Source organism: Spirosoma radiotolerans (assembly GCF_000974425.1).
Lineage (GTDB): Bacteria > Bacteroidota > Bacteroidia > Cytophagales > Spirosomataceae > Spirosoma > Spirosoma radiotolerans.
The window spans coordinates 1,038,087-1,095,757 of record NZ_CP010429.1 but is presented as its reverse complement, the minus strand read 5'-3'; the positions used below and the strand labels follow the sequence as shown (position 1 = coordinate 1,095,757).

35 protein-coding genes (2 of these 35 cut by a window edge) are annotated in these 57,671 nt (G+C 51.6%); 12 read left to right on the top strand and 23 right to left on the bottom strand.

The window, feature by feature from the left end; genetic code table 11:
* Positions 1–1,114, top strand: the 3' portion of a protein-coding gene (locus SD10_RS04235) for an amidohydrolase/deacetylase family metallohydrolase (protein WP_046375826.1). 170 nt of this gene lie to the left of the window's left edge; the window shows 1,114 of its 1,284 coding nt (coding positions 171–1,284); the start codon falls outside the window, past its left edge; the stop codon is at positions 1,112–1,114.
* Positions 1,115–1,189: 75 nt separating this feature from the next.
* Positions 1,190–2,113, top strand: a complete 924-nt coding sequence (locus SD10_RS04230; RefSeq protein WP_082111512.1) for an SMP-30/gluconolactonase/LRE family protein — start codon at positions 1,190–1,192, stop codon at positions 2,111–2,113.
* A gap of 177 nt (positions 2,114–2,290) precedes the next feature.
* On the opposite strand, the gene SD10_RS04225 is transcribed toward SD10_RS04230, so the two are convergent.
* Both SD10_RS04225 and SD10_RS04220 read right to left on the bottom strand, forming a co-directional pair.
* Positions 2,291–4,843 carry a carboxylesterase family protein gene (locus SD10_RS04225; RefSeq protein ID WP_052731068.1) on the bottom strand — a complete coding sequence of 851 codons (2,553 nt, stop codon included), beginning with the start codon at positions 4,841–4,843 and terminating at the stop codon, positions 2,291–2,293.
* A gap of 164 nt (positions 4,844–5,007) precedes the next feature.
* Positions 5,008–7,074 carry an alpha-L-fucosidase gene (locus tag SD10_RS04220; RefSeq protein WP_052731067.1) on the bottom strand — a complete coding sequence of 689 codons (2,067 nt, stop codon included), beginning with the start codon at positions 7,072–7,074 and terminating at the stop codon, positions 5,008–5,010.
* 282 nt (positions 7,075–7,356) lie between these two features.
* Between SD10_RS04220 and SD10_RS04215 the strand changes: the two genes are divergently transcribed.
* Positions 7,357–8,928, top strand: a complete 1,572-nt coding sequence (locus SD10_RS04215) for an FG-GAP repeat domain-containing protein (protein WP_046375825.1) — start codon at positions 7,357–7,359, stop codon at positions 8,926–8,928.
* Between the two features lie 86 nt (positions 8,929–9,014).
* Here SD10_RS04215 and SD10_RS04210 read toward each other — a convergent pair whose 3' ends face one another.
* From SD10_RS04210 to SD10_RS04200, 3 genes are all read right to left on the bottom strand, one after another.
* Positions 9,015–10,613 (bottom strand): SusD/RagB family nutrient-binding outer membrane lipoprotein, encoded by a 1,599-nt coding sequence (locus tag SD10_RS04210; protein WP_316933127.1) that lies wholly within the window; start codon positions 10,611–10,613, stop codon positions 9,015–9,017.
* Between the two features lie 19 nt (positions 10,614–10,632).
* Positions 10,633–13,965: a SusC/RagA family TonB-linked outer membrane protein gene (locus SD10_RS04205; RefSeq protein WP_046375823.1), complete on the bottom strand. Its 3,333-nt coding sequence runs from the start codon at positions 13,963–13,965 to the stop codon at positions 10,633–10,635.
* A gap of 269 nt (positions 13,966–14,234) precedes the next feature.
* On the bottom strand, positions 14,235–15,194 hold the full coding sequence (locus tag SD10_RS04200) for a helix-turn-helix transcriptional regulator (protein WP_046375822.1): 960 nt from the start codon (positions 15,192–15,194) through the stop codon (positions 14,235–14,237).
* A gap of 96 nt (positions 15,195–15,290) precedes the next feature.
* Here SD10_RS04200 and SD10_RS04195 point away from each other — a divergent pair, with 96 nt between their 5' ends.
* The gene (locus SD10_RS04195) at positions 15,291–16,451 is read left to right on the top strand and encodes an FAD-dependent oxidoreductase (RefSeq protein WP_046375821.1); all 1,161 of its coding nucleotides are present in this window, start codon (positions 15,291–15,293) and stop codon (positions 16,449–16,451) included.
* On the opposite strand, the gene SD10_RS04190 is transcribed toward SD10_RS04195, so the two are convergent.
* The 4 genes from SD10_RS04190 to SD10_RS04175 all read right to left on the bottom strand — a co-directional run bounded on the left by SD10_RS04190 (position 16,448) and on the right by SD10_RS04175 (position 25,395).
* Positions 16,448–17,056 (bottom strand): RNA polymerase sigma factor, encoded by a 609-nt coding sequence (locus SD10_RS04190; RefSeq protein ID WP_046375820.1) that lies wholly within the window; start codon positions 17,054–17,056, stop codon positions 16,448–16,450. The two genes, SD10_RS04195 and SD10_RS04190, sit on opposite strands and share 4 nt — an antisense overlap.
* 119 nt (positions 17,057–17,175) lie before the next feature.
* Positions 17,176–20,562: a VCBS repeat-containing protein gene (locus SD10_RS04185; RefSeq protein WP_046375819.1), complete on the bottom strand. Its 3,387-nt coding sequence runs from the start codon at positions 20,560–20,562 to the stop codon at positions 17,176–17,178.
* 105 nt (positions 20,563–20,667) lie between these two features.
* The gene (locus tag SD10_RS04180; RefSeq protein WP_082111511.1) at positions 20,668–22,221 is read right to left on the bottom strand and encodes a SusD/RagB family nutrient-binding outer membrane lipoprotein; all 1,554 of its coding nucleotides are present in this window, start codon (positions 22,219–22,221) and stop codon (positions 20,668–20,670) included.
* A gap of 18 nt (positions 22,222–22,239) precedes the next feature.
* Complete coding sequence (locus tag SD10_RS04175; RefSeq protein WP_227699142.1) at positions 22,240–25,395, bottom strand: SusC/RagA family TonB-linked outer membrane protein; 3,156 nt, start codon at positions 25,393–25,395, stop codon at positions 22,240–22,242.
* A gap of 207 nt (positions 25,396–25,602) precedes the next feature.
* Between SD10_RS04175 and SD10_RS29620 the strand changes: the two genes are divergently transcribed.
* From SD10_RS29620 to SD10_RS04165, 3 genes are all read left to right on the top strand, one after another.
* Entirely contained in the window at positions 25,603–25,740 is a 138-nt protein-coding gene (locus SD10_RS29620; RefSeq protein ID WP_158500539.1) for a hypothetical protein, read from the top strand.
* Positions 25,741–25,906: 166 nt separating this feature from the next.
* A complete protein-coding gene (locus SD10_RS04170) occupies positions 25,907–28,090 on the top strand; it encodes a T9SS type A sorting domain-containing protein (protein ID WP_082111510.1) in 2,184 nt (727 codons plus the stop codon).
* Positions 28,091–28,136: 46 nt separating this feature from the next.
* Positions 28,137–29,276, top strand: coding sequence for a DKNYY domain-containing protein (locus SD10_RS04165; protein ID WP_227699141.1), 1,140 nt, complete (start codon positions 28,137–28,139; stop codon positions 29,274–29,276).
* Between the two features lie 167 nt (positions 29,277–29,443).
* Here SD10_RS04165 and SD10_RS04160 read toward each other — a convergent pair whose 3' ends face one another.
* The 9 genes from SD10_RS04160 to SD10_RS04115 all read right to left on the bottom strand — a co-directional run bounded on the left by SD10_RS04160 (position 29,444) and on the right by SD10_RS04115 (position 35,052).
* On the bottom strand, positions 29,444–29,731 hold the full coding sequence (locus SD10_RS04160) for a hypothetical protein (protein ID WP_046375817.1): 288 nt from the start codon (positions 29,729–29,731) through the stop codon (positions 29,444–29,446).
* Between the two features lie 93 nt (positions 29,732–29,824).
* The gene (locus tag SD10_RS04155; protein ID WP_046375816.1) at positions 29,825–30,025 is read right to left on the bottom strand and encodes a hypothetical protein; all 201 of its coding nucleotides are present in this window, start codon (positions 30,023–30,025) and stop codon (positions 29,825–29,827) included.
* 35 nt (positions 30,026–30,060) lie between these two features.
* Positions 30,061–30,318 carry a hypothetical protein gene (locus SD10_RS04150; protein ID WP_046375815.1) on the bottom strand — a complete coding sequence of 86 codons (258 nt, stop codon included), beginning with the start codon at positions 30,316–30,318 and terminating at the stop codon, positions 30,061–30,063.
* 45 nt (positions 30,319–30,363) lie between these two features.
* Entirely contained in the window at positions 30,364–30,948 is a 585-nt protein-coding gene (locus tag SD10_RS04145; protein WP_227699139.1) for a hypothetical protein, read from the bottom strand.
* A 117-nt stretch (positions 30,949–31,065) separates the two neighbouring features.
* Positions 31,066–31,428 (bottom strand): hypothetical protein, encoded by a 363-nt coding sequence (locus tag SD10_RS04140; protein WP_046375814.1) that lies wholly within the window; start codon positions 31,426–31,428, stop codon positions 31,066–31,068.
* Positions 31,429–32,110: 682 nt separating this feature from the next.
* Positions 32,111–32,347, bottom strand: coding sequence for a hypothetical protein (locus SD10_RS04130; protein ID WP_046375812.1), 237 nt, complete (start codon positions 32,345–32,347; stop codon positions 32,111–32,113).
* A gap of 226 nt (positions 32,348–32,573) precedes the next feature.
* Positions 32,574–33,425 (bottom strand): globin domain-containing protein, encoded by an 852-nt coding sequence (locus SD10_RS04125; protein ID WP_052731065.1) that lies wholly within the window; start codon positions 33,423–33,425, stop codon positions 32,574–32,576.
* Positions 33,426–33,516: 91 nt separating this feature from the next.
* Positions 33,517–34,446: a class I SAM-dependent methyltransferase gene (locus SD10_RS04120; RefSeq protein ID WP_046375811.1), complete on the bottom strand. Its 930-nt coding sequence runs from the start codon at positions 34,444–34,446 to the stop codon at positions 33,517–33,519.
* 165 nt (positions 34,447–34,611) lie between these two features.
* Positions 34,612–35,052: a globin domain-containing protein gene (locus SD10_RS04115; RefSeq protein ID WP_227699138.1), complete on the bottom strand. Its 441-nt coding sequence runs from the start codon at positions 35,050–35,052 to the stop codon at positions 34,612–34,614.
* A gap of 247 nt (positions 35,053–35,299) precedes the next feature.
* Here SD10_RS04115 and SD10_RS04110 point away from each other — a divergent pair, with 247 nt between their 5' ends.
* The 3 genes from SD10_RS04110 to SD10_RS28590 all read left to right on the top strand — a co-directional run bounded on the left by SD10_RS04110 (position 35,300) and on the right by SD10_RS28590 (position 42,221).
* Complete coding sequence (locus SD10_RS04110) at positions 35,300–36,076, top strand: LytR/AlgR family response regulator transcription factor (RefSeq protein WP_046375810.1); 777 nt, start codon at positions 35,300–35,302, stop codon at positions 36,074–36,076.
* Positions 36,077–36,120: 44 nt separating this feature from the next.
* Complete coding sequence (locus SD10_RS28595; RefSeq protein WP_052731064.1) at positions 36,121–39,123, top strand: ligand-binding sensor domain-containing protein; 3,003 nt, start codon at positions 36,121–36,123, stop codon at positions 39,121–39,123.
* A gap of 122 nt (positions 39,124–39,245) precedes the next feature.
* A complete protein-coding gene (locus SD10_RS28590) occupies positions 39,246–42,221 on the top strand; it encodes a tetratricopeptide repeat protein (protein WP_052731063.1) in 2,976 nt (991 codons plus the stop codon).
* 62 nt (positions 42,222–42,283) lie between these two features.
* Here SD10_RS28590 and yiaA read toward each other — a convergent pair whose 3' ends face one another.
* A complete protein-coding gene (gene yiaA, locus SD10_RS04095) occupies positions 42,284–42,682 on the bottom strand; it encodes an inner membrane protein YiaA (RefSeq protein ID WP_046579019.1) in 399 nt (132 codons plus the stop codon).
* Between the two features lie 270 nt (positions 42,683–42,952).
* Here yiaA and SD10_RS04090 point away from each other — a divergent pair, with 270 nt between their 5' ends.
* Positions 42,953–44,740 (top strand): SGNH/GDSL hydrolase family protein, encoded by a 1,788-nt coding sequence (locus tag SD10_RS04090; protein WP_046375809.1) that lies wholly within the window; start codon positions 42,953–42,955, stop codon positions 44,738–44,740.
* A 205-nt stretch (positions 44,741–44,945) separates the two neighbouring features.
* Positions 44,946–45,569: a DMP19 family protein gene (locus SD10_RS04085; RefSeq protein ID WP_148562379.1), complete on the top strand. Its 624-nt coding sequence runs from the start codon at positions 44,946–44,948 to the stop codon at positions 45,567–45,569.
* A gap of 17 nt (positions 45,570–45,586) precedes the next feature.
* Here SD10_RS04085 and SD10_RS04080 read toward each other — a convergent pair whose 3' ends face one another.
* From SD10_RS04080 to SD10_RS04065, 4 genes are all read right to left on the bottom strand, one after another.
* The gene (locus tag SD10_RS04080) at positions 45,587–47,422 is read right to left on the bottom strand and encodes a beta-N-acetylhexosaminidase (protein WP_046375808.1); all 1,836 of its coding nucleotides are present in this window, start codon (positions 47,420–47,422) and stop codon (positions 45,587–45,589) included.
* 245 nt (positions 47,423–47,667) lie between these two features.
* Positions 47,668–49,386 carry an FAD-dependent oxidoreductase gene (locus SD10_RS04075; RefSeq protein WP_046375807.1) on the bottom strand — a complete coding sequence of 573 codons (1,719 nt, stop codon included), beginning with the start codon at positions 49,384–49,386 and terminating at the stop codon, positions 47,668–47,670.
* 80 nt (positions 49,387–49,466) lie between these two features.
* Positions 49,467–51,095, bottom strand: coding sequence for an FAD-dependent oxidoreductase (locus SD10_RS04070; protein ID WP_046579016.1), 1,629 nt, complete (start codon positions 51,093–51,095; stop codon positions 49,467–49,469).
* A 400-nt stretch (positions 51,096–51,495) separates the two neighbouring features.
* Positions 51,496–57,671, bottom strand: partial view of an SdrD B-like domain-containing protein gene (locus SD10_RS04065; RefSeq protein ID WP_046375806.1) — the 3' portion only. 1,498 nt of this gene lie beyond the right edge of the window; 6,176 of the gene's 7,674 nt are visible here — the last part of the coding sequence; the start codon falls outside the window, past its right edge — the gene reads right to left on this strand; its stop codon occupies positions 51,496–51,498.

The window sequence follows — 57,671 nt, the reverse complement described above, 5'->3', positions numbered from 1 at the left end:
CAAATCCATTGATCCCAAGGGAGCCATTCAGGTGGTCGATGCAAAGGGATTGTATGTGACGCCCGGCCTGATCGACATGCATACGCACGTCTTTTTCGGTACGAACCTCGACCAGACGTACAGTAACGGCCCCAATGCCTTGCCTCCCGATGCCTTTACGTTTCGCAACGGCGTTACGACCATTGTGGATGCGGGCTGCTCGGGCTGGCGCGATTTCGAGACGTTCAAAAAACAAACCATCGACTTATCGCAGACACGGGTGTTGTCCCTGCTCAACATTGTTGGCAGCGGTATGCGGGGAGGCAAATTTGAACAGAACATCGATGACATGGACGCTCAGCAAACGGCGGATATGGCCAAAAAATACCCGGAGTTCGTTGTGGGTGTCAAATTAGCCCATTTTAACGGCTACGACTGGACACCCACCAACCGTGCTGTTGAGGCCGGGAAGCTGGCCAACGTACCGGTTATGATCGACTTTGGCGGCAGCACACCCACGCTGTCCATCGAAGAGTTGTTCATGAAACACCTGCGCCCCGGCGATATTTTTACCCATTGCTTCGGCCAGTTGAAAACCCGCGAGCCTATTCTGGACGTAACGACCAATAAAGTAAAGCCGTTTGTGTGGGAAGCCCAGAAAAAAGGAATCATCTTCGATGTAGGTTACGGGGGCATCAGCTTTGCGTTTTCGCAGGCCATTCCGGCTATCAAAAGCGGTTTTTATCCCAACACCATCAGCACGGATATTCATACCGGAAGCATGAACAACGCGATGAAAGACATGCTCAATGTGATGTCGAAGTTTATGGCGATGGGCATGAATCTCCAGAGTGTGATCAAGGCCAGCACCTGGAGTCCGGCCCAGGCGATCAGACGTCCCGAGTTGGGTCACTTATCGGTCGGCTCAGTAGCCGATGTGGCGATTTTAAAGCTGCACGAAGGCAAATTTGAGGTACGGGATACCGGCTATTTCGGCTTTTTCGACTATACCGGCCATAAAATTGAAGGCAAGCAAAAGCTGGAATGTGAAATGACCATCCGCAAAGGAAAAATCGTGTATGACCTCAACGGTATCGCCAACCCCGTGGTGGTGACGCAGCAACCGCGCTCGTAGTACACAAGCCCATCTTTCCTTACTTTTGCCATTCCGGATTATTTCTGGCCCGTTTTATACCCTTACGCATACGTTATGTTCATCCCAATAAACCGTTTTGTCAGCCTGGCCCTGGCGGGTGCCGGACTCGTTTCCGTATCGGCAACTACTCTTCTGCCAATCGTTGACGACGTAGTGAAATCAAGCATTTTTACCCCGGCCAACGGCTTTACGTCCGGAGTGGAAGGCCCGGCCGTCGACAAGGCCGGCATGGTATACGCAGTGAATTTTGGCAAGCAGGGTACCATTGGGCAGATAACGCCCGATGGCAAGGCGAGCGTCTTCGTTGAGCTACCAGACGGAAGCATCGGCAACGGAATTCGGTTTAGCAAACGGGGCGATATGTTCATTGCCGATTACCCGAAACACAACATTCTGAAAGTGGTGATGGGCACCAAAAAACTCAGTGTTTTCGCCAATGAGCCGCGCATGAATCAGCCGAATGATATTGCTATCGACAGCAAAGACCGACTGTATGCCAGCGACCCAAACTGGAAAGACAATACCGGTAATATCTGGCGTATTGATACCGACGGCAAGGTGACTCTGCTGGAGGCCAACATGGGAACTACCAACGGCATCGACGTCAGCCCGGACAATAAAAGCCTGTACGTCAATGAGTCAGTGCAACGAAAAGTATGGGCGTATGATTTGTCGGCCGGCGGGCAGGTCAGCAACAAGCGACTGCTCATCGAGTTCCCCGATTTCGGCATGGACGGTATGCGGTGCGACACGAAGGGAAACCTATACATTGTCCGCTATGGGAAGGGCACCGTGGTTAAACTATCGCCAGCGGGCAAGGTTCTTCAGGAGATTCAGCTAATTGGCAAAAAACCGACCAACATTGCGTTCGGCGGCAAAGATGGCCGAACGGCCTATGTCACCTTACAGGATCAGGGAAACCTCGAAACCTTCCGCGTCGATGCCCCCGGCCAGGAGTGGGCCATGCGCCAGAAATAATAAGATTATATTTCTTATTTAACAGGCTGGTATTCCGTGGTCCGTGTCCTCACGGACCACATTCGCGCCAGTCAGCTTTACCTACCGGATGTGTGATCCGTGAGGACACGGACCACGGAATAGGACATGTCCCCACGGAATACCATCCGGTTAAAATAACTTGTTAATAAGAGAGGCTTATTCACGTCCACTTTTCTGGCTATTAACACTGTATTGCTCCGGTGTCAATTTCCAGTTGTTATCAAAGAACCCCGCCATTCGGACACCCTTGCTACCCGTCCTGACCATGTCGAGTCCGAAAATCATAAAGTCCGGGAAACCACTGGCTCCGGCAAAATACTGGTTGGCTAAAGCTGCCCGCATGCCTTTTACGCCCGTTCCGCCAATGACCGCCACCGACGTGGTGGCAGAACCTTTAATGGGCCAGACGAAATAAGCAGCCAGGTCATCGCCCTGCCACTGCTGATCGCCCGCCCGCACACGATTGCGCTCCAGTTGGATCGGGCAATCGGCCAGCAGCTGTTTCCAGGCGGCATTATTAGTGGCGTTTCCAAACAGGACTACGCCCCGACCAGCATACGTTGGCAAAGAATAATCGGTATCGGCCACGATGTCGATGGCACCATTTCCGCGATAATACCAAGTTTCGGCATCGAAACGGGCTTTCTGCAGGTTCAGGTCATTTTCCTCTTTGGTGCCCCTGGTGCCATAAACGAAGACCATTCGGTTGTTGAAAGCCTCTTTAAACGTACCGTTACGATGCGGCCCTTTCTGAGCGGCATCGGGTCGCTGCGTCGGCTGCCACTGCCCGTTTTCCCGGCGAAGGAATAGTGTATCCTGAGCACTTATCGTCGTGTAGGCGATGGCCGGCGTGCCGTCCAGCGTGAGGGTTAGTGGCGTTTTGGCGGCAAACTCGTTCAGCGCCAGTTTCAAAAGAGACACATTCGTGGTGGTCCCTGTAATGGCTTTTCCGTTGCGGTTGAGTTGCATCCGGCTATAGAGCAATGGCTTCATTTGCTGTTCAATGGACGCCCAGCGATAGGTCGACGAAATACCCGGATTAGCCGTTGTGAAATCAATGTCGTTCACCGTAGAATCGACGGCAATCTTGTGCCATTTGAAAAAGTCGAACAACGGTTTCCAGTCCACGCTCTCATCGCCAAACCAGTGGCTGCCACCGGGGTATTCGTAATAGCTCATGTCGGGCTGCGACTCGCCAAGGATCTTCCGCATCTGTCGGGCGTAGGTCACGGGTACAGTCCGGTCGGCATCACCATGCAAAACATAAATTCCCAGTGGTTTGTAGTTGCTGGTCAGTTTTAGTACATCGCTCTGATTTCCAGCCCGTAGCAGCATTTGTTCGAGTGGATCATTGCTGGTAGTTGGAATCACTCCATCGGCAGAACCGTACTCTTTCAAAGTCGGGTACCCCGCGCAGGGCGCAATAGCCGCCCACTTGTCGGGATACGTTGCGCCCAGGAACCAGGTGCCGTGCCCACCCATCGAGTGGCCGGTCAGATACACATGCTGTGGGTCGGGTTTGAAACGATTTTTGGCGATGGCTAACACCTCCAGCGCGTCGATGCGGCCCCAGTCTTCCCAGTTGAAACCGCGCGGCCGACGATTGGTAGCCGCCACCAGATTTCCCCAGTCTTTGGCTTTATAGGCCCTCGCCTGACCACTTGCCTCCACGCCTGCCCCGTGTACCGACAAAAACAAGGCCGAGGGAGCCGTGCCTGCCGACGACTGAGGAGTTACGGCATAATATTGCAAACTCCCATCAATCTGGCTAACGAACGTCTGGCTATACGATGCGCCAGCCGGAACGGCCTCTATCGAAACGGTACCCGCATCGAGTGACTTTCCTTTCTGCGTAAGGGTCAGTTCACAGGATTGCGTACCTTTTGTGCTGATGCCGCTCCCATCGAACATAAATGCCACTTTTCGGCTCGACAAAGCCGGAACGACGGGAACGGCTGTGGTCAGGGTTTTCCCCGATAATTTACTGGTTAGCTGCAAACCCGATAAGGATGTTGTCGATGTGTTAATCACAACGATAGCCCCTTGAAGGGATGCATTCGATTCGCCTAACCGGATGCTGGGTAGCGTTGGATCATCGGTCGATAACAGGGCGGGTTTGTCTGGAAATGACAGGTTCGCCGTGATCATGACGCCCCGCACGTAAAACTCATTTAGCCCTCTTTTGAGTTTGACAGGAATGTGCAGATATCCCATGCTATAGGCATCGCCCATGTGAAGCTCGCCGTTTACGTAGACGTTGCTGTTGCCTTTTATAGTCAGCAACGCGATCTGGTCACGCGTTGATGGGTATGTGAGGTAGGTATAGCCCCCGCCCCCACCAATACCACCCCGCAAACTACCGGCCACTACGCCAGGGCCTGCGGGGGCCCCGCCATTGCCCCTGAATCCGCCCCGAAGCCGGAGCCGATTCAGGCTATCAGCCGTTACCGCCATCCATTTAATACCGCCCCCCTGCTCATCAGTACCGAAAACGGCTCCTTCTGTGGGTTGTTTGAGCGTCCCGCTGTACAGTTGGTAAGCCAGCGGATCGGTATAAATGGCTTCCCGTCCGTAGCGGCTGCCGGTTAAGGCAACCAATCCTTTTGTAAAAGCATATGGTTTCGAATCAGCGGCCTTTGGGGTGGTCTGCGCCCCGGCGTACCCCATCGGAATCAATGCGATGGCCAGGCAGGTAATTGATTTCAGCATGTTTGAGGTATAAGAGAAAAGTTAGTATTGAGGCAATAAGGTTTTTAACCACGGAGGCACGGAGAGCACAGAGTTAGACAAGGTTGCGTAAGTCCTATTCACTGAACCTCTGTGCTCTCCGTGCCTCCGTGCTTAAAAACATTTCCCCGCTTGGCATCTGACTATTAGTGCGTTAGCACCCCTAATTCAGCAATAGAAACGGTGGCGTCGTTACCCGCCGTGGTTTCGAGCGCGTCGAATTTCAGGTAACGCCCCGACTGCACCTGATCGAATCGGACCGACTGTATAACCGGGTTATTGTTAATGTTGCTGAAGGTGCCCTGGCTGACAGGAGCCGACCAGGTTTTACCGTCCTGACTCACCGATGCCACATACCGATAGACGATTCCCTCCTTTTTACCGTCCTGCCGAGGCAGGTAAGTGAACCCACGCAGGGGCAGCGTCTCGCCCAAATCCAGAATGACCGAGGCTGGCTCGTTACCGGTCTTGCGCTGTTGCCAGAATGTATTGACATTTCCATCGATCAGCCGGTCGGCACTCTTACTGGCTGTCGAACCACCCGCTGACACAACCGTCCATTTGGCAGCACTAATATCGAATTCAGCCGAAACGGGGCTGCTGGCTTTTTTCATGTTGTCGATAAACGCCCGGGCTTTGACGGTTCCGCCCTGCATTAGGGCAAACGGCTCACCGAAGCGAAGACTACTGGCTGTCGGTTCCGACCCGTCGGTGGTATAGGTAATAATGGGGTCGGTGGTGCGGGGACAGGCAATGGTTACCAAGCCATCTTTACTCCGGCTGATTACGGGTGTAACAATGAGTTCGGGCGCGTTATACATCTCGATCAACCGAATGAGCGGACTGGCTTTTGCCTCTTCAAAGCTCACCCGGATTTTGCTGGTCGTTATGGTCTGAAACCGCAGAATACGTCGATTGCCAATGGTGGTTCCCTGCGCGATGGTCTGGTATTTTCCAGCCTGCCAGGCCGCTACCGAAAACTTTTTTACGCGCTGACCCAGGGCAATATATTCTTCGATAAGTAACCGGTTAAGCGTCGTGGGTTTGCCCAGATCAATAGCGAGCGTGGCTTGCTTTGCGCCGTCAGCGGCTGCCCAATACGTATCGCGGCTTTTGTCGAGAATGTTCGTAGCCGCGTAGGCCGGGGTTTTGCGAAAGACACTACTGGCCGTAATCGCCTTCCCGCCAGCCAGATTGACCGACGCCTTATCGGTATAGGCTTTCAACGCCATGAGCCGGGCCACGTCGTTTTCATGAACCAGCCCCCGCCGATCGACGGGCAGGTTGAGCAGCCAGTTGCCATTCCGACCAATGGAACTGTAATAAATGTCGACGAGGTGTTCCAGCGATTTTACTTTGTTATCCTCACTGGCATGGTAATACCAGCCGGGCCGAATCGAGCAATTGACTTCGGTAGGCACCCAGTGTGTGCCATCTTCGTGGCCCAAGGTTAACTCCCAGTAGTTCGGATAGGCCGGATACACCTTATCGCGGTTAAGCGTACTCCAGTTGGTTTCTCCCGCGTACCCATCTTCATTACCCACCCATCGAATATCGGGACCGGCATCGCTAAAAATAACAGCGTTGGGCTGGTACTGGCGTACCGTCGCGATGAAGCCCGGCCAGTCGTACACCTGTTTTTTACCATTAGGTCCTTCACCGTTGGCACCGTCGAACCATACTTCATACACGTCGCCGTACTGCGTCAGGACTTCTTTGAGCGTATTTTTAAAGATGTCATTGTATTCGGGTGTACCGTAGGCGGGGTGGTTCCGATCCCAGGGCGACAAATAAATCCCGAATTTTAGTCCGTACTCTTTGCAGGCTGCCGACAGGTCTTTCAGGACGTCGCCTTTTCCATCGCGCCACGTACTGTTTTTGACCGAGTGTTCGGTAAATTTCGACGGCCACAGGCAGAAACCGTCGTGGTGTTTAGCCGTAATAATAATTCCTTCCATGCCCGCATCTTTGGCTACTTTCGCCCACTGCCGACAATCGAGCTGGCTGGGGTTGAACATATTCGCGGTTTCGGTGCCGTGTCCCCACTCTTCATTGGTGAACGTGTTCATGTTGAAGTGGACGAAGGCGTAGTACTTCATTTTATGCCACTGCAACTGCCGGGGCGATGGAACAGCACCAAAGGGCGCCGGCGTTTGGGCAACAGCCAGCCACGACAAGTTAATAAGGACGATGAAAAGAGTAAAAAAACGCATAGACGCTATAAGAGAAGCATTCAGAACTTTTGCAGCAAGGCGTGGTCAAAAAGACCTATTTTTACGGGAGCAAGTAAAAAACAAAGATACCGTTATTTTAAATTTTATATAAAATATACTGTGGTTTAGAAAAAAATTTATTAACTATATTGTTAAATAGCCAGACAGAGCCATATCCTTTGGTAGCTTTTTTGACTAAATCTTGGCCGACACCGGGTTGAAACCCGGTGCAATGCCCTGGTTAAATCATCTGCACTGGGTTTACCGGACAGCACTCATCCAATGCCTTCTTATACAATCGGTTTGCTTCTTCTCATTTCCCTCTGGATAGTATCTTTTTCTGTTCCCGACCGACCGGATATCGTTGATGGTAACCCATCAGGTAATGAAGGGGCAACGATACTTGATTCAACTGCCACTGGCAAACAATTGGCTTTGCGCCATTGCGGGAGTTGTCATTTGTTTCCTGCACCGGAACTCCTGGACAAAACGACCTGGGTTACAGGCGTTCTGCCGAACATGGCCAGGCGGCTTGGCCTCAAACTCCCCGAACAGGACACCCTGAAACCGCTCTCACCCGAAGAAGAAAAAGCGATTCGGAAACTGACGATTTACCCCAAAACGGCTGCGTTATCCCTAAGTGACTGGAACAAAATTGTTCACTATTACGAACAGACAGCACCCGCCGAGCCATTGCCGCAAAAACCACATTTGACCGTTACCAATGCGCTTCCTTTATTCAGGCCAAAGGAACTGGTTCTCAGCGATAAACCGGTACCGCAAACCACCCTATTGAAGTACGACAATACTACCGCTCAGCTTTACGTAGGTGATGCCCAGAATGCCCTGTATGTGCTCAATTCACAACTCCAACTGGCCGATACATGGTGGATCGATACCCCACCAACGGATATAGACTTTCCGAAAAATGCAGCACCACGGCTCCTCACCATCGGCATCTTCAGTCCGTCCGATCAGCAGTTGGGCAGGCTGATGACGCTGGAAAGATCGGCAAAGCCCGCTTCCAGCCCGATAAATATTCAGAATTTGCCCCGTCCCGTGCAGTTTGCTTCCGGCGACCTCAATGCCGATGGTAAAGACGATGTTGTTATTTGCGGATTCGGGAATAACGCCGGAAAGCTATTCTGGTACGATGGGTTCGAGCCAACGAAGGAACACGTATTAAAGGCATTTCCTGGTGCCCGAAAAGTAGAGATTGCCGATTTCAATCAGGATAAAAAGCCCGATATCCTGGTGCTGATGGCGCAGGCACGGGAAGAAGTATCCATTTTCTACAACCAGGGAAACGGGCGCTTTAAAGAAAAAACCGTTTTACGTTTCCCACCCGTGTTTGGGTCCAGCTATTTTGAGCTCGTCGATTTCAACAAAGATGGGTTTCAGGATATTCTGCTGGCCAACGGCGACAACTGGGATTACTCAGCCGTCAACAAGAATTACCACGGCGTACACATCTATCTCAACGACAAAAAAGACAACTTCCGCGAAGCCTGGTTTTACCCCATCTACGGTGCCAGCAAAGCCATCGCCCGCGACTTCGACCAGGACGGTGACGTGGATATTGCAGTCACCTCGTTCTACACCAATTTGGCCCAGCCGGAGCAAGGATTTCTTTACCTGGTCAACGAAGGCCAGTTGACTTTCAAACCGTTTAGCACTCCGGAAGCCGCCAATGGAAAATGGTTAACTATGGAAGCCGCCGACATCGATCAGGATGGCGATCTGGATATTGTGCTGGGCTCCTATTTCCACACGGTTGGCGAAATGACCCAGTTGCTTTTTAAAGGCATCACCTCCTTTCCACAACTGCTGGTACTGGAAAATCAGGGAAAATAGAACCTGGCCTGGCAACAAAAATGGGCAAGCCAAGCGGTTTGCCCATTCTAATTTAACACTTATTGTCTTATTGGTACCGGGAGTTTTTACTTCACATCCCAGAATATCTTGGTCGTCAGGTTATCAGTTGCTTTTACTGACGCGTAGTTGGCTGCATTATACGTAATCTCATTCCCCGGAATCGTCCACCGAACGGGCGGTAAGGTCTGGTTGTTCGCGTTGTCGGCCTGGAAGTTCAATACCGGGTAGTCCAGCCGGCGAATGTCGGCCCAGTTTTCGTACGGTTGAACCAGGTTATAATGCAGCCATTTCTGAGTAGCAATCAGCTTCAGTTTGTCGGTGGCGCTGGTCGCGCTGCTCCAGTTCACACCCGGACCAGCGATGTAAGCCGAAATAGACGTGGCCGTTGCTGGCGTAGGAATGGCAGATCCTGTAATACCGGTGGCGTTGGTCAGTGCTAGAATTCCATTGTAGAATTGTACCGACTGCGTGATGGCTGTTTCGTAGGCTGTTTTTGCTGACGCATCATTGGCTGTTCTCAGGTAATACTCCGCTTTAATTAAATTCATTTGCGGGGCATTGATCAGGATACCGGGAAAGAACTGGTTACGACTCAATGTATACCGGTTGTAGATTGCAACCTGACCGGCATTTACGAGAGCGGTTTGAGCGGCCTGGGTACCCAACGGATCAATGCCAATATACTTCCCGGCGGCATTGGCACCTGGCTCAAAGAGTATCGGCAAACGGGGGTCGTTGTTGGCGTTCATGTTATCGATGATCGCCTTCCCGGCCGTATTCCCGTACCAGCCATCGCCCTCGATACCATCGCGGAACCCTTTCGAATTGATGTCCGTGTTGATATCGTAGACATTGATCTGAATATTCTGCGCGTTCGTTTCGACAATTGGATAGGTGGTTGCATTACCCAGAATCTCAGCCATTTCCGTATTCGACCGGGTTTTGAAGCTGGCCACGTCCGATACGCGGTTCAGCAACCGCAGGCGAATCGAGTTCGTATAGCGCTTCCAGGCCGTAACATCACCTTTGTTCACAAAATCCTGGGTTTGAAACGATTTCTGGTAGCCGGCGTTCAACGTAATCCCGTTCAGTTCGGTCGCAATCCGTTTCAGATCGTCCAGCAGGAAGGTATAAATGCCTTCGGCCGTATCGAACTTTGCACTGGATGCGGTGTATTCGCCCCCATTCGTACTCAGCAAACCGGCCGTGCTGAAGGGAATAGAGCCGTGCAGATCGACCATTTTCGCGGTATAATCATACACATAAACGGCGGCTGTCAGCATGAAAATCTTCAGGTTAGCCTGTTGTTCAGCCGTCTTCGACGCATATACTTTCTGCAGTTCGCGGTACTGCGCCAGCATATTGTAATAGTTGTACCAGACGTCCTCGATCCCTGACGAACCCGGAACGTACTGTCCCGACTCGTTAACCCAGCCCGTTGCCTGCGTGTAGTGATTGATGGATGTACGCAGGGAAACGAAATAATACCGGTAGCCTGGAAGTACATAATCTTTATTGGCATAGAGTACGCCGGTATATTGCTTCTCTACGGTTGTCTCCGCAATCTTGGCCGGATTGGGGTATGCGTCGGTAAAATCAGACTCTTTACAGGACACGTTTGCCAGCAAAAGCCCTCCCAAAAACAAAATAGATATTTTTTTCATCTTCATGATTGACATAAGGTTAGAAGCTGGCGCGCAACATGACACCCATGGTGCGGAACGATGGGTTATTACCAGCATTGTTGATGTTATCCGACCATTTCGTACCTACGTTGGTTTGCTCAGCATCCAGATCTTTGATGGTTCTGTATATGAAGAACAGGTTGCGACCAAATACTGACAGGGTCAGATTCTGGGTACCAATTTTACGGGTGATGCTGGCCGGAATCCGATAGCCTAACGAAATCTCTCTCATTTTGACGTAGGTATTTTCCTTCACATACAGCTCATAACGGGCGTTGCCATACTGTGGACCACCCCAGTTGTAGGTGCTGTTGTAATAAACAGCCTGCGAGATAACATTGGTATTAGCCTCGCCCGTTGGCAGTACGCCGTTCATCAACATACCATCGTGGTATACCGTTTGACCAGCCGGACCAGCCGATGCCGATGTCTGAACCCCTTTACCGTTTGCATCTATGTAATAGCTAAGGCCACCGTGCTCGGCATCCATAGCGGTCAGGCTTTCTTCGGTCAGACCACGCGATGTCATCCAGTTGATGCCTGTTGGCATGATCGAACCGCCGTAGCGGAAGTCAACCACCACGTCCAGGTTGAAGCCTTTATAGCCGAAGCTATTCAGCAAACCACCCGTTAGCTTCGGCATGGCGTTTCCGGCTTTTATCCAGTTAACACCATCCAGTTGATAGAGGCCATTCGGGCCAACCACATTGCGTCCGCTGGCATCTTTCAGGATACCGTGTACATAGATATCGCCCATTGGCTGACCAACTACCGAGCGTAGCTGAGCTGCGTTTCCGTCATAATCAGCGTGTAATAACTCGGTTGAGTTGTTGGCCAGTTTTTCAACTTTGTTGCTGTTTTTCGCCAGGTTCAAGGTCAAATCCCAGTTCAGGCCGTTGACATCACTGCTTCTCAATGGCGACACGTTCAGGGCCAGTTCCAGACCCTGGTTTCTCAAGGTACCGATGTTGGCCAGAATCGTTTTAGCCCCTGAGGTAGCGGCAATCGTCAGCGGTAAAATTTGGTCGACAATCTGTGCGTTGTAATACGACAGGTCAATGCCCAGTCTTCTTTTGAACAGTCTGGCTTCGAAACCAAATTCGAATTCATGTTTCTGCTCCGGCCGTATTTTGTCGTTACCGTAGTCGCTGCTGATATTCGTATACAGCACCGAGCTCCCACCACTCTGCTGCACACTCAGGCTTCCCTGATTGTAGGCATTGTTGGCGCTATAGATGCCTGGATAGTTACCCACGATACCCCACGAACCTCTTAGTTTGGCATAGTCGATAACCGTCGGTAACCGGAATATGTCGCTCAAAACAAGGCTCGTATTGACCGAGGGATATACAAAGGCATTGTTTCCTTTGGCAAGCGTCGATGTACGGTCTCTGCGAATGGTACCTTCGATGAAGAAGAAATTCTTATAATCGAAGTTTACCGTCCCCAGGAAAGCATCCCGAACGTAGCGATCGCGGTAGTTGTAGGCTGTATTGTAGCCTGGCGTGTTGGCTGAAGCCGACATGTCGAAGAAATTTTCGGTACTCAAGCCACCGTTTGTTTCCCGTTGCATCAGCGTGTTCAGCAGTTTATTCGCCGTGTAGCCACCTCTAGCCGAAACCGTAATGTCATCATTCACTTTTTTGGTATAGTTCAGCAAAATGTCTGTGTACACGTTGGTATACAAGTTATTGCGCATGGCGAAGGAGCCAGAGTAGCCAAATGCCAATGGAGTCGAGCTCCGTTGCTTGTCTTCCATACGTTCCGAGGTAAAGTCCGTACCAACCCGGCCGCGCAGCGACAGTTCATCGGTGATCTGCCAGTTCTGGGTGATGCTGGCAATGATCCGGTTGCTGTACTCATCGTAGGTATTGGCACGGGTACTCCATACATAATCGCCAATATCCGTTTTGAATCCATTCCGGATAATGTTTTCGTTTGGTGTGAGGCTCTGGTTCGTTCCCGTTACATACTTGTATCCCTGGCTCGTCTGGTACTTGTTGAAATACCAGTCGGCCGACTCGAACCGGTTCATCATCCCCGAAAAGTTGTTAATCATACGATCAACTTTAAACGGGCGATTGTGCGTGTACTGGTTGACGTAGTTGATCATCAGATCTGTTTTCAGCTTTTTGTTCTCATTAAAGCTGGCGTTCAGGTTCATGATGTTCTTTTCGTTTTTGGCCCCGTAGCTGATCATACCGTTATCCTGGCGGGTATACGAAAAACGCAGGGTCGAGTTTTCCGACGATTTGGACACGGCCAGGTTAATGTTGGCACTGTGTGCATTTTGGAACAGATCGGCATAGCTATTCCCTGATGGCACGTAGGGCCGAACAACGCCATCGAAAGCCATTACAGGCTGCCCATCGAATTTGGGACCAAAATTGACCGTAGCCCCAAGCAATCCGCGGGTGTCGCCTTTGCCGTCGCCATCCGTATCGTAATAAATAAATCCGTTGGCATCCTGACCACCGTTGTTGTAGTTCAGCATATACCCAGGCCCTCTGACATTCTGGTAACGCGGCAGGTACGCAATTTTATCGACACTATAGCTGGCGCTGAAATCCACGCCAAGGCCTTTTTTCCCTTTACCCGTTTTGGTCGTAACCAGGACCACCCCGTTAACGGCTTCTGAGCCATAAAGTGCAGCCGCCGAAGCGCCTTTCAGGATCGAGATGTTCTCGATGTCGGCGGGGTTCAGATCGAGCAGACCGTTACCCCGTATACGTTGATCACCCCAGTAATCGTTATTGCGTACCTCACCGTTCCGAATGGGGATACCATCCATCACGATCAGCGGTTGCGTATTACCGGTAATAGAGGCCAGACCGCGCACGCTGATGCTTACCGCGCTGGTAGCACCACCCGGCGTAGCATTGATGGTTACACCCGGCGCTTTACCGTAGAGGGCGGTAGCGAAGTTTGGCGATGCCGTTTTAACAAGCGCTTCATTGTTGACAACCGCTGTAGCGTAACCAAGGGCACGCTCTTCTTTTTTGATACCAAACGCCGTTACAACGACTTCATTGATGTTGGAAGCATCCTCTTCCAGCGTTACATCAACGGTCGATCGGCTATCGATAGCTACTTCTTTTGATTTGTAGCCAATAAAGGAGAATACGAGCGTTCTGTTCTTGGCGGTCGTAATCGTATACTTACCATCAGCATCGGTTATTGTACCTAATGTGCTTCCTTTCACTACGATAGAAACACCGGGTAAAGGCTGGCCGTCATTGCCACCTGTGACCTTACCCGAAATGGACTGAGCCAATACGGGTGTGCTTATCACCAACAACAGGATAACAAGCCTGAGTAAATCTTTTGCCATAGATAAATTCGTTAAACTAATATAATAGGGAACTTTAATACAATATTAATAAATTCTTCGAACTAAATCGAACAAAATAAAAATTTTTAAAAACATAGCACGCTATATTTAATTACATTTATTAATAAGTATTTTTACTTGATAAAATTAGCTTAAGCGATGGTACATGCCCGCCTGGCAGAAGAGTGTAGGGCAATTCGCCAGTTGTGGCGCCTTGACCCGCCATCGCTGGCACCGGCTTCGAAATCGACGGTGGGAAGGCTGTTCTTTTAAGAGGTTAGATACTTCTTGGGTTTCATGCCGATATGCTGGGCGAAAACTCTTGAAAAATGACTGAGGTTTGTAAATCCCAATTGGTAACCAACCTCTGAGACCGTCAATCGTTTTTCTTTCAGTAACCTGGCGGCTTCCTGCATTCGTGAAGTTTGGTAATAGTCAAAAACACCTTTGCCAAAGGTCTGTTTAAACAGCTTGCGCAGCTTGGGTTCGCTCATACCAGCGTCTCTGGCCAGGGCAGCAATATGGGGAGGTTCGTGTAAGTGCGCTTGCAAACGTAACTTAATGGCATAAATAGCTTTAATATCGTCGATGTGCATACTGCTCGTTGGCAGAGCCTCCCGTTGAACCAGCAAGGCAAAAATATAGCACAGCAACTCTTCACATTTCAGTTTATAGTAATGATTTTCCAGACTTTCAGGGACAGTCTGGTGCAAAAAATCGCTGGCAACTTTAATTATTTCGGGTGAAATGCTCGTTTCAAACACAAAGCCATCCCTGGCTTCCAGAATACTTTCTACCACCGGGTGCTGTATGTTGCCAAAAAGCTGACGCAGATATGGTCTTGTTGCCGCAATCGTTACACTGCCGAAAAATGTATTTGACGGCATTTCCAATATGGACGAAACAGCCTGCATACAGATAAACACATAGGCTCGCTCTGGCGATAGCTGCTTTTCGGATGGTACAGGTGAGGGAAAGATGCCGCTTAGCAGAAAAATAACGTCCTCCTGCCCTTCAGCCATCACATTTGTCCGCTCGACAAAGACATCCTCGTTGAGATGGTAATTCCGAATCATCATCCGCAGATCGTTTCCCCAGGAAAAGCCTGTAAGGTATCCCGCTCCCTTGCTTTCGGGAATATAGATATAACGACCGCGTACGACGGCGCCAATGGCGTGGGCAAATTTTACCATAATGCCCGACCCCTCATCCGTAACCGATATTTTCATTTACGACTATTTTAATAGTATTTACGGCTATTTCGTGCTTAAAAGTAGCCATAATTTTGCGCTGTACAGAAAAAAGTGTAACCATCAACTACAAACATGTTAGTAAAAAACAAACAAGTGGCCATCATAGGCGGTGGCCCAGGCGGATTGACACTGGCCAGGCTTTTACAGCGCAAAGGTGTACATGTCAACGTATATGAACGAGATGTCAACAGAGATGTAAGGGCGCAGGGCGCAACACTTGATCTGCATTTTGAATCCGGATTGAAGGCACTTGAGAAAGCAGGTCTGATGGATGCCTTCAAAGCGAATTACAGACCGGACGCTGACCAACTCCGTATTGTTGATGAAAAAGCAAAAATTTTCTATGACGAACACACCGAAGAGGCTACGGGCGATTTTGGCGATGAATGGTTCAGGCCCGAAATTGACCGGGGACCATTAAGAAACCTATTATTGGATTCGTTACAGCCCGGCACCGTTGTCTGGGACAGTCATGTGGCCTCGGTTGAACGCATCGACGATGCCTTTCAACTAAATTTTCAAAATGGCAACACGGTTATTGCCGATGTTGTCATTGGGGCAGATGGGGCTAATTCTAAAATTCGGCCATTCGTTACGCCAATCAACCCGTTTTATGCAGGCGTTACCATTTTAGAAAGAAATATTGACGATGCTCAAACGAATGCTCCCCAAATTTATGACTTATTACAGGGTGGCAAAATCATGGCCTTTGGCGATTCAAAAACAATAATGGTAAGTGCCAAAGGCAATGGTAGTCTGGACTTTTATATTGGCTGGAAAGCAGATGTCCATTGGTGGGTGAACAGCGGTATTGATTTTAAGGACGGCAAACAGGTCTTGGAATGGTTTAAAAAAGAATACGCCGAATGGGACAACATCTGGCTCGAACTGTTCGAATACGAAAAAAACTTTTTTACGCCAAGACCACTCTACTGCATGCCATTGGACCAATCCTGGCAAGCACAGCCAAACATCACATTGATTGGCGATGCTGCCCATCTAATGCCACCGTATGCAGGCGAAGGCGTAAATATGGCCATGCTTGACGCCTTGGAATTAAGTGAATGTTTAACCAGCGAAACGTTTGCTGATTTAAAATCGGCCATTGCGCATTATGAAAAACAGATGTTTGCCAGATTTGCCGAAGTAGGTAAGGAAACATTGGACAACACCGACTGGATGCACTCCCCAGACGGATTAAAGAAAATACTAAACATGTTTAACCCGAATTAGAGCAGTGGAAAAGTAAATACCAGCCAATAGGCATAAAAAGCCACCTGGCTTTTCAGCGCACCAAGTGCTTTGTAGAGCAGGTTAGCTACCGACTGCCGGTTGATGTCCATTAGCTCAGCAATCTGGTCGTTTTCGAGCCCGTTGTAAAATTTAAGAAAAACGACCTCCTGCTGGCGTTTGGGCAGGGTATTGATGGCCTGACGGACTTTGAGTTGACTTTCTGAGTCGGCCTCTCCCTGCTCAATCTGCGTTTCAATGGTCTGCCAGTCCGACAGTTCGCTCACTTCCGGGCTGTTCAACGATGATTGGAAAGGCTTACTCCGTCGAAATTCCTGAAGAAGCTGATTACGGAGCGATTTGAACAAGTAAATAGATACGTACTGAATCGTAATCGTGGCCCGTCTCTCCCAGATACGAATAAATATCTCCTGAATTGAATCTTTTATAAAATCACGATCTTCGGTAAAGTTTGTGGCGTAGGCAAACAAAGCCCTGTACTGTTTCTCAGCCAGTTGGCAAAAAGCGACTTTATCGCCGGTTTTTGCTCGTTGCCAGAGCTCCAGTAAGTATTCGTTCTCTTCGATTGTGCGGTGCCGCTGATCCAAAATACCTGTTTTAAGTAAGGAAAAATAACAGTTAAATTCAGAAAAACATAAGAAGGTGTGTACAACTAACCAGGCGACCCAAAACATAGACAAGAATCCAGTTCGGGCAATCCAGCTATTCACTTCACGAGCGCAAACACCCGTATCGCCTTTCCAGTAGCTCCGACGAGTAATTCGGTACGTCCGGCTACGGTTACCGGGGCAAGATCACGAATGTCGCCATCCCACAGCAGGCCCGCCTGTTCCATTGGCACGTAGGCGAACCCTCCCTTCCCCCGATTCAAAAATAACTGGCCCCGATTGGCGTCATCTTTGCCCAACCGAACACGGTTGTATTCGCGATTGCCACCCACAATCAGGTCTGGTAAGCCATCGTGATTGACATCAACAGCAGCCAGGGCATAAGCCGGAGCTACCTGCGCTTCAATCGGTAATGGCTGCATCGTAAAGCTGGGACTTGTGCCTCCGCTGTTGCGAAACAATACGGTTTGCAACGTGGCCGCGTCAAGTTTTTGGGCTCGCTTTAATTCATCGGGCTCAAATAGATCGGTGATGGTTGCCTTCGAATAACTCATGTAATCCGTGAATTTTTTCCGCAGACTCACAACCTGGTCGAGCATTTCATCGCGGGCGTTGAACGGATGTGGCTGCCTGTCCGCGCTGTTGTTCCGATCGTAACCCACCAGGACCGGCAACACGGAACCAGCTACGTTTTTGATGCCATATAGGGTCAATGGCCTGTCTGTTGTAGCCTGAAGCTGGCTATTCAGCCCGGCATTTGCCGCAACAATATCTGGCTTACCATCCTGATCGAAATCCTGTACTAACAGCCGATTCCAACAGCCGGTTGTGGCGGGCAGTACCTGGTCGAGTACCTTGGCTTTTCCGTTCGGAAACGAAACAACCTGAACGGGACCAAAGTCTGTAGCCACAATCAATTCCGGGCGTCCATCACCCGTAAGGTCGGCAAAGGCGGCATCTGTAACCATACCGAGTTGCGTTAAGGCTCGTTGCTGACTTGTTACATCCAAAAAATGACCTTTCCCATCATTCAGCAAAAGGTGACTGAGGGGCATTTCGGGGTAACGGCCTGGCACGACCCGCGCTCCAATGAACAGGTCGCGGTCACCGTCTCCATCGACATCCGCCGAGCGAACACAGGACGCACTCGCCCGAATAGTAGGGAAAGTAGTTTCTTTGGTCAGGTGTCCTTTCCCATCATTAACGTACAGGCGAACCTGCAGGCGAGGGTCATCGATGGGTAGCTCGTATCCGGCGCTGGCCACAACCAGATCCAGGTCTTTATCGCCATCTACATCGAGCCAGTCCGCTCCGGCATCTTCGTAGGCTCGATCGGCCAGGAGAGCCGGTTGGGGCATGGGCGTAAATCCGTTGGCTCCAGCCAGAAACACCTGGCCACCCTGTCCTCGCCCACCACCCGTAAATACATCGTCGCGGCCGTCACCATTTGCATCCCCAATGGCAAAATAGGGTCCCGTTGGCGAAAGCATATAAGGTAATAACGGCTGAATTTTAAAGTCGTTGACCGCCTGTTGCTGGTGCGTCCAGGCCATTCCACCGGTAGCCTGCCAGAAAGTTTTTGGTGGAGTAACCGGTTGATTATCGGCCGTTGGGGCGTAGGCAACGGTAAGCTGGCCGTTCTGCACCTTGTTCAGACCCGCGGAACTGACAAACTGCGTTTTCCCATCGGCCCACCGAATTCGCATCGAGTCGACCGTAGAAGCCTTACCAAGCCCAAACAACAACGGCCCGTACATAGCCGACTGAAAACCCCGAACCGGCATAAACTCCTGCACCTGCATATGGCCACCCGCCCAGACGGTTACCCGTGCGCCCATGAGTTGCCCCAGGTTAGGGCTTTTTAGCTGAAGGCTCAGGTGGTGATTCGGACCTTTCATATCGGCATGGTTTTCGTAAATACTTGCTTCGGCATTTACGTTGTTGATCACTAAATCCAGATCGCCGTCATTGTCCAGATCAGCATATACGGCTCCATTCGACTGATTTTTCTCCTCGAATCCCCAAGTACTGGTTTCGTTGGCGAAGGTCAACTGCCCCCCTGGATCGCCGGACCGGTTCCGAAAGATGAAGTTAGGCTCGTTGATGCTGGGCATTTTGGCGATCACGGCCAGTGGGTCCGACGTGGCAGCGGGCTTACCGGTCTGTCGGGCCTTCAATTGCTCATCCATCGTAAACTTCAAAAACTCCATGTTGGTGTAATCGCGGGCGTAGCCATTGCTCACAAACAGGTCTTTCCAACCGTCGTTATCGAAATCGGCAAACAGCCCGGCCCAGCTCCAGTCGGTATTGGAAATACCCGCCAGCTGGCCTATCTCACTGAACACAGGAAGGGCAGCGCCCGAATCACCGAATTTGTTTTCACCTACATTCAACTGGAGCATATTGCGCATTGTCTGGTGATGGAAACCCGAGCGCAGCAATTGCGCGTACTTGTCGTAATTATCGTCGCCCGACGTCAGTTTGATGCGTTCATTCCGCTCGGGGAGCATATCCAGCGTGAGCAAATCGATACGCCCATCGTTGTTCACATCAGCCGCATCAGAACCCATCGAGTAGAGGGACGTATGCCCCATCGACTCCCGAACCACTTCCTTGAATGCCGGAACGCCGGATCGGCCGTTTTGCTGATTGATGTAGAGATAATCGTTTTCATTGTAGTCGTTCGAGACGTAGAAATCGAGCCAGCCATCGTTGTTAAAATCGCTGACGGCTACGGCTAGCCCAAAACTCAACACATTGGCTGTTAAGCCAGCCGCAACCGAAACATCCACGAATTTACCATTCTGGTTCTGGTACAGCTTGCTGGAATAATTGGTATTCGTCTGCTGTTTATAGTCGCTGATCATTCGACTAAAACCGGCATATTCCTGTACCGAATGGTTTAGTAAAAAACAATCCAGATCGCCATCCCGATCATAATCGAAGAAGGCGGCCTGGGTTGAATAGGCTGAATCATCGAGCCCATACTCGGCGGCTTTTTCGGTAAAAGTGGGATATCCATCCCGGAGATTCTTATTGTTGATGAACAGTAGATTTCGGCGCAGTCGGGCATCCGTAGCTGCCGATCGGCAAACGTAAATATCCAGCCAGCCGTCGGCATTGATGTCTACCACCGACACACCCGTATTCCAGCCCTCGGCTGCGCCAACTCCTGCTTTATCGGTAATGTCATCGAAAGTCAATTTGCCCGAGCCGGGTTCGGTCTTGTTCAGGTAGAGTTTGTTGGCGTTCAGGTTGCCCGTGAAGTACAAATCGACCAGGCCGTCGTTGTTAAAATCAGCAGCGGCCACGCCACCGCCATTGTAAAAATAGCCATACTTCAGCACGTTAAATTCTGGCGCTTCTTCCAGTGAATTTTTGAACGTGACATTGGTTTGGGAAGCTGGTAATTTCTCGAATAGCGTATCCTGATTGTCGCAGGAGGCAAAGAGCAGTACCAATAAACAGATCGAAAGCAACTTCATAGTCTAAAGATAAACCGCAAAGGGCGCAAAGGAAAACGCAAAGGACGCGGTGAAAATCTTTGCGTTCTTTGCGGTTTCCTTTGCGCCCTTTGCGGTTAAGAAAATTTAGTTTTTATCCCACCATAAGGGCGTCGTCACCTTGTCTGGACCGCCAATGAGCGATTCAGCTTTCTTAGCCTCTACTGCGTTGGTTTGCTGCTCAACCAGCAGAATCGGAATTCGACGCAGCACGCCACCAGCCGGAATATCGGGGTTGTCGGAGTTGGCAACCGGGTATAATTTTGGAAAGCGCGTCCGGCGGTATTCGGCCCAGCCTTCAAACCCATCGGGGAAAATAGCCAGCCATTTCTGCGTGCCAATCTGCTCCCGCTGAATAGCTTCCGTACTTCCCCAGGCAACCGGGATATTGCTTAATGGAGCCGATTTAAGGTAATCGTTCGGCGCCACCGGCGTTTTCGTGCTGGTTTGATAGGCACTGATAGCCGCAGCACTCGTAACTCCCCACTGGGTCAATGACATCGCGATGCCTTTATTGTAAAAGTCCTTCGCTGTTCCGCCCATAGCCCAGCCATTCAGCGCGCCTTCGGCCATCAGGAAATAAGCCTCGGCGGTCGCCATTACGTTCTGAGCCGTTCCCAGGCCGGTTGATGTCCAGCGCTGTCCAACGTGTGAGTTATAATCAGCGGTATTGACGGGGTCCGTTAACTGGGTTGTTGCCAGACCGTTGCGCAAGCCCTCATACGTATTGGTTTTCACCGCAGGCAGGAAGTACGTTGGCAGGCGTGGATCATCGTAGCCTTTCAGCACCGATTCCATAGCGGCACTCATCCGAAACTCGTTCCAGTCCGACATGATGGCCAACCCGTTGTTGTCACCGCCTTTGGTGCTACGTGCCACCAGCGCGTCGTCGTCGGGACTGGTGGTCAGTACGCCACCCGCGACGGCTGCCTCAGCTTCCGTTTTCGCACGGGCAGGATCCACTTTCGAAATCCGCAACGCCAGCCGGAGCCGGAGCGTGTTGGCGAATTTGATCCATTTATTTACGTCGCCTTTGTAAATGAGGTCATAATCACCATACGGTTTCTCAGACGTTTTGGCTTTCAGCACCGTTGTGGCAGCGGCCAACCGCTTGAAGAAATCATCGTAGATTTTGTCCTGTGCATCATACGCTACCGATGTTGCTGGCTCACCTGCTTTGAAGTAAGGAATCGGCCCCACGTAATCCGTCCAACGGTGGAACGAATATACCCACCAAACATTTGCCAGCGCATTTTCCGCCGACTTGGCGTCTGTGCTAGCCAGGATGGTTTTCAACTGGGGAACGACCTCCGTGTACTGTGCTGTCCAGGGACCACCCAGCCAATCCATCCGAATCACAAACCGATCGGAGGGGAAATACGTGGCGACGCAGGCAAAATACTGCGCATACTGATCGGAAAAGAGGTTTTGTCCAACCTGGTAATTACCACCAGGGAGTGTTGCGGCTGACTGCGCTTTCGAAAACAGGTACGGAATCTCGCCCGCGCCAATAATGGTTATCTTGGTTTGGTTGGTGTTGATCTCGTCGAAATTCTTGGTACAACCAACAGCCCAGAACAACGGAGCCGAAAGGCAGGCCGCCACAACTGTCTGCCGTAATATCGCTTTATAGGATGTCATAGTGACGATAGTTTCAGATTAAAAAGAAAGTTTCAGATTCAGACCCAGGCTCCGGTTCGACGGCAGCGTACCGTATTCAACACCCTGGAAGTTACCATTACTGATGTTGACATCGGGATCAAACCACATCTTCCGTTTGCCAAGGCCTGGAATGTCCAGAATAGAGCTACCCCGGTAAAACCAGAATAAGTTGCGGGCCACAAACGACAACCGGGCTGATTTGATGAAGAAATTGGAAGGCACCGGAATACCGTAGCCAATTGACACTTCCCGCAGGCGAACGTTGGTAGCATCATAGGCGAAGAACTCACCTGCGCCATAGCGTTTACCCGACACAGTTTGCCAGAATTGCTCAGCCGTAATGGCTGTCGAATTAGCTTTTCCGGCCCCAATTTTCGTCACACCATCTACGCCGGCTACACCAGCGGTAACACCCGGCAGTACCCAGCCACCATCACGCTTTTGGGCTGTCACTTCTGGAATTCCGCTGAACGCCAGGTTCATTTCGGTACCCGATACGGCAATACCACCTAGGCGGGCATCGATCAGGAAGCGGAGTGAAAAGCCTTTATACGTGAACGAGTTGGTAAAGCCCAGGAGCATTTTTGGGTTGAAATTACCAATGAGCTGTTGATCCGTTGTAATAACAGGCAAGCCGGTAGACGAAACAGAGGCTTCTGTAACGGTCGGGCTACTTGACTGAGAACCAATCAGATATTGACCTGTGGCAGGGTCTTTTGCCCAACGTAAAGACACGATATCACCGTATGAACCGCCCTCTGCCACAATTGGTGATGCCGACCGGCCAAAGCCCCCTGACAGAAACGACGTTTTAATATCAGGCGACAGGCTGAGGATTTTGTTTCGGTTCAGGCCCATGTTCAGCGTCAGGTCCCAGGTGAAACGATCGGTTTTGATGGCCGTTCCATTGATAACGACCTCAAGGCCCATGTTACGAATATTACCTGCGTTGATGTACTGGTCCTTGAACCCGGATGCCGGAGCCAAACCAAGTTTCAGCAACTGGTTGATCGAATTGGTTTTGTAGGCTGTAACCGTTGCCCCAAGCCGGTTGTTGAAGAATCGGGCATCAATCCCAATTTCCACACTTTTCGTAATCTCAGGTTTCAGATTACCGATAGCCTGCGTACCATCCCGGCTAATAAACCCAGACCCAGCCCCCTGCGAATAGGAATAGTTGGTCTGCAACAGATAGGCATCGGCCGCATTACCCACCTGGGCAAAGGAACCGTTTATTTTCAGGAACGACAGCGGACCGGAGAGTTTAAGCAGATCCGACAAAACAACCGAAGCGCCGACGGATGGATACTGGAACGAATACGGTTTTGGTAATGTAGACGACCAGTCGTTCCGTAAGCTGGCGTTCACGAAAATAGCATCCCGCCAGGCCAGCGATGCCTGCCCGAACAGGGACTGCGTCTGCACACGGGTCAAGTCATCGGTCAGGCTTTGATTTGTACCAAAGTTCAGGTTAAACTTATTAGGTACGTTCAGGCCGTCCGCGATGGCATTGGTAGACTGATAACGGATATTCTGAATAATAGCCCCCGCCTGATAATCGAGCGTAAAGTCAGGCCCGAGTTTATTTTTCCCTTCGATCAACAGGTCATACCAGCTTTGGGTGTTTACGATATTATTCCGGGAGAATTTACCACCCGCCTGATTGGCCCACAAAATTGTGCCCTGCGAATAGCTTTCTTCATTCTTATCGAAATACTTATCCAGGTTAGCCCGGCCCTGAATACTCAGAAAATCGGTCAGTTGGTACTTGGCCAGCACGAACCCGATGACCCGATCCCGATACTGGTTGATGGCCGTCTGATTGGTCATCCAGTATGGATTCTGGTAGATAGAATTCAGCGTGGATGGCCAGGCTGTTGGCGTTGGCTGATTAAAGGCATTAGGCGCTGCGTAGTTCTGGGCCGTGCTCAGGCTAATGTTACGGGGAATCTGGTACAGGTCGATGACCGGCGCGTTTTCTTCACCTGTCCGTGGTTTGTTTATCACGGCCTGATTAATGTACGTCACTTTGGCATCGGTCGACAGCTTCGAGCTGATCTGATTCGATAAGCGCAGGTTAATGGTATGGCGGGTCAGGTCATTGCCCGGCACGGTTCCCTGCAACGAATTATTGGTGTAGGACAGATACGTTTGTGACCGCTCCGATCCCCCTGTGATTCCGATGGAGTTGTTGAAACTAACCGCCGTGCGGAAGAAATCCCGAATATTATTAGGCTGTGCCGAATAGGTATCCGGCTGGCCCAGGTAGTTTGTGTAGGCCTGACCGGTCATGGCCGCACCCCAGCTGGCCCCAGCAGCCGGATCTAATTTGCCACCTACGCCCTGTCCGTACTGATTCTGTACGAATGGCAACGCAAACGGTTTATCGACCGACACACCGGAGTTCACATCGACCGTTACCTTACCCGCTTTACCGCGTTTTGTGGTGATCAGGATGACCCCGTTGGCAGCCTGACTACCATAAAGAGCGGCTGCCGACGCACCGCGCAGCACCGTCACGTTCTCAATGTCGTCGGGGTTAATGTTCGAAGCGCCATCCGAGTTGGCAACACTACCAAAGTCGCTGGTGGCCTGCCCAAACGTGCTGTTGTTGATCGGAACGCCGTCCACAACCATCAGGGCATTGTTGGTACCCTGAATGGAGCGGTTTCCGCGCAGTACGATCCGGGAACCCGTTCCGGGCCCACCCGAACCCTGGGTGATATACGCTCCCGCAATTTTGCCTTGCAGGGTGTTCAGCACGTTACCATCGCGAACTTCGTTGATCTGAGCGGGTTTGATCATCTGGGTAGCATAGCTCAGCGCTTTGGCTTCCCGTTTGATACCAAGGGCCGTTACGACTACTTCGCCCAACTGCCGATCATCAGCGGCCAGCGTCACCGTGAGTTGCGTCTGGCTCAACGACACCGGAACATCTTTCGCTGTGTAACCTACAGAAGAGACGGTCAGGGTAGTGGCTTCATTAGGCACCGATAATCTAAAGTCACCAGCGGCATCGGTTGTTGTACCACGTGTCGTTCCTTTGATGACTACGTTTGCGCCAGATATAGCCTGGCCCTGCTCATCACGCAGCGTACCCGTTATTTGCCGGGTCTGCGCCCAGAGTGGCCCGGTTGCTGCAAGTACTAACAAAAAACAGCAAAGTAAGTGTTTAAGCATAGTATAGCTGAGGTTAAAAAATGAACAATAGAATAAAAGAGAAAATATCTATTTAACGGCAAAATGCAAAATTTAAAACCAACATACACGCATTAATCAAAAAATTTATAAACTATCCTCCTTATTTAACCTTTCTTTAATGCCAATCTACAGTAGTCGCGCTACACAACTATTGCCGGTATGCAGATTGACATGCTGGCTACTAGTGCGGGCATTGCGCCTATCGGAGCCCCTGAAGAAACGCCGATGATTACGTTTCACAACGGTACGGAAATCAGCTACCCGGGAACGACGGTACGCTGTGCTGATGCGAGGTAATCTAAACCACTCAATGGCCACCCGCGACGCTTCAACTCACTAAATCGCACGACTCATTCAAAAAGTTTTGGGCGGCCGGGTCGTCATCCCCCACCTTCGTCCCATCCATCTGCCAGCCAGATCATACGGCTCTAGCCGATGGTCTTTCTTTTACGAATTCTTCACGATGACACACACACAACCAACTCATCCCGCCATTTTGGTAAAACCTCTCTTTTTACCCTTGTCTGCCAGAAGCAAACACATTATACTTAACCGCCTTCGGGTCTATTACCTTTGGCTTATCAGTCTGCTAGGATTAGCACTGCCTGGCTTCGCACAAATAAAGTGGACACAGCAGGACCAGAAACGCCAAAGCATAGATATATCTGATATAGCTTATGGGGCGGGCAGATACGTAGCGGTCGGAGAGAAGGGACTGATTCGGGTATCTACCGACGGGATTGCCTGGAAAACCCAGGCAGATGGTTCGCAATCACCACCAAATACTTGGCTAAGCCGGGTTATTTATGCAAAAAACCTGTTCGTCGCAGTGGGCCTTTCCGGACAGATAATCACTTCAGTAGATGGCCTGACCTGGGTAAAGCAAGTTTCGGGCACAGGTACAACCTTGCATGGGATTGCCTACGGTGGCGGCCTATTCATGGCCGTTGGGCCGTTAGGTACAGCCATCAGTTCGGCTGACGGCACACACTGGACAACCCTGACAACCGGCACCACAAGCCATTTCAATGATATTGTTTATGCAGGTAATCGCTTTGTGGCAGTTGGTGATGATGGAATGATCAGAACAACCCCTAATGGCATTATCTGGACCGAGCAACAATCAGGCACCGATAAAAGGTTGTATTCGATAGCGGCTAGCCCGACTGGAACCCTGGTAAGTATCGGTTTATTCAATATAATCCTGACCTCAGCCGATGGAATAACGTGGAAGAAACAAGAAAATGTCATTTATCCACAAGGGCAGTACATTTATTATAATGACATTTTTTATAACCCCATTAGCGGCAAATATGTGCTTAGTGTTGGCGGTCCCGACAATGATCAACTGACATCAATAGATGGTATAAACTGGACAGCCAGCTCGTCGGGGTCCGAACTCACTCTTCTCAGGGTCCACTACCTCAACGGTCAATTTATGGCTGCGGGAGCAGAAGGCCGTATCGGCTATTCCTCAACTGGACTAGCGTGGAAATGGCCCATCGTTGATAAAGAGTTTAATTTATATGGGGCGGCCTATGGAAACGGGCGCTACGTAGCCGTGGGCGAATATCCGTCCGAAGAAAATCGGTCGCTCCGCTCCAATCTGGCACTTACCTCATCGGATGGTCAGCATTATGGGGCTGGCGAAACGATACACCTGGTCGGTGGTGCCAAATGCTTTTACGACGTCGCTTTTGGGGCGGGTGTGTTTGTCGCCGTAGGCGAGGACGCCATCATTCAGACCTCAACGGATGGTAAAGTCTGGAACTACAGCAGCGTCAACTTTGGGCAAACCCTGCGGGGAGTTACCTACGGAGGAGGCTGGTTTATCGCTGTCGGCGAGAAGGGGCTTTTGTATAGATCCCTCGACGGCAAAACCTGGGGTCAGGGGACCATTGGACAGTCGTCCAGCTATAATAGCATTACTTACGCCAATGGTTTGTTTGTGGCGGTGGGTGAGTTTGGCGCCATTGCTACCTCACCGAACGGAGTTTTCTGGACAGTCCGCAACTCGGGTACCCAAAAGCAAATCAAGAGCGTTGCTTATGGGAATGGGGTGTGGATAGCCGTTGGGTACGACGGCCTTGTTTGCTGGTCATTGAATGGGGTAAGCTGGCTTACCTACACGGCTGATCCAACCGCCCGATTTAACCATATCGTGTATGCCAACGGGCAGTTCGTAGCGGTTTCACTTGATGGCAAGCTCTATACCTCACCCAATGGCTTTAGCTGGACCGCCCGACAGTCTACCGTTCCGGCCCACCTCTACGGCCTGACGCATGGCCCCGGCCAGTTCGTCGCCGTGGGTGTTGCCGGAACGGTTATTACGTCACCCGACGATCGGGATGTAGCCAGTGGCCGGGGCCGACAGGGCGTAGCCCAACCAGAGGTGAGTTTACAGGCAGTGAGCTACCCCAATCCGGTTGAGCATGATTTTACGGTTGCTATCGACGGGGCCAGCGGGCAGGACGTTCGGCTGCGGCTGGTCGATTTGCAGGGGCGCACCATCCTGGATCGTCAAATCAACGTGGGCGAATTCCAGCATCGGGAGCCAATGAGTTTAGACCAACAACAGCCAGGCACCTACCTGTTGCAGGTGAGTACGGCCGAACAGAGCAAGACGCTGAACGTGATAAAACGCTAATCCTGCGAGGTAGCGACGCGTAGTAGTCGCTACCGCAACCGTATTAATGGCAGACATCTTCCGGTTTATCAAACTGATCTCTTTGTTATTTATGAAACTACTGCACATCCTGCTTTCGCTGGTCGGTTTGGGAGTCCTGGTCTCCTGTAAAAAGTCGGGTTATGAAACCAAAAATGGATCTGTCTATTACAAAGACTACCGACTTCGCGAGGCAGACGTCGCTTCGTTTAATGCATTGAATGACGTGTTTGCCGCCGATAAAAACCGGGCGTATTATCGCGGCATTGCCCTTACTGGTTCGGATGGGGCTAGCTTCAGGGCGCTTAATGAGCAGTATGGTAAAGATAAGGCCTCCGTTTTTTACTGCGCTAATTACATTGATTTTAAGCTGTTCGAAACAAAACGAAGGGACGTAATCCATCCGATTTCTGCCGCCGACGCCAACTCATTCGAAGTGATCCAGGATGACTACGCGAAAGACAAGTTTCGATGCTATAATAAAGAGACAGGATTTGCCGTCAAGGACATTGCGTCTTTTCAGCCGCTCGATTACAACTTTGGGAAGGACAACCAAACAGCCTACTTCAATCTGACGCCCATTGCTGGTAGTTGCGGAAGGTCGTTCAGCGTTCTGAGCAGAAACTTTTCAAAGGATAACCAACACGTTTACTACGCGTCGACGCTTATGGATGGATCGGCCACGTCGACAATCCAACGGATCAACCTGGCGAAGCCGGATTCATTTACGATTGTCGGCCTGTATTATGCAACCGATCAGGGGAATGTCTATTACCAGAACAACCGCCTGCCATCCGCTGACCCCGCTTCATTCAGGCAATGGGACCAATCTGAAATCAACTATGCCACCGACAATACCCATATTTATTTCCAGGGTAACCTGATTGCCGAAGCGGACAAAGCGTCGTTTCGATTGCTGCCGGATTTCTACGCACAGGATGTTAAAACCGTTTTTTATAAACACAATTCCTTGTCCGACACCGACGTAACGTCGTTCACGGTTCTTGAGTACGGGTATGCAAAAGATACGAAACAAGTCTATTATAACGGGAAGGTGTTAAAAAAAGCAGACCCAGCTTCGTTTGCGCTCGTTGACAACGAGGCCGGCCGGGATGCGGCCGACAAACACCACTCATACAAAGAAGGAAAGCTGGTTAAGCCTGACTGAAGCCAGACGGCGAATTGGAAAATCACGTAGCGTATCGGACTGAACTTAGCAGACCGTATGGTTGGCATGGCTGGTGTATAATGACCACAAACAGCTCATTGAAAACGCATTAGGTTGTTTTTGTCATCCCGACGGTTCCGCCGGGATGACAAAATCTCGTTCAATACCTACCGTACTACTACCCCTTCTAAAATAATACTCCAGATCACCTGTGCAGGCATCGCCTGAGCCTGTGGTGCATAAATAGTGCGTTCTCTATACTCGAGGTTAGCAGCCGCCAGTCCAGACGGATCACAGCGCACCAAAAAGTCACCGTTAGCCTGTTGAAGGATGGTAAAGTAAAGGAATGTTCCGGGTTTGACTTCAACACGCTTTTCGCCAACAATGGAGAAGCCATAAGGGTCTGGAACGGATGGAGCGGTCGCGTTGTACCAATGTGATACCGAGTCGTTCATATGCTTATTCTGACGCGAACTATGCTATTTTTTTATTATGAGCTTATTACGCAATGTTTGTAGAAAGCGCTTTACTGCTTTAAGGAACCGCCGTCAGCTCCTGGACCAGAAGTAGCCCACAACAAAGCCGATAACGAAACCGACGGGACCCAGAAAAAAGATACTGGTCATGCTGGCCTCCATTTTCCGGTCATGGTTATTAGAAGACAAATAAAGGATAAGGAAGTAGCCGATTCCCGCTACGATCATGTAGCCGAGAATTGCCCCGAGTAACCCAACGCCAAAGTGTTTCATGAGTCAGCGAGTAAGTGATTTAGGTACGAAGACGGTCAGTGTGTTTGGATATAGTAGACTAACAGCAAGAGTAAAATCCCGATGACCAGGGCGCAGATTTTCGCCCATGAATACGGCAGCAGGTTCAGGACAATCAATACGACAAGGACAAAGACTCCCAGGCCAATCAGGGCCGTTTCCTGATCACGTCCACCGGCATCATTATACCGACTTCTGTTCATCAGCGCATAAACCATGCAGGCGCTCCATCCACTGGTCAGTGCCCAGCTAATCAGGCTAATTAGTTTCATCATGTGTCTAGAATTCAGAAGTAACGGGTTGGCTTGCGTGTAGCGAGCTTATTCCTCATTCAGGTTTAGGATTTCATTGATCAGCCAGTGGTTGTTACGCCGAACAAGCCGAAACTCATAGATACCAAGCAGTGAAAACTGTACCCTGGCACGGGGCCCGGCCACAGTCACCTTCTCTATCTTCAGCGATTTCAGCGAGTCAAGTTGTTGATCGACGTCCTGATTTAGCAACACCAGGTCGTAGTCGAATCCAGTGGGTGGCCCTTCAACTTCCGGATTAGCCTTAAATCCTTCGTTGCGTTGCCTGAAGAACAGCCGCCACTCGTTGAGGTAACTGTCTGTCAACAAGTTACTGGTTCTCAAATAAGCCAGATAGCGTTCTCCATTTTTGAGATTGACCGAATAAGGTTTACCCGGCTCCTGATCGACCAATTGAATCTGGCTGGCGGTTCCGATGTGCGCTTTATACCAACTCAAAAAGGCCAACACGGTCTGGGTAGCAGCCACAGAATCAGTAACTACAGTCAGTTCCGCTTTGGGCGGTTGCTCTACAACCGATCCGGTCCCGGAATGACATCCGAGGCCCGCACTAATCAGTAGTAACGAGGTAAAAAACAGGCTTATCCTCTGCATTGTATTGTTCAATACATCTGTTGTCAAACTCTTCATTCAGGAAGCCTAGCCGGGTTTCATTCTATCACCCGCGGTCGGTGGCATTCGCGGCCCTTAATGAGCAAATTGCCGGGCTCTTCACACGGCAAAGGGTAGGTCGTACTCTTTAGTAATTTCTTTAGAACTGCGGGTTTTAACGACGACTTTCGCTTTCAGGGGTGAACCAAGGACCAGGTAGTTTTTCACAAACTGATCGGCATGAACCATCCACGATTTATCTTCCAGCAAATACTCCGTTACGTCTGCTTTTGTGGCCTGATAAGCCCATCGCTCGGTGGCAAGCGGTTCGTAATTAATGATGTTACCCATGTAAAACACCTGAATGCCTGGTAGTGACTGGTTGCCCAGTTCCGTACAGTTTACGACCGTGATGGTCAGGGAAGAGCCATCTTCCAAATCCTTAACGGACCATTCGTCGATGATCGTTTTTTCGTTTGCCATATGGGTGAACGTATACTTGATTGGAGTTAGTTTTATTCGTTAATGAAACAGGGTCGCCATAGTACGCAGTTGAAAACAGGAAGGAGAAGCGTCCGTTTATAGCGTGCGACACTCTTAATTGAAAGTCCATTTGAGACTGCGAAGGTGGGGCAACCGGCTCTGTTCCTCAAAAATATTACAACCAGTCGTAGGCATTTAGCCGTTCAGTTGTACGTAGTTGACGATGAACCGTTTTATGAAAAATACAACCTCCCCGTGGGGCCAGAGTCTTAACTATGACCTCACGAATTCCAACAGCTATGGAATAAAAAACGGGCAGTTTATAAACGCTGATAACAGAAAGAACTTACCAGCCATCATAACGTACCCTTATATACGTAAAGCTTTTATCAGACAAAACCAGGCTGAACAGCCAGCGAAATTCATGACTGAACTGACTCTATAGAAATGGGCGGTGTCTTCTTTGCATGAAGTGAACAGATTATTCGAATACCAAAAGGCAAGGTCTTATCGGCGACATGGGCACCGAGGCAAACCCCATATTCCCACGGATCATATAACGTCTGGTAGCGGTCCAGATAAGACTCAAAGTGTGCACAGGTGACGCACGAATCGTCCGTTGTCTCCCTGTCCAGGTCTAGCGTGTAGGTAACGTCGGTCATGAATCAAGTGAGTAAGCCGTCTAGTGTAGCAAGCGCCGTAACCAGTCAGGAAACCGGGATTGTGCCTTCGTTGAATCAATTCGCTTCTGGTAGTGGACCCATTGCGAGGCAAAAATAATACTGAGCATGCCCAGGGCTGCCCCCATCGGTTTGTCTTCCTGCCACTGCCAGGTAATCATATCTACTCGAACACTAATGGCAAGGGCAAAAAGGGCACACAGGATTGTGGCTGTTCGGCATACATTTCGCTTTTCCATGATTATCGTTTTTGGTAAGGACGATACAAACGTACGGCGAAGCGATGTGCAGGGGTTAGCAGGCTCGTAACATTCTACAGCACGGCTGTAACAATTAACGATTTATTGGCCTTAAAGCTCAAAAAAACGCCATAATCGCAATTTTCTGTGACAAAAATTCGGGCAAATTCTACCAACTAAAAACAGAGCGGCCCAGCCTCCAGGGAAGCATTGCGCCCCACTCCAGTCAGGCCATCTGGTGCATAGGGCAACCGCTCGGATAGGCCGGGCGTGTAGGCACCCCGGCCGGTGCAGCCATCGGACAAGCCCCACCGGATAAACTTACATCAAGGCGGTCTCCTTCCTGAATAACATCCAGTAGCTGGCGGTTGATCTGTCCATTCAGACTACTGTCTTTGCCCGCTGCCTGCTTGACCGTTATGCAGTAATACTGCCCATTCGGGGCGTTGGAAATTGTAAACTGGCGGGACTGTAGCAAATTCAGCGTTGGCATAAATAAGCGAATGCTGAGGTATTGACCCGGACCAGGATCGGCTACGGGGCCACCATCGGCCGGGTACAAACGAAAGGAAGTAACCCCACTCGATTCGTTCTGTTTAGCGTTAACCAGAAAGGGGCGCCAGCCCGTCCAGCCGCCCGGTTTTGTTACCTGCGTAGCATACAACTTCGCTTCGATACGAATCATCAGGCTGGCTAACTGCCCATAGGCAGCTGTCCAGGCATCCAGCAGCGCCGGGCTGGCCGCTGCGCCGAGCACTTCGCCAATGGAGGCAATCAAATGACGGCCGATGAGATCGTAATGCTCCGGCCGAATGTCCAGGCTGGTATGCCTGCTGGCGATGCGGTTCAGGGCGGACAACAAGACCGACGGATCGTCAATGTTTTCCGCGTAGGCCAGCACAGTCATTGCCAGCGCTGTGGGCTGATGGCCATTTTGCTGATTGCCCATATTGAACGTGTTTTTTAATTCGGGATTATGCGCAAAAACACGCTGGTAGAAATGGGTGGTCAGCAACAGGCCGCTTTCTTTTAGAACGGGGATGGTTGCTTTGATAAGCTGTTTTTGGTCGGTAGTCATGGCAAGAGGTGACTGACTGGACGATACGCCAGTCAGTCATAAAGAGAGGAGAGATTAACGGAATAAAAAGAGGAAGGAACAACCAATGAGCTTACAACCCGCTCGGTCCGCGCTCGATATGCAAAAACAGGTTCACTTTTTCGGGTTCCTGACCCACGCGAACCGAGTAGTCTGCATTGACGGCTTCCTGGCCCAGACTTGCTAGATGAGCAGGGGTACGGTAGTTGAGCGGCCAGGCCACCAGGTCCATATACGATTGGGATGGATGATTGTCGGTGAAGTTGCCAATAATCAGTTCGCCACTCACTGTCAGGTATGACGCAAACCGACTAACCAGTTGAACAAACTGCCGGTCGTTGAAATAATCGAACAACCCAGCCGACCAGATGATATCGTACTGCTGATCGGGCATAAACCGGAAGACATTTTTCTGAATAAACCGAACGTCGGCGGCAGGCTGCGTAAATTTCTGTTTGGCATACGCAATGGCGTTACGGTCCAGATCAACGCAATCCGTACGGATTCGGTACGACGGATTTTCGGCGATAAACTCGGCTAATTCCGTGCAGGGGCCGCTGGCCAGATTCAGCATCCGAATCTCGGTCCGGTTATGGCGTTTCATGTACGCACTAACAACCTCTTTAAAATAGGTTTTACGGTTTCGAACGGCCCGGCAGGCGGCATGATTTTGCAGGAAGAGATCCCACTTTGTGTATTGCTGATCGGGGCTGATGTGCCAGGTATACATCCGCTCAATAATTTCATAGTCGCCAGCGTAGCCGTGGGGTTTGTTAAACATGAAACCCTGCATCGTCCGGTTCGATAACGTTGTACCAAATTCGGTACGAATGCTGGCGAGTTCTTCATCGGTCATTAGCCCGGACCGGACCTGGCTACTCAGGCGAATCATCATGTTGTCGACCCGCTGGTAGTCCTTAACATCCGGCCCGCCCTGACGAACCAGTTTTCCGATTTCAGCTTTCAGAAATGAAGTGGTAGGGGCAAACGAAATAGCGTCCATGAATTGTTGTGTTTGTGGTATAAAGGGTTGGAGAAAAGCCCGCCTGCCTAGTAGATTTCGGCGGATTATTTACGATTGTGCTGTAAATTTGGCTGATCTCAGGAGCCTTTATCAAACATTTCACGATGAATGCACAGGTTCGGCTGTTGAAACGTAGTTAATTCACTATAAGTTGTTTTCGCGGCCGAGCATCGCCCTCGTGAGCCTATCATAGCAAGCAATCCAACCCTGTCGTACATCGTCGTTCCAGTCGTTGCCAAGGCCCCGTTCCAGAGTCCAGAGCAGGGCGTCTTTAACAGGTTCATAGTGTTCGGGCTTTATGCCGTATTGGGCATGACTTTGCCCTAGCTGGCTAATTTCCTGCTCCACCGCATAGGGACGGTCCAGGCGGGCAACCAGAATGCTAAGCATGTCGATAAACTTTTGGTACTGTCTATCCATCGGCCCTTTAAACAGCGGTCGCAGGTTAGGATAGTTGAAAAACAAACGCCCATAAAAGACGTCGCCCAATATGGCGGGATCTACCTCCCGCAGGAGCGTCCAGCTTTGTTTTACGAGTGTGAGTTGCTGATTTGTCATAGAGCGATAGTTAACGAAGTAATTCATAACGTAGGCCGGAAGTAAAGTACTGAAAAAAAAGTACCTACCGCCAATTTTTCCAGTACGAGTCGTTGGTTTTCGCTTACCAGTCGTGTAAAAATTTGGCTTACCCGCTTTGACTCTCGTCGTTACCATTCGTTTCTCCATTTGCGTCATTCAAGTCCTTCTGTCTACGGTTCAATACCGAAAACTTGGAATAGATTACTGAAAATGAAAGATTTGCCCTAGATTCCCTGGCCAAAAACGTCCTGCCATGAATGCCCTGATCATTGAAGATGAAAAATTAGTTGCGCTGGAACTGACGGCCAGCATTGCCGAAGTCGATCCGACCATTACCATTGTTGGCACGGTAGGCAGTGTAAAAACGGCCTTGCGGTGGTTTGCCGAAAACGCTGAACCCGATTTGATTTTCGCGGATATTCAACTGGCCGATGGCATTAGCTTTACCATCTTCGAGAAGTTCCAGCTGACCTGTCCCATCATCTTCACCACAGCCTATAATGAATATGCCATTCAGGCTTTTAAGGTCAACGGCATCGACTACCTCCTAAAGCCCGTTGACTGGGATGAACTTCGAAAGGCCATTACAAAGGCCCGTTCCCTGACTAAACAGCCGGGTAAGCTAGACATCGATGTGCAGAAACTTATGGCTGCGCTCAACATGTCGCCAACAGCGCTTAAACCGACCTATAAAGAACACTTTCTGGGAAACGCCCGCAACAGTTGGGTTCCTGTTCGGATTGCGGACATCGCCTACATCATGCGCGACGAGCTTAATTTTATGGTAACCAACACGAGCGAACGGTACATTCTGGATTACGACACGCTCGACCAGATTGAGTCCATGCTCAACCCTGACCAGTTCTACCGGGCGAGCCGTCACTGTATCATCAATATTAATTCGGTGCAGAGTGTGAAGGGCTTAGCCAATCTTAAGTTGCAGCTCATCTTAAAGGCGCCCAATCACCAGTTTGCCATTGACATTAGCCGCGACAAAGCCCCTTCGTTTAAGAAATGGCTGGAGAAATGAGCCTGACTTCTCTCCTCCGATGGCTCATTTTTTGCAGTTGTCTGATGCTGGAATCCCATTGGCTGGCCGCCCAGCCAGCCAATCTCACCCTCGAATTTCAACACATTCAGGAAGCGCAGGGCCTGTCGTACAACGTTGTCAACTGCCTTATGCAGGACCGCGATGGTTTCCTCTGGATCGGCACCTATGGCGGGTTGAATCGCTATGACGGTACGCATTTCACCGTTTTCAAAACCGACCGGCAGCGCCCGACCAGCTTAGGAAATAACATCGTTCATGCGATATGCCAGGATAAAACCGGGGCCATATGGGTAGCTACGGACGATGGAATCAGCCGATATAACAGCCGCACAGGACAGTTTGATAACCACAAGACCGCCGGCAATGAAGCCCTGGGCCAATGCCTGGCTATTTTGTGCGATCGACAGGGCGGCATTTGGTTTTCCAGTGCCAACAGAGGGATCTTTTTGCTAGACACCCGTACCAATCAATTCACTTCATTCAGCCATAATTCCGCGAATCCAGCCTCCATTTCCAGCAACTCAATCACCAAAAACGGGCTACTGGAAGACCCGCACCGCAACGGTCTCTGGTTGACGTCGGAAAAAGATGGCCTTAATTACCTGGATATCAAATCGGGGCAGTTTCTCAATCACCGCAACAACCCCGATCAACTCCCTATTTTTTCTCACCACCACACGTCAGCCTTAACACGAGATGGTACGAATCGACTGATTTTTTCTGACAATACGGACGAGCGCATTCTGGTATACGATCTATCGAAAAAGAAAATAACCAACCGCATAGCACTGGCCAGCCGAACAGGCCGGTCGGCTTTCCCACTGGGTACGGTCGTCGTCGATCGAAGCCATAACCTGTGGGTCAGTTCCTGGACATACACCATGTTTTATGTTGATGCGAACCAGTATAAGCCTCAGGAATTCTTTCACGACGTTGCTCAGAAAACATCCATAGCCAGCGACTTTTTCTGGGCGGGCTGGCAGCAAAATGATGGCACGATCTGGTTCGGTACGGTTAACGGCCTCTCGTATACCAATCCGGGAAAGACGTTTTACCAGATTCATAATCTGGCCCGCCAGCACCCGGACCTGGCCAATGGCCTGGGGTTGACCTCGTTTCTGGAAGACGCCAACGGAAGCTGGTGGCTGCTATCGGCCGATAACGAACTGTTTTCTTACGACCCGGCCGCCAGCCGGTTGGCGACCTACAAACTACCCATTACGGAGCCGAATCAGTATCGGTTCGGCTTGCCAATGATGGTTACGGGCCGCACGAAAGACGAACTGATCATTTGCCGAACAAAATCACTGGTCATTTTTAACAAACGAACCCGAACGTTTTCTCCTTTTCCCTTGCCGCCCGTTGTAAGGACGCATGCCCAGGATTTTAGCACCCTGGTTCGGCAGGGCGACTGGCTCTGGTTGTTTGGCACCAGTGATGCTATCTTTCGGTATCACCTGCCATCAGGCCAGTGGCGTATTTTCGACCTACCCACTGAGACGGGAAAGGCCAGAATCAGGGTTTGTTCTGCCAGTTTCGATAAAGCCGGAACGCTATGGGCTGACCTCAACGGGAAAGGATTTATCTGGTTCTCGGCCAAACAACAGCGTTTTTTAATGGCAACACGGCAGTTGCACACGACGGGCTTTACCGACCATTTTGCGTTTAGTGCCGATGCGAAAAACCGGCTATGGCTGCCCGTATCCGGGAGCGGCTTAGTTGAGTTTGACCCTGCTCGGGCCAGCTTCCGCACCTGGACCGAGCAGGATGGCCTGTGCTCAAACGAGTGTAAATCCGCCTTTGTCGATGTGTATGGGGATATCTGGATGGGCTCCTTCAACAAGTTTTCAATCATCAATCCGGCCCAATCGTCGGTCCAGAACATCACGTTATCGCTCAACGAAGCTACCATTGGTTACGTCAACTACATGTTTCCCCTCCGAAACGGCAACATACTCACCACCTTAAAAAATTATGTGGTTGAGTTTATGCCGCGCCGAATCAATAGCCAGCCGACACCCACCAACGTCCTGATCAGTGCCCTCACCTTACCCGACACGGCCATCGCTCTTCAAGGGCCTAACCCGACGGTTAAGCTGGGAGTTAGCGAGAATAATTTCAGTATCAGCTATTCCGTGCTGAACCGTGCCCAACAGACGTACGTGTATTTTTACACCTTAGACGGCTACGATGATCATTGGGTGAAGGCCGACACCCGAACCGTTGCCAATTACACCAAAATTCCGGGGGGAGATTATACGTTCAGGGTGAAAGCGGTGGCGGGAAAAACAGAAACCGCCGAAGCTAAATTGACGATTCATGTCAATTCGGCATTCTATAACACCCGCTGGTTCCGGATCGGACTGCTTTTCCTGGTCCTGACGCTGACGTATCTGTTTTATCGCTACCGCGTTCGGCAAACGGCCCGGCTTCACCACTTTCAGATGCAAACGACCCGGCTGGAACGGGATAAAGCCCAGATTCAGTATCAGAACCTGATCAACCACCTGAACCCGCATTTTCTGTTCAACAGTCTGACTTCGCTCAACAGCCTGATCCTGATCAAACCAAAAGACGCATCGGTATTTCTGCGAAAGCTATCGGCCATTTACCGGTACATCCTGCAAAATAAAGATAAAGAGCTTGTCAGTCTTCAGGATGAATTGACCTTCGCCCAGAGTTATATCGACCTGCAAAAGGCCCGTTTCGGGGATGGGCTCCAGATCGAGATCAACGTTGATCCGGAATACCTGACCCGGCAGATTGTTCCCGTAACGATCCAGAACTTACTGGAAAACACGATTAAGCACAACATTATTGATGACGAGAGTCCGCTACAGATTCAGATTTACACCGAACAGGAGACGCTGTTTGTCAGGAACAGTCTACAGAAAAAAGAATTCGTCGAAACATCCAACAAACAGGGCTTGGCCAGTCTGAAATCGCTGTATGGTTACCTGAGTAGACAAGACATCAGCGTAACCGAAACGGCTACTCACTTTTGGGTTACGATTCCACTGCTCTAAGAACAACCTACGTCTGAGCAGGCGCTACCTGCGAATATGATGCCCGCCTTACCGATGCCTAATTTCTTTGCGGCACTTGTGCTCCCTGCGAATACCTTTCCAGCTTGTTGACCCTTCCCTGTATGAAACAGCTTTTCTTCCTGGTACTTCTTGGCGTTTTGGTGGTGGCCGTGCCGGTTTCGGCCGTGGCACAACAGAGCAAGCGCGATAGTCTGGAGACGCTTCTTAAACGAACCCCTGCCGATACCAATCGGGTAATTCAGTTAAATAAAGCCGTCGGTTTATTTTATAGCAACGACCCAAAAAAAGCAAAGCAGTATGCTGAACAGGCGCTGCAGCTTTCCCGTCGGCTTAACTACCAGCGGGGCATCGGCCGAAGTTACCTCAGCCTGGGCGTTTACCAATGGTCGCAGGGCGCGTATCAGCCAGCAATCGACCTGTCGAAAACCGCCCTACCGTATTTTGAGAAATTGAACGATCAGAATGGCATTGCTGCGGTCTACAGCAATTTAGGGGTAAGCGCACGGGGGCTAGGCGATTTTGCGCAGGCCATAACCTACTATTTCAAAAGCCTCAGCGTCAATGAAAAAATCGGCGATCAGGCGGCTGTCGCCCTGAATTACAATAACATCGGAATTGTTTTTAAATACCAGGAAAAATACGACCAGGCGCTGTATTACTATTGGCAATCGTTTCGTAAAAGCGCCGGTATCGAGCCCCGCAATCAGGCCGGTACGCTGCAAAATATCGGCCTGATCTACCAGCTAAAAAAAGACTATCCCAAAGCCATTACCTACCTGAACCAGGCCCGGACACGCTTTGCCGCCTTACATGAGCCAAAAGGCTTGGTGATTTGTGACAACAACCTGGGCGAGACCTACTCCCGGATGCAGCAGTACGACCGGGCCGAACAGTTTATACAACGGGCCTTAACAGTGGGGACCCAGTTTAACTACACCGCCAGCATGGTGTCCAGCTTGATTGGCTTGGGAGAGATCAGGCTCGCGACCGGACGGGCGCGGGAAAGTTTTTCTTTTTTTGACAGAGCCCGCACGCTGGTCGAGCAACTCGGCAAGCCAGACGGCCGGCTGCAAGTGTACAAAGGTCTCGCAACGGCACACGCCCAAACCGGCGACTTTGCCAAGGCCTACGCCTTCCAGTCAAAATGGGTTGTTCTGAAAGATTCTATCTTCAACGGAGAGAGTGCGAAAAAGATAGCCAGGGTGCAGGCCGACTACGAATCCGAAAAGAAGCAGGCCGAAATTGAACTCTTAAAAAAAGAACAGGAGGTATCCCGACTGTGGCGTAACGCATTGGGTCTCGGTTCGCTCGCTGCCCTGATTATTGCGGGGTTGATCATGAGTCGGCAGCGCCTGAAAATCCGAAATGACCAGGTGCTGCTGGCCCAAAGTAAGGTCGTTGCCGAAAAAAATGAGCAGTTAGAAACCCAAACGCATCTGCTGGAAAGCCAGGCCATCCGACTAACGGCTCAGGCCGGTCAATTGCAGGAATTAGATGCGGCAAAATCCCGATTCTTTACCAATGTGACCCACGAGTTCAGAACGCCCCTGACACTCATTATCGGTACGCTGAGCGAAAAACTTCATCTGCTGACAGAAACGTCTGAAACCGTTATTCGCCAAACGGAAGTAAGCATTATGTACCGGAATGCACAGCGGCTATTGCATCTGATTAACCAATTACTCGATTTGTCGAAACTTGAATCGGGTCGGCTGGACGTACGGCTACAAACCAATGACATACGACCGCTAGTAAGCGTGGTTGTCTCCCTGTTCTCGTCACTGGCTGAACAACGCCATATGCACCTCTCGGTGCAACTGTCACCCGAGCGCCTGCCAGTGAGTTACGATACGGATTTACTTGAAAAAGTAATCACGAATCTGTTGTCCAATGCCTTTAAGTTTACGCCCGATGGTGGTGAGATAACGGTATATGCCCAACCGGTAGCGCTCGATGAAGCTACGTTTGTTCAGATCGTGGTCGAAGACAGTGGTATCGGTATTACACCAGACCAGACGGAGCGGATATTTGAGCGGTTCTATCAGGGCACTCCGTCGCGGGCAGACCGCCAACCTGGAACTGGCGTTGGGCTGTCTTTGGTCCGGGAAATCGTCGACCTGCATCAGGGACGTATTCAGGTCGAAAACAAAGCTGGTTCGGGTGCCCGGTTCGTCGTGCTGCTTCCGTTCGTCGCGTTAGCCGAAGAGACAACCAACCCATTCGTACCCGAACGGCTTCCGGCAGAACAACTCGTAGCGACCGTATCGCCCGGGCCTGATTCTGAATCACCCATGAACAAGGCCAACGATGAGCGACCGTTGCTGCTCATTGTTGAAGACAACGAGGATGTACGGACATTTATCCGAAATTTGATGCAGACTCAGTACCGGGTAATGACAGGCGAGAACGGCCGCGCAGGGTTAACCATGGCACAGACTCACTTACCCGACCTGATCATTAGTGACTGGATGATGCCCGATATGGATGGTATTGCGCTTTGCCACCAGATTAAATCAAATGAATGTACGAGTCATATTCCTTTCATTCTACTGACGGCCCTATCGGCACAGGACAAGCGACTAACCGGGCTCGAAACGGGAGCCGATGATTACCTGACCAAACCGTTCGATTCGCGGGAATTACTGATCCGGGCGCAGAACCTGATCAGGAATCGCCGGAAGCTGCACGAGCGATTCAGCCGGGAAATCCGCATTCAACCCAACCAGATTACCGTTACCTCAGCCGACGAGAAATTCATGACCCGAGTTATGACAATCGTAGAAGCTAATTTAAACAACTCGGAATTCAGTGTCGAGCAATTCGGGCGGGAAGTGGGCTTGAGCCGCATGCAACTACACCGCAAGCTACTGGCCCTGACCGGACAGGCCTCGGGCGATTTTATTCGGGTCATGCGCCTAAAACGAGCGGCCCAACTCCTCGACGGCCGATCGGGGAATGTATCCGAAATAGCGTATGCCGTTGGCTTTAACTCCCTGTCTTATTTTGCCAAATGTTTCCGGGATCAGTTCGGCGTATTACCCACCGAGTACCAGGGCAGGCTCTCCTCTCCGGCCTAGCCCTGGAGAAACCTATCGAATTTGACCAGGAAAGCTACTTACGGCGATTGCCCAAACTCTGATCAGTCTTTCTTTGGCAACTCCTGATTATCCCGCGTATTTTTCTGGACAGCGATGGCGCCAAACAAACCTAACAAAAAGGCGAATGCGTAGAATCCTTTTTCGCTCGGCAGCAAGGTCGCATTCCATAATCCAATGGTCAGAAGCGTGATGGACAGAATGGTTGAAAACCAGCAGATTCCGTAATAAATATCGGTTACGGGTAGTCCCTCCAGCCGGTCTCTCACGCTTTTCTGTACGGAGACTACCGAAAAAATACCGAACATTAAAACCGTGAAATAAAAGCCCTTTTCATTCAAGAGCATGTCGGACCGCCAAAGGCCGATTAAATAGCCGAACATTCCAGTTCCTAGAGCAAGCCACGAAGCGCCAACGAAGGCGGGTGATGTTTTCTGATTCATGAAGATGTAGTAGAAATAAATGAGTGGGTAAAAGTGGTCGTTGACTGGCGCACTTTCCAAGATTTTTTTTGTGAGTGGTTAGTATTCGACCGTTGAACCGTATCCTGCTGACTATGAGTCGTCTAGTATGCTATCCGGAAGACGGCCGCCAGACAGCGCGACATTCGGCGGATAAGTTATGTAGAGCCTGATCAAGTACAAAAACTGTATCTTAGCTCCCTGCGGTTACAACCTTCTTTTACCCATCGATAAGCCCTACCCTGCCCATTCATGAAAAAAATGCGGATGCTTTGCTTTCTCCTGGCGTGTACAACCCGCCTGGTTACTGTTGCCCAAACGCCCGTCGAGTACGTATGGTGGAACCCCGCCAAAAACGATTTTCCCGTTATCGAAGGACAGGCCTGGACCGGCAACGATATACGAAATCCTTATGACCGTCTGCCAGCCATAGCCGAGAAAACCGTTCGCAAAGAAGTTTGGAACCTGTCGCATAGCTCGGCGGGGCTGATGATCCGGTTTCGGGCCACTACCGATCAGGTGGTTGTCCGGTATGTGGTGGGCAACAAGCAGCAGGCACTGCCACACATGCCTGCTACGGGCGTGAGCGGGGTCGATCTGTACGCCGGGAACAGCGATGGCGACTGGCTGTGGGCCGCCGGAAAATACACCTTCCGCGATACGATACAGTACCGGTATGCCAACCTTGAGCCAAACGACTCCTACAAACGAGGCCGGGAATACCGCCTGTTTTTGCCCTTGTATAACTCCGTTCAGTGGCTCGAAATCGGCGTTCCGAAAGGCGTGACGCTAACGCCATTGCCCGTTCGGCTCGAAAAACCAGTGGTTATTTACGGTACGTCCATTGCACAGGGTGCCTGTGCCTCGCGGCCCGGCATGGCCTGGACGGCAATTCTGGGGCGCAAACTGGATCGGCCGTTAATTAATCTGGGTTTTTCGGGCAACGGCCGGCTCGAGAAGGAAGTCGTCGATCTGGTATCGCAGGTCGATGCCAGCCTATATGTGCTGGATTGCCTGCCGAATCTGATTGCCACGGTAGGGATCAAACCCGAAGACATCAAAAGCCGGATCCTGGAATCCGTGAAAATGCTGCGGCAAAAACGCCCAACGATACCTGTCCTGCTAGTCGACCATGCGGGTTATACCGATGGCAGCATCAGCCCCATCCGCCAGCAATATTACAGCGATGTAAACACACTGATGCACCAGGCATTTGTGCAGTTGAAAGCAGACGGTATCAACGGGATTTACCTCCTGCCCAAGTCGCAGATCAATCTGGATATGGATGCAATGGTCGACGGAACACACCCGACGGATTTGGGCATGCAGCAGTATGCCGACGCCTACGAAAAAACCATTCGAACTCTACTGAACGAACCCGTGGGCGACCGCTCGACCATGAAGCCACGCACCCAATACCGCGACGGATCGTTTGACTGGGAAATCCGCCACCGCGATATGCTGGCCCGCCTGAAAGCGAAACCACCCCGGATTATCTTCATGGGTAACTCCATTACGCATTTCTGGGGTGGAGAACCCAAAGCCTCGCGTATCAACGGCGCTGACTCCTGGAACAGCGTGCTGGAACCGCTGGGCGCCCAAAATATGGGCTATGGCTGGGACCGCATCGAGAATGTGTTGTGGCGGGTCTACCACGGCGAACTGGACGGCTACAAAGCCGATCAGGTGGTGCTGATGATTGGCACGAACAACCTTCAGTTAAACACGGATGCCGAAATCGTAGCGGGACTCAAGTTTCTGATTCAGGCCATTAAATCCCGCCAACCCACCGCCGAGGTTCTGATGGTGGGTATTTTACCCCGCCGGGACGGCGAAACCCGCGTGGATACCCTCAACGAAGCCATTGCTCAAATGACGACCGAAGCAAATGCCGCCTTCGTACAACCGGGTTTTGTTTTTCTGCAGCCTAACGGCAAAGTCGACGAGTCCTTATTCTCGGACGGTCTGCACCCCAATGCCGAAGGCTACCGACGACTGGCCGGAGCGCTAAGGCCGTATTTGAAAGGCGGAAAGAAGTAGCTGAAGGCTGGCTGGTTGAAAGTAGCGCCAGAGCGTAGTCTAAGACTACGCTCTGGCGCTATCCGGTCTCTGACCGGAACAGTAGACAGTTTTATGTACCGGTCAGAGACCGAATAATACTCAGCCGTAGTTTAAGACTACGGCGAATAAAGACAATAACTTACGGAGAACGGTCATGAAACCAGGTCTATTACTACTAGTACTAATGTCAATTTACAATCTTGTAGGTTGCTCAGAAAAGCCGCACAAAGAAGACAACGTTAATGTCAAAGACACAGCGGATGCACGGATAAGTAAGTTTCTTAACGACTTTAAAAATAGACCTATTTATAAAAATTTAACGGAACAGATCATCGATACAACATCCGATGAAAAACTTCTGCAAGTCGTTTTTGATAACTTATCTCAAAAGTTACCTACCAGCTATACGGAGGAGGAAGAGTATGAAACCGTACAAGGTTGGAATAAATCAAGACAGGCCATCTATATGATCTGGATACTGGAGTCGGAGGTAAACAACGGTGGGTATAATCAATTTTATGCTAATTCGAGTGGCCAGTATTCCAGGTACTTACCAGGCGCTCTAAAACTTGTTGGAGCAGACAGGTTAGCTGATTTGACCCAGCGAGCAAATAACGTCTTCGAAAAAGAAACGAATAAACACAACGAAAATCAGGACGGAGCGCCTACTGATCTTAGCCAATCCTATGGGGCCAACCTATTTAAACGATTTGATGATGAATTTTATGAGCTTGCTGAGGTTGACAGTTTAAGTCAGATACAAGTTGACTTTATCCGCAACCACAAAGAAAAATTTATTGATAAGTAGAGCAGAACAACACGACCTTACTGCACTTTTTTCTCCGCAACCGGCATCATCACCTCCACCATTTTCCCGATGGGTTTTCCGTTCCGATAGGCGATTACTTTAACCCGGTCGGCGCCTTTGGGCATCAGGAAGGGCTGCGTGTAGAGCGGAAAATGATCATCGGGAACGGTATTGTCTGTTGTGTAATAGAGATACGTATCGGGGAGTTCGTGGCTCAGGGTCACTTCCGTCATTCCCGTCGGGTGCTTTTTCAGCGTAACGATGGGGTTATACACGCTGCGGGCGTAGTTCACGTCCTGTACATCGAAGCGTTTAAAATGAGCCTCCACCCGATTCATAAAGTCGGGCCAGTTGCGCTGGCCTTTGGGCGACCAGAGGACTTCGGCCAAAGCAAAGGCACGCGGCCAGGTCATGTATTCGGCATGACGTATGTTGGGTACAGATTCTGTCCAGAGGTTACCCTGTCCACCCAGAATCAGGTCGGCCCGCACGCTGTCGGGGACAGGTTCGAAGGCGTAGGAAGTACTGAGCCGGACCATGCCGTAGGTGCTGGGTTCGGCCGATGGTTCGCCCTGGTATAAGTCCAGGTAACAAAACTGAGCGGGCGTCATAATGACTGGGTGACCCTGTTTGGCCGCTTCGATTCCCCCTTTCATACCCCGCCAGCTCATCACCGTGGCATCAGGCGCTAACCGAACCGCCGGACCGTCACCCTCCAGAATTTCGTCCCAGCCAATGAGTTTCTTCCCCTTCGACTGCACAATTTTCTCCACCCGATTGATGAAATAGCTTTGTAATTCTTCGACCGTTTTGAGGTTATTAGTAGCCATCGTGGCTTTACATTCCTCACAAGTCGCCCAGAATCCCTTGTAGGCTTCGTCGCCCCCCACATGAATGTAGGGACCCGGAAACAACTGAGCGACCTCGGTCAATACCTTGTCGACGAACCGGTATGTACTATCGTTGCAGGGGTTCAGGGTATTGTCTTCCAGCTTATAAAACTTGCCGTTGGTGGGCACCAGCACCTGTTTTTTGTCACACGTCAGCGCCGGGTAGGCGGCAATAGCGGCCATCATGTGGCCCGGCATGTCAATTTCGGGCACAATCATGATGTGCCGGTCCTGGGCGTACTGAACCACTTCGCGAATATCGTCCTGTGTATAGAAACCACCGTACGTCGGCGCTTCACCTGGTTGTGCGTTTTCAATATCGTTCCAGCGTCCGCCCGTTCTGGCAGCTCGCCACGCCCCTATTTCGGTTAGTCTGGGCAAGCTGTTGATCTGAATACGCCAGCCCTGATCGTCGGAGAGGTGCCAATGGAAAACGTTGAATTTATACTGCGCCATCTGGTCGATGTACCGCTTCACAAACTGTTTGTCGAAGAAGTGGCGGCTCACGTCGAGCATTAATCCCCGCCAGCCAAAACGGGGTTGATCGCGGATGTGCAGAGCTGGAATCGACTGCCCCCGAACGGTTTTGACTACTGGCATTAACTGCCGCATCGTTTGCAGCCCATAAAAAAGGCCGGCAGCTTCAGGAGCCGTCAGGGTAATACCCGTTGGCGTTACAACCAGATCATAGCCCTCCGGCCCGACACCCGGTACAGGAGCCAGCCGGACCGTGACTGCTTTTGTGAGCTTAGGAGCGTCCGAAGCAGGGATACCGGGTAAATTGTCCATCACCATTCGGCGCACATCGGCCACCGGAGTCAGAATAGCGAGCCGGGTTTGGGCCGTAATGGCAAATGTGCCCGTGCCGGGTTCGAGGGTTTGCGGAGCGGGGATCAGAGCCGGAATGGCCATCTGGGCCGAAGCCGGAAACGCCAGAAGAAGCAACGCGATGAGTTTGTACATTCAGTTTAGGTATTGAACTGCCGGTTAGACAGCCGAAGTAGAACAGGGTTTAGGCCACCAGAGTTTGATGCCGAAGACGCGGCCAGGTTATGGTTTTGCACCTAACGGCATCCAGCCGCAGAGGCAGTCCGACGTTTAAGACGCAAATCGGCTACTCGCGTCAACGACCACATCTCTTCCCGGTCTGCCCAGCCGACGTTCCGGGGCTGTGTCCTCACAGCCCCGGAACGTTAGTACCCAACAACTTAGGCCCTGGGCCAATGGGTTTCCACGCCCTGCGACCGAATCAGTTTCTGGAAGCCATCGAGCAATTGTTCTTTCTCCCGAACCGCGTGCGGACTAACCCGTTTGTCGAGCGAATACGCCACCAGCATTCCCACCGCTTCGCCAATGCTCCACTCAACAGGATGCAGTCGATAGCACCCGTTGGTAATGTGCGTTGTCCCGATATTCTTGTTGGCGGGAAGCAGATTTTTCATGCGTTTCGGCAACAACGCGCCTAACGGTATTTGGAATGGCAATGACCCAAAGTCAATGTAATTGTTACCGCCCGTGCTGGGATGCAAATCAATATGGTAATAGCCAACACCCACGCTATCAGCGAACTCGGCTGCTACGTTGCCGTCTTTTTTACCCGTAATCAACGCGCGGTTTTCTGCGCCGACATGTTCTTCCAGAATGGTGAAGACGGCCTTAATGCGCCGGGACTCACGCACATACGGATATTTGGCGAGCCCGTCTTCGGTGCCCATAGTATCAGGACGAAACCGTATTCCCGGCCAGCCTTGCCCACCATCCGGACGTGGCACTTCCGTTTGTAGCCAATAAAGGAGCGATAGGCTTAACTGCTTGGCGCGATCAACGTGTTTTTTGAACTCCTTTTCGGTTGCCCCAATCAGGTTGCCAGCACTGTAATCATTTTGGGGCCAGTTTACCCCCGAAACATCACCGGCGTAAGTCCCCGGCTTAAAGTTGGCCTTGCTGATTACCCGGCGGTAATTCCACAGATTCAGCTTGTCGCCCGTAGGAATGCCTTCCGGATGAAAACCCAGTTGTTTCGGCTCCAGCGTTTTGGGATTTGAGTACGTCAAATCGAGCAGCTTCCCCGACCAGGCGGGCGTTATTGCCGGTGAATACGCACGCCAGAAGGCGTAGTCTTTGGGCTTATCAATAACGTGATTGCCCCCTGCCACATAATCCATAGCGAAGCAGACCGTAAATGCCTGACAATTGTTGGGGTCCGCTTTCGCGGGCGCGTGCAACTCGCGGGTCTCGGATCGGGATTCAGCTCCGGTAACAAACTCGGTTCCGGTTAGCGGGAGCAGGTCGCCCAGTTCGGTCGCATCAACGAAATACGGAGCCGACAGAATTACCTCGTTACCCGTACGCAGGCTCACGGCTTTCAGGGCACGAACGGTATCGCCCTGTACATCGGCACTACTTATTTTATGGTCGAGAAGCAGTGTCAGCTGACCGGAACTCAGGTAGGGAGCCATCATCTGCTCCAGCACCGCCAGGGCTACCTTCGGTTCATGGCATAACCTCGACACCGCCCCATCGCCCGGATTCAAAAACGGACTGGCTTTAGCGGCCGCCGTCAACGGATAATTCTGTTTATAATACGTTCGGATGGCCGTGCGTACATCGCGGTAAAGCTGAGTGGCGCCATGGGTTTCAATCCATTGGTGTTCATCGGGCGGAACGCCCTGCTGGGTCATCTGTCCACCAATCCAATCCGTTTCTTCCGTCAGAATAACCCGCTTATGATTTCGCAAAGCAGCCAGGGCTGCGGCACATCCGCCCAGGCCTCCACCGGCAATGACCAGATCGGCGGCTCGTTCGGCTTGTCCGGTTCGGGCAAAGGAGCGGTGGGTTTGGGCGGTGGTCGAAAATGGCAGGAATGGCACGGTTAAAGCAACGCCACTGCCAGCGGCTAAACGGTCAAGAAAATTACGTCGATTCATGCGTGATGCGAAAGGTGGACTTTGTCAGTGTACAACGGGCATCGTTGTCCATTATACAGGGACTGCTTTACATTACCCGATTAATTGGCTGGCGTTAAGGTTAACCGTTGTTTATCGCTCAACAAAACCTTGCTCAACGTTTCGTAGGGCAGACGCTGCGGACTGACGTTGTTATTGATGCTCAGAACAGCTGCCGTGGCGGCCGATTGTCCCAGAATCATGAATACAGGCTCCATCCGGATGGAGCCATACGCAATATGCGAGCTGGACACACAAACCGGCACCAGCAGATTAGCACACTCGCTTTCTTTTGGCAAAATAGATCCGTAGGCAATCGAATAGGGCTTGTCGGGATGAACACCAATGTCGCCTTCGTTCTGCACAAATCCATCTTCTTTTACGTACCGCTGGGCATTGTGGGCGTCGAGTGCGTAGGATCCCATGCCGATTGGTTGCGGAACGGTGGTCTTGCCCAGCGCATCGGCCTCTTTCATGACAAATATGCCGAGCATACGCCGGGCTTCGCGAATATAAAGCTGATGCGGCCAGTTACCATTATCCATAAACTCGTCTTTGGCCAATCCCCACTGTTGCATTTGCTGGTGCACATCGGCTGGAACGCGCGCATCGTTCGCCAGAAAATACATGAGTCCTTTCTGATAAAGCTCGTGGTCTTTAATGATTGCCTTTCGGCGTTCGTAGCTAGCTTCCGGGTAATCGTAATTCTTGCCAATATAGTCCGTACTAAACGGGCCGTGGTTGTTGGTGTCGGTTTTGCGATTAGGGATAGGGTCGTATTTGTCGAAGGTTTCGCGCCAGCCGGTGGCAAAAACACGGGCTAGTAATTCGTAGCGGTCAGCGTTATAGCCTTCGGGTTTTGGAAAGGGCACCCGGTTGTCGGGGTGATTACTGAGGCACATTCTGAAACAGTAGGTTTGTATTTTGGCATCACCCGTTCCGTTTGCGGCTGGCTTATCAGACGAGATTTCGGGGAGCAGCCCACTAGCCGGATCACCGGGCACTTTATATGGACTGACGTTGGCCTTGAAATAATGGCCGTGCTGAAAAACCCCCGCCTGCACACCGTTCCAGGTCTCACCATAGACACTGTTGGCTTCGCGGCCTACGTGATACTTCACGCCCGCGGCAGCCATGAGGTCGCCTTCGTAGGTAGCGTCAATGAATTGCAGCCCTTTATAAACCGTACCGCTCAAGGTGCGAAACGAACGAATATGACCGGCTTGTTTCGTAAGCCCTTTGGGTGATCGGTCGAGCCACTCATTGCGATAAATGGTCAGCTTATACTCCTTCACGAAGTCCTCAAAAACCTGCTCGGCGGCATGAGGTTCGAAAATCCACATTGTCCGGCTGGTGCCGTCAATAGCGGGTGTTCCCTGTCCTTTGTTTCCGTACTCTTCCGGTTTCTGCCAGGCCCAGGACTCCTTCTTTTGATAGTGCTGATACAGCCGTTGGTAAAACTCACGGGCCAATCCTCCAATCACTTCTTTGTTTCCCGTATCGGTGAACCCTAACCCACCCGACGACAGACCGCCCAGATGCGTATCGGGCGAGACGACAATGACCGATTTTCCCATCTTTTTCACCTGGACTGCGGCCATCACAGCCGCCGATGTTCCTCCATAAATGATCACATCGGCCTGTCGAACGCCCCCCTTAGGCGGTGGCACGGGCCGGGCTGCTGAAGCCATGACAGTTGGTAAAAACAATAATGCGTATAAGGCCAGCCTCAAACGAGTCAACAGGCCGTTTCCGTTGCGGCTGTCTCTATAGGCGTTTTTCATAATAAGAAGGAGATGATGGGTACTGTACCAACTTGGCACCGGATTTAAAAGGCCTTGTTGGTTATGGTTTACTTTATCTACAGCAATCCTCCATCCATGGGTTGTGTCCTCAAAACGCTTAGGAGCATCCGAAACGGCCTCATCATCCGGATAAGTGGACCGTGAGGATCGGAACGCCGACCGCACGGCCCATGGAAAGGAAACACAATTCTCAGCCTAGACTTAAATGGCTTACTAGACCTATAACATGACAAAACCCCGGCAATGGATAGTCGCCGAGGTTTGTCTTTAATTCTCTCTGTATACGCTAACGTAAGGCTGTCTGGCGACTATTTTTCGTTTTCTGAATTATAAATGGTACGCATTTCGGAGCCGGACAGTTGCAATAAGTTGGTTCGAGAATGACCGTTACGTCGGTGTAACAGGTGCCTCCCGCACTGTACAGGCGAACGGTATACGGTTGGCTTGCTCCCGGATTTGGAAGATTGGTGAAGCTGACCACACCCGCCGTTACCGTCAGGTTCGTTGCCGCCCCATAAACAGGGCCACTGCCGTATGTGCTACCCAAAACGATATCGGCACGTTCTGTATTCTGTAAGGTTGTCAGGTCAATTCGGGCATCGTTACTGGCCACTGCGCCCGTGCAGGTTGCACTTATGGCTTGTGGTGCTGCTGTATACGATGGGGTCTGATTGACCGTGACAGTAGTCGAGGTGGTCGATGAACAGCCGGTTGCGAAGGTACACGTTGCCGAATAAATGGCTGTCATACCAGGTGAGACGACGATACTCGCCTGACTTTCGGACGTCGACCAGTTGATCGTGCCGCCCGCGCAGCCGCCCACCGTTAAGGTAGCCGATTGGCCCGCGCAAACCGTAGCGGAGTTGACCGTCAGAACAGGTGCTGGATTAACGGTGACCGTGGTACTGGCCACATCCGAACAGCCATTTACCGTGCTGGCCGTCACGGAGTATACCGCGCCAGTCGTTACGACAATGGAAGCCGTCTCCTCGTTGGTCGACCATAGATAGGTATCGCCACCGCTGGCGGTCAACGTCGCACTTTGGCCCTCGCAAAGTGTGGCGCTACTAACCGAGATAGCAGCTACCGGTTGTGGATTTACGGTTATACTACCTGTTGCCGTTCCCGAGCAGCTCGCACTGCTGGTTGCTGTCACCGAATACGTACCCTCAACGGTGCCAATGGCCACGTTAGGCTGGTCAACGATGGGAGTTAAACCGACAGAGAAAACATAGTTCGTAAAACCTGGCGAAGCGGTTAATGTCGCGGACTGACCCGCGCAAATCGTGGCCGACGTAAGGGTTACAGCGGCTATCGAATTGACCGTAATGCTCGCTGTCGCTGTACCCGAGCAACCAGCGCTGCTGATCGCCGTGACAGAATAAACACCAGCCGCAATACTAGTAGCCACATTAGAGTTCCCTACCTGTGTCAGGCCTGCCGAGAAGCTATAGCTATCATAACCGGCCGTGGCCGTCAATACGCCGGTTTGACCCGCGCAGATCGTGGCTGACGACAAACTCACGACAACGGCTGGATTAACCGTAATGGAACCGGTCGCCGTAGCGGAGCATCCTTCGGTGCTGACAGCCGTTACGGAGTAGGTCCCATCAAGCATACCCGTCGCCACATTGGAAGTGCCCACCTGGGTCAGTCCCGACGAGAAGATATAGGCATCGTAACCCGGTGTGGCTGTCAGGCTGGCTACCTGCCCTTCGCAAACAGTCAGCGAAGTGAGAGCGACCACCGGCACGGGGTTGACGGTAATGCTGCCCAGACCTGTACCCGAAGCCACTCCGCTACAGCCTTCACTGCTGATGGCCGTTACCGAGTAGGTCCCCGCCACTGTGCCCGTGGCCAGGTTGGAGGTGCCCACCTGCGTTAGTGCTGGCGAGAATATGTACGTATCATACCCCGCCGTGGCTATCAACGTCGCGGACTGACCGGTACACACAGTTGCCGACGTAAGCGATACTACTGGTACTGGATTCACCGTAATGGTACCCGTCGCCGTGGTCGAAAAACCATTGCTGGTACTGGCCGTTACGGAATAAGCATCGGTAATCGTACCAATCGCGACATTCGAGGTCCCTACCTGGGTGAGTCCTGGCGAGAAAACATAAGTATCAAAGCCCGGCGTAGCTGTCAATGTGGCCGATTGGCCTGCGCAGACAGTGGCCGATGAGAGCGTTAGAATAGGACTTGGCTCAACGGTTAGTGTCGCCGAAGCTACACCCGTACAGCCTTCGGTGCTGATGGCCGTCACGGAATAGACACCGCCTACCGTGCCCGTCGCTACATTCGAAGTACCTACCTGGGTCAGTCCCGGCGAGAAGATATAGCTGGCAAAGCCCGGTGTGGCCGTTAGGCTGGCAATCTGGCTATCGTAAATCGTTGCCGAAGTAAGCGCTACTACCGGTAGTGGGCTGACCGTGATGCTGCCCGTAGCCGTAGCTGAACAGCCGAATGAGGTAGTGGCCGTTACACTGTAGGTGCCATCAAGCATACCCGTCGCTACATTGCTTGTGCCGACCTGGCTCAACCCCGACGAGAAAACATAGCTCTCATACCCCGCCGTGGCCGTCAGGACCCCCGACTGACCGGCACACACCGTGGCCGACGACAGCGTTACCACCGGGTTGGTAGCGATGCTCAGCGTGGCCGAGGCCACTCCCGCACAGCCTTCGGCGCTGATTGCCGTGACTGAGTATACCCCACCGACGGTGCCCACGGCCACATTGGAGTTGTTCAAAGGAGTCAGCCCCGACGAGAAGACATAACTGGCAAAGCCCGGTGTGGCCGTCAGGCTGGCCACCTGCCCTTCGCAAATGGTCAGCGAGGTGAGAGCCACTACCGGCAGGGGGTTGACTGTGATGCTGCCCAGACCCGTACCCGAGGCCACACCCGTACAACCCTCACTGCTGATGGCCGTCACACTATAAGTGCCGCCCACTGTGCCTGTGGCCACATTGGAAGTACCTACCTGGCTCAACCCCGGCGAGAAGATATAACTAGCGAAGCCCGGTGTGGCCGTTAGGCTGGCCACCTGGCCTTCGCAAACGGTCAGTGAAGTAAGCGCTACTACCGGTAGTGGGTTGACCGTGATGCTGCCCGTAGCCGTGGCCGAACAGCCGAATGAGGTAGTGGCCGTTACACTGTAGGTGTCCCCTACCATGCCCGTCGCTACATTGCTTGTGCCGACCTGGCTCAACCCCGACGAGAAAACATAGCTCTCATACCCCGCCGTGGCCGTCAGGACCCCCGACTGACCGGCACACACCGTGGCCGACGACAGTGTTACCACCGGGTTGGTGGCGATGCTCAGCGTGGCCGAGGCCACTCCCGCACAGCCTTCGGCGCTGATTGCCGTGACTGAGTATACCCCACCGACGGTGCCCACGGCCACATTGGAGTTGTTCAAAGGAGTCAGCCCCGACGAGAAGACATAACTGGCAAAGCCCGGTGTAGCCGTCAGGCTGGCCACCTGCCCTTCGCAAATGGTCAGCGAGGTGAGAGCCACTACCGGCAGGGGGTTGACTGTGATGCTGCCCAGACCCGTACCCGAGGCCACACCCGTACAGCCTTCGGTGCTGATGGCCGTCACACTATAAGTGCCGCCCACTGTGCCTGTGGCCACATTGGAAGTACCTACCTGGCTCAACCCCGGCGAGAAGATATAACTAGCGAAGCCCGGTGTGGCCGTTAGGCTGGCCACCTGGCCTTCGCAAACGGTCAGTGAAGTAAGCGCTACTACCGGTAGTGGGCTGACCGTGATGCTACCCACCGCCGTAGCTGAACAGCCGAATGAGGTAGTGGCCGTTACACTGTAGGTGCCATCAAGCATACCCGTCGCTACATTGCTTGTGCCGACCTGGCTCAACCCCGACGAGAAAACATAGCTCTCATACCCCGCCGTGGCCGTCAGGACCCCCGACTGACCGGCACACACCGTGGCCGACGACAGCGTTACCACCGGGTTGGTGGCGATGCTCAGCGTGGCCGAGGCCACTCCCGCACAGCCTTCGGCGCTGATTGCCGTGACTGAGTATACCCCACCGACGGTGCCCACGGCCACATTGGAGTTGTTCAAAGGAGTCAGCCCCGACGAGAAGACATAACTGGCAAAGCCCGGTGTGGCCGTCAGGCTGGCCACCTGCCCTTCGCAAGCGGTCAGCGAGGTGAGAGCCACTACCGGCAGGGGGTTGACTGTGATGCTGCCCAGACCCGTACCCGAGGCCACACCCGTACAGCCTTCGGTGCTGATGGCCGTCACACTATAAGTGCCGCCCACTGTGCCTGTGGCCACATTGGAAGTACCTACCTGGCTCAACCCCGGCGAGAAGATATAACTAGCGAAGCCCGGTGTGGCCGTTAGGCTGGCCACCTGGCCTTCGCAAACGGTCAGTGAAGTAAGCGCTACTACCGGTAGTGGGCTGACCGTGATGCTGCCCGTAGCCGTGGCCGAACAGCCGCTGCTTACAGCCGTCACCGAGTAAACACCTCCCACCATACCCGTCGCTACATTGCTTGTGCCGACCTGGCTCAACCCCGACGAGAAAACATAGCTCTCATACCCCGCCGTGGCCGTCAGGACCCCCGACTGACCGGCACACACCGTGGCCGACGACAGCGTTACCACCGGGTTGGTGGCGATGCTCAGCGTGGCCGAGGCCACTCCCGCACAGCCTTCGGCGCTGATTGCCGTGACTGAGTATACCCCACCGACGGTGCCCACGGCCACATTGGAGTTGTTCAAGGGAGTCAGTCCCGACGAGAAGACATAACTGGCAAAGCCCGGTGTGGCCGTCAGGCTGGCCACCTGCCCTTCGCAAATGGTCAGCGAGGTGAGGGCCACCACTGGCACAGGATTCACGGTGATGCTGCCGGTGGCCGTGGCTGAACAGCCTAAGGAGGTGGTGGCCGTCACACTGTAAGTGCCCCCCACCGTACCCGTGGCCGTATTAGTTGTCCCGATGTGCGTTAGACCCGAGGAGAAGACATAGCTGGCAAAGCCGGCCCCATTTGCCGTCAGGGTCGCGGCCTGACCGGCACAGATGGTGGCTGAACTTAGGCTCAGGGACGGCACAGGGTTGACCGTGATTGCCCCTAATCCGGTACCGGATGATACACCTGTACAACCAGCAACGCTTACTGCTGTTACACTATAAGTACCAGCCACTATGCCCGTGGCCAAGTTGGACGTACCGATGTGCGTCAAACCCGGCGAGAAGGTATAACTGGCTAAACCTGCCGTCGCCGTTAACGTAGCGGACTGACCGGCACAAATGGTGGCCGACGACAATGTTACCACGGGTAGCTGATTTACTGTAACCGTACCGGATGCCGTACCCGAACAGCCATCCGCATTCAACGCGGTTACGGAATACGTATTACTATTCGTAGCAGCAGCGATTGTGGCGACATTGCTTGTGCCTACCTGAGTGAGTCCGCTTGAGAACGAATAGCTGCTGAAGCCCGACGTAGCCGTTAGGCTGACCGATTGCCCCGCACAGACGATGGCTGATGTCAGTGACAAGGCCAGCGGAACGCAGGCATAACCCGCATCGTAAGCAAAATTATTCTGACCAGCCTGTCCTAACGTAAAGGCAATAATCCCGGCGGCAGTAGGGTCAGAGTCAATAGCATCGGCATTGGCTCCCGTAGCGGAGTTGGGGAATGTACTTATTGCAAAGGCACTCACACTGGTTGGGAAACTCAACGTGTAACTACCACCGCTTGTCAAAGCTAGGTTAGCTATTGAACTGGCCGTAGAGGTGCCAACGGCACTGGAAAAGTAGTATTCGCCATTGGCATCGGTTGTGGCAGTAGCAATGGTCGTTGATCCGGGTCCTCGTAGAACAACCTGAACGCCAGCCAGACCAGGCTCGCCCGCATCCTGAATCCCGTTGTTATTGACATCCCGAAAAACCCGGTTCCCAATCTGAATGGGAGGCAAATCGCAGTTTAGTTCAAGGTCACCCAGCCCGTTTGCTTTGCCATAGGTAGCCACGTTACTACTGGTATAAATCTGTACGCTGGTGGAGGGACTCCCCGAACCATCCGAATTTTTGAACCGCCGAATACCGCCTGCATCAATATTTGTCGTTGGGTCGATCACAACGGATGCCACTTCATCCCGACCGGGCAGTAAAGCAAGGCCTCCCTCACTCATTTCTGCGTGATACGGATTTGTCGTGTTTGGAATTGAAATAGCATCACTGTAATAATACTCGCCACCACCGGGCCCCTGTGTGGTACTGGCACCAGCCGTTGCCGTACCGTTGCACACGCTGGCATTGTTCTCAATTGTCCAGAGATTGGCGTTTGGATCACATTTTCCCGCCCGCAAAATATCACCGGGGGAAATAGCCCGATACAGTAGTGTACTGCTCGTATTTGTGCCATAGTTATTGTTACCATACTGATCGCCGAAACGATCACGAATGCTCAGAATCATATCGC

What these genes read in the sequence shown, in the direction of transcription:
- SD10_RS04195 (WP_046375821.1), top strand. Translation starts at nt 15,291, where the DNA reads ATGTTAGTAAAAAACAAACAAGTGGCCATCATAGGCGGTGGCCCAGGC.
- SD10_RS04160 (WP_046375817.1), bottom strand. Translation starts at nt 29,731, where the DNA reads ATGAACGACTCGGTATCACATTGGTACAACGCGACCGCTCCATCCGTT.
- SD10_RS04130 (WP_046375812.1), bottom strand. Translation starts at nt 32,347, where the DNA reads ATGGAAAAGCGAAATGTATGCCGAACAGCCACAATCCTGTGTGCCCTT.
- SD10_RS04225 (WP_052731068.1), bottom strand. Translation starts at nt 4,843, where the DNA reads ATGCTGAAATCAATTACCTGCCTGGCCATCGCATTGATTCCGATGGGG.
- SD10_RS29620 (WP_158500539.1), top strand. Translation starts at nt 25,603, where the DNA reads ATGCAGATTGACATGCTGGCTACTAGTGCGGGCATTGCGCCTATCGGA.
- SD10_RS04115 (WP_227699138.1), bottom strand. Translation starts at nt 35,052, where the DNA reads ATGAATTACTTCGTTAACTATCGCTCTATGACAAATCAGCAACTCACA.
- SD10_RS04070 (WP_046579016.1), bottom strand. Translation starts at nt 51,095, where the DNA reads ATGGCTTCAGCAGCCCGGCCCGTGCCACCGCCTAAGGGGGGCGTTCGA.
- SD10_RS04205 (WP_046375823.1), bottom strand. Translation starts at nt 13,965, where the DNA reads ATGGCAAAAGATTTACTCAGGCTTGTTATCCTGTTGTTGGTGATAAGC.
- SD10_RS04085 (WP_148562379.1), top strand. Translation starts at nt 44,946, where the DNA reads ATGTCAATTTACAATCTTGTAGGTTGCTCAGAAAAGCCGCACAAAGAA.
- SD10_RS04080 (WP_046375808.1), bottom strand. Translation starts at nt 47,422, where the DNA reads ATGTACAAACTCATCGCGTTGCTTCTTCTGGCGTTTCCGGCTTCGGCC.
- SD10_RS04125 (WP_052731065.1), bottom strand. Translation starts at nt 33,425, where the DNA reads ATGACTACCGACCAAAAACAGCTTATCAAAGCAACCATCCCCGTTCTA.
- SD10_RS04140 (WP_046375814.1), bottom strand. Translation starts at nt 31,428, where the DNA reads ATGGCAAACGAAAAAACGATCATCGACGAATGGTCCGTTAAGGATTTG.
- SD10_RS04170 (WP_082111510.1), top strand. Translation starts at nt 25,907, where the DNA reads ATGACACACACACAACCAACTCATCCCGCCATTTTGGTAAAACCTCTC.
- SD10_RS04220 (WP_052731067.1), bottom strand. Translation starts at nt 7,074, where the DNA reads ATGCGTTTTTTTACTCTTTTCATCGTCCTTATTAACTTGTCGTGGCTG.
- yiaA (WP_046579019.1), bottom strand. Translation starts at nt 42,682, where the DNA reads ATGAATCAGAAAACATCACCCGCCTTCGTTGGCGCTTCGTGGCTTGCT.
- SD10_RS04075 (WP_046375807.1), bottom strand. Translation starts at nt 49,386, where the DNA reads ATGAATCGACGTAATTTTCTTGACCGTTTAGCCGCTGGCAGTGGCGTT.
- SD10_RS04110 (WP_046375810.1), top strand. Translation starts at nt 35,300, where the DNA reads ATGAATGCCCTGATCATTGAAGATGAAAAATTAGTTGCGCTGGAACTG.
- SD10_RS04210 (WP_316933127.1), bottom strand. Translation starts at nt 10,613, where the DNA reads ATGAAAAAAATATCTATTTTGTTTTTGGGAGGGCTTTTGCTGGCAAAC.
- SD10_RS28590 (WP_052731063.1), top strand. Translation starts at nt 39,246, where the DNA reads ATGAAACAGCTTTTCTTCCTGGTACTTCTTGGCGTTTTGGTGGTGGCC.
- SD10_RS04120 (WP_046375811.1), bottom strand. Translation starts at nt 34,446, where the DNA reads ATGGACGCTATTTCGTTTGCCCCTACCACTTCATTTCTGAAAGCTGAA.
- SD10_RS28595 (WP_052731064.1), top strand. Translation starts at nt 36,121, where the DNA reads ATGCTGGAATCCCATTGGCTGGCCGCCCAGCCAGCCAATCTCACCCTC.
- SD10_RS04230 (WP_082111512.1), top strand. Translation starts at nt 1,190, where the DNA reads ATGTTCATCCCAATAAACCGTTTTGTCAGCCTGGCCCTGGCGGGTGCC.
- SD10_RS04215 (WP_046375825.1), top strand. Translation starts at nt 7,357, where the DNA reads ATGCCTTCTTATACAATCGGTTTGCTTCTTCTCATTTCCCTCTGGATA.
- SD10_RS04145 (WP_227699139.1), bottom strand. Translation starts at nt 30,948, where the DNA reads ATGCAGAGGATAAGCCTGTTTTTTACCTCGTTACTACTGATTAGTGCG.
- SD10_RS04185 (WP_046375819.1), bottom strand. Translation starts at nt 20,562, where the DNA reads ATGAAGTTGCTTTCGATCTGTTTATTGGTACTGCTCTTTGCCTCCTGC.
- SD10_RS04150 (WP_046375815.1), bottom strand. Translation starts at nt 30,318, where the DNA reads ATGATGAAACTAATTAGCCTGATTAGCTGGGCACTGACCAGTGGATGG.
- SD10_RS04155 (WP_046375816.1), bottom strand. Translation starts at nt 30,025, where the DNA reads ATGAAACACTTTGGCGTTGGGTTACTCGGGGCAATTCTCGGCTACATG.
- SD10_RS04200 (WP_046375822.1), bottom strand. Translation starts at nt 15,194, where the DNA reads ATGAAAATATCGGTTACGGATGAGGGGTCGGGCATTATGGTAAAATTT.
- SD10_RS04090 (WP_046375809.1), top strand. Translation starts at nt 42,953, where the DNA reads ATGAAAAAAATGCGGATGCTTTGCTTTCTCCTGGCGTGTACAACCCGC.
- SD10_RS04180 (WP_082111511.1), bottom strand. Translation starts at nt 22,221, where the DNA reads ATGACATCCTATAAAGCGATATTACGGCAGACAGTTGTGGCGGCCTGC.
- SD10_RS04165 (WP_227699141.1), top strand. Translation starts at nt 28,137, where the DNA reads ATGGCAGACATCTTCCGGTTTATCAAACTGATCTCTTTGTTATTTATG.